The 43,206-nt window shown below is 54.6% G+C and carries 24 protein-coding genes; 16 read left to right on the top strand and 8 right to left on the bottom strand.

Annotation, left to right across the window (positions count from 1 at the left end):
• The 12 genes from AADEFJLK_RS13600 to AADEFJLK_RS13545 form a co-directional block, all read left to right on the top strand.
• Nucleotides 1-307: transposase domain-containing protein (locus AADEFJLK_RS13600; protein ID WP_146054616.1), on the top strand; the 307-nt coding region annotated here is incomplete at its 5' end.
• Nucleotides 308-448: 141 nt separating this feature from the next.
• Nucleotides 449-2,098, top strand: a complete 1,650-nt coding sequence (locus tag AADEFJLK_RS13595) for a cyclic peptide export ABC transporter (protein ID WP_103974650.1) — start codon at nt 449-451, stop codon at nt 2,096-2,098.
• Nucleotides 2,098-4,482, top strand: a complete 2,385-nt coding sequence (locus tag AADEFJLK_RS13590) for a penicillin acylase family protein (protein ID WP_103974649.1) — start codon at nt 2,098-2,100, stop codon at nt 4,480-4,482. Before AADEFJLK_RS13595 ends, AADEFJLK_RS13590 begins: the two co-directional genes overlap by 1 nt.
• A gap of 328 nt (nt 4,483-4,810) precedes the next feature.
• On the top strand, nt 4,811-5,863 hold the full coding sequence (locus AADEFJLK_RS13585; RefSeq protein ID WP_146054596.1) for an efflux RND transporter periplasmic adaptor subunit: 1,053 nt from the start codon (nt 4,811-4,813) through the stop codon (nt 5,861-5,863).
• Nucleotides 5,864-5,866: 3 nt separating this feature from the next.
• Complete coding sequence (locus AADEFJLK_RS13580; RefSeq protein ID WP_103974647.1) at nt 5,867-8,932, top strand: efflux RND transporter permease subunit; 3,066 nt, start codon at nt 5,867-5,869, stop codon at nt 8,930-8,932.
• The gene (locus AADEFJLK_RS13575; protein WP_170065118.1) at nt 8,929-10,275 is read left to right on the top strand and encodes a TolC family outer membrane protein; all 1,347 of its coding nucleotides are present in this window, start codon (nt 8,929-8,931) and stop codon (nt 10,273-10,275) included. Before AADEFJLK_RS13580 ends, AADEFJLK_RS13575 begins: the two co-directional genes overlap by 4 nt.
• 515 nt (nt 10,276-10,790) lie before the next feature.
• Nucleotides 10,791-12,053 carry an SBBP repeat-containing protein gene (locus AADEFJLK_RS13570; RefSeq protein ID WP_103974645.1) on the top strand — a complete coding sequence of 421 codons (1,263 nt, stop codon included), beginning with the start codon at nt 10,791-10,793 and terminating at the stop codon, nt 12,051-12,053.
• A 528-nt stretch (nt 12,054-12,581) separates the two neighbouring features.
• The gene (locus AADEFJLK_RS13565) at nt 12,582-12,809 is read left to right on the top strand and encodes a hypothetical protein (RefSeq protein ID WP_088620282.1); all 228 of its coding nucleotides are present in this window, start codon (nt 12,582-12,584) and stop codon (nt 12,807-12,809) included.
• Complete coding sequence (locus tag AADEFJLK_RS13560) at nt 12,806-13,597, top strand: energy transducer TonB (RefSeq protein ID WP_103974644.1); 792 nt, start codon at nt 12,806-12,808, stop codon at nt 13,595-13,597. Before AADEFJLK_RS13565 ends, AADEFJLK_RS13560 begins: the two co-directional genes overlap by 4 nt.
• Nucleotides 13,598-13,680: 83 nt before the next feature.
• The gene (locus AADEFJLK_RS13555; protein ID WP_346222703.1) at nt 13,681-14,367 is read left to right on the top strand and encodes a MotA/TolQ/ExbB proton channel family protein; all 687 of its coding nucleotides are present in this window, start codon (nt 13,681-13,683) and stop codon (nt 14,365-14,367) included.
• Nucleotides 14,345-14,755, top strand: coding sequence for an ExbD/TolR family protein (locus AADEFJLK_RS13550; protein WP_088620284.1), 411 nt, complete (start codon nt 14,345-14,347; stop codon nt 14,753-14,755). The genes AADEFJLK_RS13555 and AADEFJLK_RS13550 overlap by 23 nt, the downstream gene beginning before the upstream one ends.
• 640 nt (nt 14,756-15,395) lie before the next feature.
• On the top strand, nt 15,396-15,740 hold the full coding sequence (locus AADEFJLK_RS13545; protein ID WP_170065117.1) for a FecR/PupR family sigma factor regulator: 345 nt from the start codon (nt 15,396-15,398) through the stop codon (nt 15,738-15,740).
• Between the two features lie 56 nt (nt 15,741-15,796).
• Here the strand turns inward: AADEFJLK_RS13545 and AADEFJLK_RS13540 are convergent, their stop codons facing one another.
• From AADEFJLK_RS13540 to AADEFJLK_RS13500, 8 genes are all read right to left on the bottom strand, one after another.
• Complete coding sequence (locus tag AADEFJLK_RS13540) at nt 15,797-16,018, bottom strand: MbtH family protein (protein WP_088620285.1); 222 nt, start codon at nt 16,016-16,018, stop codon at nt 15,797-15,799.
• Between the two features lie 132 nt (nt 16,019-16,150).
• A complete protein-coding gene (locus AADEFJLK_RS13535) occupies nt 16,151-16,657 on the bottom strand; it encodes an RNA polymerase sigma factor (RefSeq protein ID WP_088620286.1) in 507 nt (168 codons plus the stop codon).
• Between the two features lie 1,223 nt (nt 16,658-17,880).
• Nucleotides 17,881-19,293, bottom strand: coding sequence for a class I SAM-dependent methyltransferase (locus AADEFJLK_RS13525; RefSeq protein WP_103974641.1), 1,413 nt, complete (start codon nt 19,291-19,293; stop codon nt 17,881-17,883).
• 18 nt (nt 19,294-19,311) lie between these two features.
• On the bottom strand, nt 19,312-20,613 hold the full coding sequence (locus AADEFJLK_RS13520) for a PepSY-associated TM helix domain-containing protein (RefSeq protein WP_103974640.1): 1,302 nt from the start codon (nt 20,611-20,613) through the stop codon (nt 19,312-19,314).
• A gap of 619 nt (nt 20,614-21,232) precedes the next feature.
• On the bottom strand, nt 21,233-22,090 hold the full coding sequence (locus AADEFJLK_RS13515; protein ID WP_103974639.1) for an Lcl domain-containing protein: 858 nt from the start codon (nt 22,088-22,090) through the stop codon (nt 21,233-21,235).
• Between the two features lie 401 nt (nt 22,091-22,491).
• Nucleotides 22,492-23,004, bottom strand: coding sequence for an Lcl C-terminal domain-containing protein (locus AADEFJLK_RS13510; protein WP_103974638.1), 513 nt, complete (start codon nt 23,002-23,004; stop codon nt 22,492-22,494).
• Between the two features lie 63 nt (nt 23,005-23,067).
• Nucleotides 23,068-24,201, bottom strand: a complete 1,134-nt coding sequence (locus AADEFJLK_RS13505) for an Lcl C-terminal domain-containing protein (RefSeq protein ID WP_103974637.1) — start codon at nt 24,199-24,201, stop codon at nt 23,068-23,070.
• Between the two features lie 90 nt (nt 24,202-24,291).
• The gene (locus tag AADEFJLK_RS13500) at nt 24,292-26,718 is read right to left on the bottom strand and encodes a TonB-dependent siderophore receptor (RefSeq protein ID WP_103974636.1); all 2,427 of its coding nucleotides are present in this window, start codon (nt 26,716-26,718) and stop codon (nt 24,292-24,294) included.
• A gap of 267 nt (nt 26,719-26,985) precedes the next feature.
• Here AADEFJLK_RS13500 and AADEFJLK_RS13495 point away from each other — a divergent pair, with 267 nt between their 5' ends.
• The 4 genes from AADEFJLK_RS13495 to AADEFJLK_RS13475 all read left to right on the top strand — a co-directional run.
• Nucleotides 26,986-27,564 (top strand): ankyrin repeat domain-containing protein, encoded by a 579-nt coding sequence (locus AADEFJLK_RS13495; protein WP_103974635.1) that lies wholly within the window; start codon nt 26,986-26,988, stop codon nt 27,562-27,564.
• Nucleotides 27,561-32,819, top strand: a complete 5,259-nt coding sequence (locus tag AADEFJLK_RS13490) for a non-ribosomal peptide synthetase (RefSeq protein WP_103974634.1) — start codon at nt 27,561-27,563, stop codon at nt 32,817-32,819. Before AADEFJLK_RS13495 ends, AADEFJLK_RS13490 begins: the two co-directional genes overlap by 4 nt.
• Before the next feature lie 35 nt (nt 32,820-32,854).
• The gene (locus tag AADEFJLK_RS13485; RefSeq protein ID WP_103974633.1) at nt 32,855-34,459 is read left to right on the top strand and encodes an MBL fold metallo-hydrolase; all 1,605 of its coding nucleotides are present in this window, start codon (nt 32,855-32,857) and stop codon (nt 34,457-34,459) included.
• Between the two features lie 568 nt (nt 34,460-35,027).
• A partial coding sequence (locus AADEFJLK_RS13475) for a non-ribosomal peptide synthetase (RefSeq protein ID WP_146054595.1) occupies nt 35,028-43,206 on the top strand: 8,179 nt, incomplete at its 3' end.

The following is a 43,206-nucleotide window of genomic DNA, read 5'->3' as shown; positions in this document are numbered from 1 at the left end:
CCGTTATGCGGAAACCGGACATCTGCCGATTGACAACAACCCCGTGGAAAACTGCATCCGGCCCATTGCGTTGGGCAAGAAAAATTGGCTGTTTGCCGGCTCCGAACGTGCCGGGCAACGTGCCGCCGCGATCCAAACCTTACTGGGCACGGCCAAGCTTAATGGCCTAAACCCGGCGGCATGGCTGAAAGAAACATTAGAAAAACTGCCCATGTGGCCGAATAGCCGCATTGATGAATTGTTGCCTTTGACCCCCGAACAAATAACGGCGATTAAACAAACTTTACCTGAAAAGGCAACGTGGTAGGGACACGCGCTTACAATAGTTGCGACAAAATTGTCAGGTGAGGTAACAGGCCATTAAAACGTCATTAACAAACCCGTTCTAACAAAACTAACCCATGCTTAGCGTTGGTCAAAGCATTAAACAACCCACTCAGGAAACACTATGTTCGGTTATTTATGGCGCACCTCTTGGCAGACGATAGTATGGGTATTAATCATCGGCATCACCAGCGGTTTGGGCAGCGCGGCCTTAATAGCGACCATCAACCAAGCTTTGTCGGTGCCCAGTGAGGCGTTGTTAGGGCAGTTTGTCGGCTTATGCGCCTTGGTCTTACTGAGCGAAACGCTGTCTTTTAGCCTGACCAGCCGCTTGAGCGAAGCGACCATCTACAAGCTGCGCATCCGTATCAGCCAATTAATCCTCGGCTCGCCCTACCCAAATTTGCAAAAACTCGGCAAGGCCAAATTATTGGCGAACCTGACCACCGATATTGCCACGCTTTCCCAAGCGTTTATGTTATTGCCGGAGATTTGCATACATGGGGCGGTCGTGGTGGGTTGTCTGGCGTATTTGGCGTGGCTGTCTTGGCAAATGGCGTTGGTGTTGACGGGTATTATCATCGTTACGGTCGGCACTTACCGGTTGTTGACCCAAGCCCCCGGACGGGCTTTTGTCAAAGCGCGGGAAGAATATGATAAATTGGGGCAAAGTTTCCGCCATCTGACCGAAGGCATCAAAGAACTGAAATTACACGCCGAGCGGAGCCGCGATTTTATGACCAGAAGCTTGGCGGCCAGCGCGGAAAACCACCGTCGGCTGACGCTGTTTGCCAACGTCACCTTTATGCTGGCTAATAAATACACTTTTCTCGTGTATTATCTGGCGATAGGCCTGATCCTGTTTGGCGGGCTTTGGCATCAGGCCGCGCCGGAGGTGGTCAGCGGCTATGTGTTGGTGTTGCTGTTTATGACTGGCCATCTGGCGGGCTTGACCCATAGCTTACCCGCTTTCGTGACGGCACGGATTGCCCTGGACAAAATCACCCAATTGGGGGAAGCGCTGCAAACTGAACCGCTGGGCACACCTAATGCGCCGTTGCCGAAACAATGGGCCACCTTCCAGTCCTTGACCTTGGACGAAGTCACCCACAGCTTCCACCGGGAAAAGGAAAACCGCCGTTTTACCTTAGGCCCCATCAATCTGGAGTTTAGGCCCGGTGAACTGGTGTTTTTGGTCGGCGGCAACGGCAGCGGCAAGACCACCTTGGCGATGTTGTTAATGGGGCTTTACCATCCTGAACTGGGTGAAATCCGCTATAATGGTGTCCGCATCAGCGCGGCGAACCGGGCGGCCTATTTGCAACAGTTTGCCGTGGTGTTTGCTGATTTTTATCTGTTCGACGAGTTGTTCGGCTTCGATGCCGACAAAATCACTTATAAGCTGATGGATTATCTGGAGCGCCTGCATTTGCAGCATAAATTGACGCTGAATAACGGACGGTTTTCCACCACCGCCTTGTCGCAGGGTCAATGCAAACGTTTGGCCTTACTGGTGGCGTATCTGGAAGACCGCCCGTTTTATATTTTTGACGAATGGGCGGCCGACCAAGACCCCGAATTTAAGGAACTTTTTTATACCGAACTGCTGCCGGAGCTCAAGGCCAAAGGCAAAACCGTATTGGCAATCACCCACGATGACCGCTATTTCCATCTGGCCGACCGCTGCATCACACTGGAAGAAGGCCAGATTAAGGCCATCGACTATCCGCCCGTCACCACACCCCGTCCAATGGTTGAATTTGGGGAGTATTAATGCGCCTGTGCCGCTGGCTTATCGTTTATCCCCTGGCCGTTGCCGTGGTACTGGCCGTTATCGGCTTGGGCGGCGGCTGGTGGCTGTTGCGGCAATCCCTGCCGGAATTGGCCGGTACCCTAAGCGTCGCCGCCTTATCCGCCCCCGTCACCATCACCTCAGACCGCTACGCCATCCCGGTCATCCAGGCCGAAAACCGCCTGGACGCGATACGCGCCCTAGGCTTTATCACCGCGCGTGACCGCCTGTTCCAGATGGATTTGCTGCGCCGTAAAAGTGCCGGGCGGCTGTCCGAGTTATTTGGCGCCATGACGGTCGGTGCTGACACCGCCGCGAGAATTTATGGTTATCCCCACATTGCCCAAGCCGCGTTAGCCAAGCTGCCGCCTGAGCATCAGCGTTATCTCGCCGCCTATACCGAAGGCGTGAACAGTTTTATCGGCCAGGCTAAAGCCCTGCCTTTTGAATTCACCCTCTTGAATTATCGCCCAGAACCTTGGCAAGCCTCGGACAGTTTGCTGGTGGCGTTGGGGATGTCCGAAATGCTGACTGCGTGGGCCGAAACGGAAGAGCGCATGTTAAGCGTGATGACCCAAACCTTGCCCGCCGAGGTCGTGGCGTTTCTGACCCCCGACACCGACCGCTTTACCGACAGCCTGTACCCTAAACCGTCTTGGCGGCCTGCCCAAGCTGTGCCCACCGCCGCCCTTGAGAAATTGCTGCTGCCCGCCGCACCGCCAGCACAGGCTGATGCGACCTTGGTGCGGGAATTTGTCCGTGGCTCCAATGCTTGGGCGGTCAGCGGCACAAAGACGGCAGACGGGCGGGCGATTTTGGCAAATGACATGCACTTGGACTTGTCCGTACCCAACATTTGGTATCGGGCGGAACTTAAGTACGGCAACACCCATAGCGTCGGCGTAGTGTTGCCGGGCACGCCCGTGTTTGTGGCCGGCAGCAACGGCCATATCGCCTGGGGCAACACCAATCTGACCGGGGATTTTTTAGATTTGGTCAGTTTGGAGCTCAACCCCGCCAATCCTGGGCAATATAAAGTCGGCGACCATTGGCAAGACTTTAGCCATAAGCAAGAGCGCATCATTATTAAAGATGCCCCCGCCAAAGACCTTGATGTGCAAATGACGGTGTGGGGGCCGGTCACCGTTAAACCCTTATTGGGCAAGCCCGTCGCCATCCATTGGACGGCGTTGGAGGCGGACAACCTCGGCTTGGGGTTGCTGGATTTGGAGCCGACTGCCACGCTGCCGGACGCGCTGGCGGTGGTCAACGCTATCGGCGGCCCACAACTGAATGTGCTGTTAGCGGATGACCAAGGCCATATCGCCTGGACGCTCATGGGCAAAATACCCCGCCGCATCGGCATGGACGGCTCGGTGAGCCGTTCTTGGGCAGACGGTAAGGTCGGCTGGGACGGTTATGTCAACCCCCAAGACTTACCCCGCGTAACCGACCCCGCCCAAGGTTTTTTGGTGTCGGCCAATGACCGCCGCCTAGGCAAAGACTATCCCTATATCATCGGCCACCAATTTGCCCCAGGAAATCGGGCTTACCGCATCAGCGAACGGCTAGGACAAATGCAGGAGACCAATGAATGGTCTCTGTTTAATCTGCAAGGGGACACGGAAATGGAATTCTATGGCTTTTACCAGCAATTGGCTTTGGGGCTGTTAAGCCCGGCGACTGTCCGCCAGCACCCGGAACTGGAAGAGGTGCGCGATTACCTGATGGCGTGGGACGGGCGGGCGGACACCGACAGCCTAGGCTTTGCCTTATTGCAGCAATTCCGTAAGCAATTGGTCAAAACCGTGCTGACACCGTTTTTGAATGCCTGCAAAAGCGCCGATAACAACTTCTCCTACTCTTGGCTTTACGTCGACACCCCCTTGCAAGCCCTGCTCAAACAAAAAAGCCCGGCCTTATTGCCCGACCCGACGCACTATAAAAACTGGGATGACTTTATCATCGCGCAATTGCAAGACAGTGCGCAACGGCTTAAGACCCAAGCCCCAACCCACCAACTGGCGGAGCTAACCTGGGGGAAAATCAACAAAACCCGCTTGCTGCACCCTATTTTCGGTGCCGTGCCGATTATCGGCGACTGGCTGAACATGCCGGAACAACCCTTAGCCGGGTGCGGCGGTTGTGTCCGCGCCAACGGCCCCGGTTTTGGGGCCAGTGAACGGCTGGTGGTTTCCCCCGCCCATCTTGACGACGGCATCTTACAAATGCCCGGCGGCCAATCCGCCCACCCCTTATCGGCGAACTACCACGACCAACAAGCGTTTTGGGTGCAAGGTTTGCCGCTGCCTTTGCTGGCCGGAACGGTGCAGCACACGCTGATGCTAAGTAACCGCCCCCAATGACCATCTGCCCAAACCGATAAGGGACGTGCATAAAATAACTTCAGCATCCTCATTTTTGGAGCGCGGGCAAGATGCCCGCTCTCCAAGACCCGTACCCTTTAGCGTTTGTCTGAATTATTCCCTAGCCATTCCTAACGCAAATACGGCGTGAGGTTTTTGGGGTGTTAAGCGTCTTAGCAAGAGCCACGGATAAATCCCTTAGTAAAGCTTTTCAAGCTTGTTACATCTAGTGGCGCGGACGCTCCGGCTTTAACTGTGCGTTCTTAACGTTTACATCCGCACACTAAAGCCTTATAGCTGGCATTGATAACCAACAGGAATCCGCACATTGTCTATTACTCACGCAGGGCTTGCCCTTGTTTGGCTCAGCCTGGTGTTGTGTCCGCAGGTGCAGGCCGAAGGTCTTATCGCCGTTACTGTCAGGCCGTTGGCGCAACTGGAGGTTTATCCCGAATCCGCCGCCCCGGCCATGACCGTCAGCCTCAATGACGCACCCATCACCGCGCAAATCGACGCACAGCTTACCGAGATGGCGGTGCGGGTCGGCGATGCCGTTAAGGCCGGGCAGGTGTTGGCACAATTAGCCTGCCAAGATTTTGAGTTGGAGCGGACACGCTTGCAAGGGGAGCGGCAAGCCAGCCAAGCGCGGCTGGAATTGGCGGGCTGGCAGTTGCAACAAACCGAAACCTTGGCGGCGCAGCAAACCGTACCGCAAGAACAAGTGCAGGAAAAACGCGCCCAACTGTCGGTATTGCGCGGCGAATTGGCGGCAAATGCCGCGCGTATCGACACCACCACCCGGCAAATCGGCCATTGCAGCGTCAAGGCTCCCTTTTCTGGCGTGGTGACGGCCCGCCTGATAGGCATAGGCCAGTTTGTCACCCGCAGTACGCCGTTATTGCGCTTATTGGATACTGGCCATTGTGAAGTGTCGGCGCAAGTCTCCAGCCGCGAAGTGGCGGCGTTAACCCAAGCCAAAACCCTAACGTTTGAGTACAACAGCCAGCACTATCCATTGCGCTTACGGACGATTGTGCCGACTATACGCCCAGAAACGGGCAGCCAAGAAGTGCGCTTGGATTTTAGTGGCCGCAAAGCCGAGCCGGGGGCGGCAGGGCGTTTAGTGTGGCGCAACCCCGCGCCGCATCTTGCCGCCGAGGCGCTGCTCAAGCGCGGTGAGCAATGGGGGGTATTTACCGCCAGTGCCGGGATGGCGCATTTTCAGCCCTTACCCGATGCCCAGCCCGGCCACCCCGCCCTGATTGCCTTGCCGCCTGGCACGCCTATTGTCGTGTCAGGCCAATATGGCCTGAATGACGGGATGCCGATCACAGTGCAAACCGACACTCCCCCTAAGGCCGACAGCAAGGGGCAACCCTAACCCATGTGGCTGACCCGGCTTTATGATAATTCTGTCCTCGCCAACTTGGCCTATAGTCTGGTACTCATTTTGGGGGTGTTGGCCTATATGCAATTGCCTAAGGAAAAAGCCCCCGATGCCAATCTGAATATCATTGAAATCAGCATACCGCTGCCGGGTGCGTCCACCGAAGATGTCGAACGGTTGGCCATTGACCCTATTGAGCGGATGTTACGATCTAAAATCAAAGATATAGAACACGTTTTCAGCAATGCCCAAAGCGGGGCAGGGCAGGTGACGGTGGTGTTTCAGGATATTAAGCGCCCCCTGTATGAACGCCGCCTGTTGGATGTGCGCCGCGAATTGCAAGCCTTGGCGCAAACGGAATTGCCCAAGGACACCGTACCGGATGTCATTGAAGTCAATAGCACTAACCCGGATTGGTTCAAAGTGTTGGTGTACGGGCCGGGTGAAGACGATAACTTCCGCCGCCAAGCGCGGCAAGTGCAACGGGATTTACAGCGTTTGCCCGGCGTATTGCGGGTGGATACCAAAGGCTTGGAAGACCCGGAACTGCATGTCGTCTTTCACCCTGAGCGTTTGGCGGGCTTGGGCATTGATCCGACGGCGCTGGCCGATACGGTGCGGGCTTATTTTCGCGACCTTGCCGCCGGGATGGTGGAGGTGGATGGCCGGGAATGGCTGGTGCGGGTGACGGGTACGGACAACGCCGCCGCCCAACTGGCGGCTTTGCCGATTATCGCCGCGCAAGGCACAGTGAAACTCGGCGACCTGGCCGACATCAGCCGCACCAGCAAAAAAGTCAAATTGGGCGCCCGCTTCCGCGACCAAACCGCCGTTGTGGTGATGCCGATGAAGCAGCCGGGAGCCAATACCCTGGACGTAATCGACAGCATTAACGCGTATATCGGCCAGCGTAATCGGCTAAGTGCCGCCACGGGGGTAAAGTTATTCTTGCTGATTGACACCTCGGATGCGATACGCGACGCGCTGGCGGTTATGGAAGGGCATACTTGGTCGGGGATGGCGTTGGTGTGGGCGGTGACGTGGCTGATGCTCGGCACCCGCTTGGCCTTGCTCACCACGCTGGCGGTGCCGTTTGCCCTATCGGGGGTGTTTATCGCCCTGCAACTGAGCGGACAATCGCTTAACCTGAGCGTATTGCTGGGGGTGGTGATTGTCTTAGGCATGTTAGTCGATGATGCGGTGGTGGTGATTGAAGCCATCGGCCAGTATTTGCGCCGTGGCTTAGCGCCGCTAGCAGCGACGGTGGCGGCGTTACGCGAAGTGTGGTTGCCCGTCGCCACCTCGTCATTAACCACTATCGCCAGTTTTATGCCGCTGATGTTGGTGGGCGGCATATTTGGCACGGTCATGGGAGTCGTGCCGCAAGTCGTCTGCGGCGCGTTGCTGATTAGCTTAGTGCAAGCCTTATGGATATTGCCGACCCATGCGGCGGCTACCGTCAAACTGGGGGCGGAAGCGTGGTGGCGGGAACGGCTGCGCCGTCGCCTGCAAAAACACTATACCTTGCTGTTGCTGCGGGTGTTGCGCAGACCGGGACGCGCGTTACTGGCGGTGGCGGCGATTTTTCTCTTGGCGGGCGCGGCATTGGGTTTGGGCTGGGTGCGCTTTGATTTTTTCCCGGAAGAGCCTAATTACGGTTTTGTTGTGACCTTGGAAATGCCCAACGGCACACCGTCCGCGCGTACCTTGGACAAATTGACGGAAATCGAGCGGCGCGTGGGCGGCCTGTTTAACGCGGGCGAACTGCGGGCCAGCGCCATCGAAAGCGGGGCGGTGGTCATTGACGGCAAATACTTGTATGGCCATCAATACGGCGACATCTGGTTTAATCTCAATACCGATGCCAAACGTGATGCCGCCGCGCTCATCCCCTTAGTCAAACCCGTCTTGCAAAGCATTACCGGCACGGTGGGCGTTTGGGTGGAAGGCGACGCGCCCAGCCATACCGGCAAACCCATTAAGCTGATGCTGTCCGGCGTGGGCGGCCAGGAACTGGAAGCGGCCATTGCCGAATTAAAAAGGCTGCTCGGCAGTTTGCCTAGCGTCCATGACAGTAAACTGGCCAATGTCGCGGGCTTGCCGGAACTACAACTGCATTTGGATAGTGCCGCCATCCAAAGGGCGGGGCTAAACCCCGACGCAGTGCTGCGCACGGTGCAATTGTTAGCGGATGGCGAGAGCGTCGCACGTTTTACTGACCAAAGCGAACCCGTGGGGGTGCGGGTCAGGGCGCACAACGGCAACGCCACCGACATCGCCGTCTTCTTGCGGCACACCGTCACCCGCGCCGACGGCAGCGTCGTGCCGCTAAGCCAAGTGCTGGTTGCCGAACAGCGCATCGGGCCGGCCAGTATTGTCCATAGGGATTTCCAGCGTATTGTGACCTTACAGGCCGACATCGACAAAAGCCAAACCGACACCTTAACCATCAATCAGCAGATTAAGGCGCGTTGGGCGGCGGTTAGCGGGCGTTATCCGGGGGTACAAGTGAATTTCGGCGGCGAAATAGAAGCGGTGAACAAAGGCTTAAGCCAATTAGGGCAACAGTTTGTGCTGGGCATCGGCCTGATTTTCCTGATTGTCGGCGCCCAGTTTAAAAGCTATGGCCTGCCTTGTTTAGTATTGCTGAAAGTACCGATGGCCTTTGCGGGCGTGGTGTTGGGCTTGCTGCTGTCACGCGAACCGATTAGCCTGTACACCTTATACGGCGCGGTCGCCTTGGCGGGGATTGCCGTCAATTCGGCGATTTTGCTGTTCTCCGCCGCGCATGACCGTTTATTGGGCGGTATGGGGGTAGTCCATGCCGCCGTCTACGCTGCGCGGCGGCGCATGTTGCCTATCCTGATCACCTCGTTGACAACGCTGGTCGGCTTATTGCCGTTAGCACTGGCGGCTGACCGCTCCGCTACCTTATGGCGGCCTGTGGCGACCGCCATTGTTTGGGGGGTGGGGTTCTCAACGCTGTTGACGCTATTCATCGTGCCGTTGCTGTATCGTCTGGCGATGGGCGGGGCAAGGCCGAAGCCACAGGCGGCGCGATGATAGACCGCAATAACCGCTTATTCTATCTTGTGCCATTGCTGCTCAGCCTTGGTGTTGCCCCGCCTAGTCTGGCCGATGACTTAGTGGCGGTTTACCGACAAGCCGCCCAAGAAGACCCGCAATTGGAAGGGGCGCGGGAAGCCTTGGCGGCGGTGCAGGAAAACCGTGACCAAACCCGCGCGGCGTTGTTCTTGCCTAGTGCCGATTTTAGCGCCAACGTTAACCAAGATCGCCAAAGCGTACAATTTGGCGGTGCCGCCACGGGTTCAAGCGGTAGCAGCACGTTCGTGTCCGGCGGCTACACCCTGACCCTGACCCAACCGATTTTGCATTATGAGCGCGTTGTGGGCAAGCAACAGGCCGATAAGCGCGTCGCTCAAGCCGAAGCCGAATTCGCCGCCGCCGAAATCGCGGTGTTGTTGCGGGTCGCCGAACGTTATTTCGAAGTGTTAGCCGCCGCCGATAATCTGCGCTTCGCCCAAGCGCAACGGGACGCTTTGGCGCGTGGCTTAGCCGAGACCCAACAACGCCAACGGGTCGGTTTTTTGGCGACGGCGGATGTGCAAGAGGCTCAAGCGGGCTATGACCGCGCCCTGTCCGATGTCGTTGATGCCGAACACCAGTTGCGCGATGCCCAAGAAAGCTTACAGGAAACCACCGGCCAACAGTACGCGCAACTGGCGGTGTTGCGCGACGACATCCCTCTGGTTGCGCCAGAGCCTGCCAGTGAAGCGCGTTGGGTAGACCAAGCCTTGGTGCAAAATTTAAGCCTGCGGGTCAGCGAGCAACTGGTTGAAATCGCCAAGGCGGCGATTGAACTACAAAAATCCGGGCATTTGCCCACCCTAGATGCCGTCGGCAGCCAAAGTTTTTCCACTAGCGGTGGCCGTTTCGGCTCGTCGGATGTCGAGGACACCATCGTCGGCCTCAGCCTGACCGTGCCGTTGTATCAAGGCGGTCAGGTCAATTCTAAAATCAGGGAAGCCGAACATCGGCACAGCCAAGCCAAGGCCAATCTCAAACAAGCGCAACGCGCCGTACATCGGGAGGCCAGCAACGCCTTTCTCGGCGTGGTCGGCGGCATCAGCCGCGTCAAGGCCTTACGGCAAACGGTAAGCTCCAGCCAAACCGCCCTCGCCGCCACCCAAGCCGGGTTCCGGGCGGGGCGGCGCACCGCCTTGGATGTTATCATCGCCGAACGCGAACAACTCCGCGCCCAAAACGATTACGCCCGCGCCCGTTATGATTATTTGCTGGCCACACTGCGGCTGAAACAGGCGGTAGGCACCTTATCGCCGGAGGATTTGGTAAAAATCAATGGTCTGTTGGTAAACCACAGCTAAATCAGCGTGCAATGGCCTTTAGCCATTTTTCGAAAGGGAATAGGTGAACGGTTACTCCAAATCGGCGGCAAAATATTTTAGAAGTGCAAAAGGTACGCACAGCGTACCCTACGGTGAATGTAAAAGCCGAAGATTTGGCCGTTCACAGTATATATAAACATCATGCGCTTAAAGATTCTTTGCGAAAAAGACAAAACCGTCATAATTTAAAAAAACCCCATAAAACTATATTTATAATACATTGATTTTAAACAGTAAAAACTTTTTCATCACTTCATATTAGTATGGTTTTCAAAAAATCCTTTCTGTCAATGCGTAACTTCTATATTCTATGAAAGGGGCAAACCCGGTCACTTTTTAACATGATTAGCCTACCTGTTTTCCGCCAAACGTTCAGTTAAAAATTTTGGGCTGTTTTATGAAAAACGGGATGGTCGGGTACTACATTGATAAGCCCTGACATGTTGTTTCTACTCATATTTATTTAAATATAAAGACGTAACCAGGTACAGATTATGAACAATTATAAACTCTACAAGCTTTACGGATTCTTATGCGCCGCGTTCCTTGCCTTTACCCCCGCTAATGCCGCCCGCGCAGCAGATACTCCCCCAGTAACCATCGGCTACACCCAACATTACGGGTCTCCCCTTGATGAGCAATTGACGGGTATTGCCCATGACCCGTTGGGCAATGCCTTTATGGTAGGAAATAGGCTAGACCCCAGTGCCAGCACCTACGGTATCGACGGGTTTGTCCGCAAATACGACGCGTTTGGAGCACTCCTCTGGCGCCGAGGCAAAGCTTCCGCATCGGCCAACGGTATAGCGACGGACAAAAACGGCAATTCGTATATCGTAGGCGCCTATACTGCTGGCGCATGGCCCAACCAGCGCGACTACATTTATCTCCAGAGTTTCAATGCCACGGGAAGCCCATTGTGGACAAAAAATTTCACGATTCCAGTCGCAAGTGACCGCACGCTTTTAACGGCCAACGCCATCGCCACCACCCAAGATAATAATTCTATTATCATCCTTTTCGAAAAAGCCTACTACCCGTATCAAAATCGGCAAGTTTTTATCAGAAAATATAATCTGTCAGGGGAGTTGTTATGGGAAAGTCAGGCGAGTTCCACCTCGTCGCCCTATGCAGCCCGCCCAAGCTTGGCCACCGATGCCGACGGCAACAGCTATGTTGCAGCCAACAGTGTCGCTTTCCAACAATGGAATACCAGCCTTACCCGGCTGGATGCCCAAGGTACCGCCACATGGACCGTTCCCTTCTTTCCGACCAGCTCGACCAAGCTCACTTATGTACATGCCTTAGCAGCCGATAGCGCGGGCAATGTGTACCTCACGGGGATCACCAGGGGCAACCTCGCGGGCGACAACAAAGGCTCCGATGATGTGTTTTTGCGTAAATACGGCCCAGACGGCACCGCACTGTGGACGAGCCAGTTCGGTACCGACAGCAGCGATTATGGCAATGCCCTAACCCTTGATTCCGCCGGAAATATCTATGTCGCGGGATCAAGTATGGGCTCACTAAACGGCACAAACCGGGGGGGCTATGATGCCTTCGTCCGCAAATACAATGCGTCCGGCAAACTGGTGAGGGGTCAGCAATTCGGCAGTAGCGACTTCGATATCGCCAATGCTGTCCGTGTTGGTGACGACGACGCGGTTTATGTCGGCGGAAATACTAACGGCAATTTTGGCGGAACAGCCAAGGGTAAATTAGATGTTTATCTTCGCAAATACGGGCTATTTCGATGAAGCCTGCGCAGGAGTAAGATACCGTCACTAATCAAACGACGGGCAAAATGCGGACACACACGGTCAGGCTATGGCCTAAACCGTGTGTGCCAACGTTCATCCTGCCATTTTACAAACAATATATAAATAAAATTGTTATGGCTTTATATGGGTTTTACTAAAGAGGCACGGCAAAAAGACCCTGAAACCCATATAAAGCCTATTTTTAATACATAAATTTGTATAGATACCTGCCTCAGGGCAGGGAGTGGCCGTATTACATTGCACTATGTTGTTTTAATTAAATATTATGAACTATTCATTTTAATTTTTAAAACTTGAACATCGGGCACAACAGATTTTATTTCCCGCCTATTAGTAAGCCGTATTAACATTTAGCCTATTTTTATTTTTAATTAGGGTGGGGGATTTATCGCCCCGTTCGTCTTAAGTTAAACAACGATAGGCAAATCGTCATTAGCACTCACAAGATTTGTTCGGTTACATCGTCAATCGTTAATCTAAGGGTCTGAGGGAGAAAATAACGTTATGAACATGGCCTGCCAACAACAGCAGAAAAAGCCCCGCGCCATCAACGGCCCAGGGGCAGAACCCAAATTTCCTGCCGCCCGCTATTTCCAAGTGCATTTTGAGCATTTGCAAGCTCAGCTTGAGGACACGCGGCAAAGCCTCGCGGGCTTGCACGAGCAACTGGCCGAATTAAACGGCAAGCTGCAATTTCATACCGAGCCGTCCCGATCTGACTTAAAGAAATGACAGTTTATTTTGTCGGGCCCAGCCCTAAATACTCAGGCCGCTTGCCAATACCATCAATAACCTTGGCAGACGGCTGGCAACGTCCTCTGGCGATTGCCGCCGTTGCCGTGTTAGCGGCACTGTTGCACGGCGCTTGCCTGTTTTGGTATCTGGAACGCCCCGCGCCCCAGGCCATCAGCAAAGCCGTGCCGTTACCGACTATTGATATTGCTTTGGCCGGGCCCAGTCCGCCAGCGGTTACCAAAACCGCCGCGCCACCGCCACCGCCGCCTGCTAAAGCCGAACCCAAGCCGCTTGACAAAAAACCTGCGCCAAAACCTAAGCCCAAGCCTGTCCAGAAGCCGAAAATAGCCAGCGAAGTCAAAAAGCCCGCAGCGGAACCGCAAGCCAAGCCCGAAGCTTTACCGGATGTGCCTGCCCCTGCCGCACCGCCAGTGCCCGCCAGTCAGGCCGCTCCGGTAAGCAGCCATCAGGACAAGCCGGCATCAGCGAGCCAGAATAACACCGTGACTTCCGCCTCCGCCAACGCAAATTATTTAAATAACCCCGCCCCGGTTTATCCGCGCATGGCACGGCAACGGCAGTGGGAAGGGAGAGTCTTGCTGCGGGTGTTTGTAACCGCTGAGGGCAATTGCGGCGAGTTGTCGGTACAGCACAGTAGTGGCCATGATGTGCTTGACGAGGCGGCGTTGGAGGCGGTCAAACAATGGCGGTTTGTGCCGGGCAAACGCGGCGACACCGCCGTCGCCAGTTGGGTGAACGTACCGATTGAGTTTAAGTTGGATTAAGTCTACCGGAGCCGCAGCGCGTGTTCTAGGCAGGGAGGCACTGTGCCTCATAATGAAAAATAACTATTGCGCAAAAGGGGGAAATGATTTTGGATATGTCAGAAGCAGGTATTGTCAATGGCACACTGTGTTTATTAGGGTGTTTTTCGTTATTGACGTGGAGCGTCATTTTGCTTAAGGCGCTGGAAGTAGGTTGGAATGCGTGGCGTAACCACCGTTTTATCCGCCAGTTTAAAGCCAGCAAAGTGCCGCAGGCGATTGATCAGCAAGGCCTTAATGCCCAAGCGATGCGCATTTACCACGTCGGCTTGGCTATTCTTAAACGCTTGCCCGAACAGCAGCACTTATCGGTCGGGCAATACCAAGCGTGGCATGAATTATTGGAACGGGCGATGCGCCAACAGTTGCAAAAAGAAAAGGCCAGGATGGAATCGGGCTTAGGCTGGCTGGCAAGTTTCGGTAGCACCTCGCCGTTCGTCGGGCTGTTCGGCACGGTGTGGGGCATTATGCACGCCCTCAAAGACATCGGTGCGCAAGGTTCGGCCAGCTTAGACGTGGTCGCAGGGCCTATCGGTGAAGCCTTAGTCGCTACCGGCCTCGGCATCGCGGTCGCCATTCCGGCAGTATTGGCCTATAACTTTTTTCTGCGCCAAAACCGCGCCACCTTGGCGACATTGGAACATTTTGCCAGTGATTTCCTGCATGACACTATGCAGAACCATTTACTCCAAGCGACGGAATACGACGATGTCCATGCAACTGTCCAATAATGACGACGACGGCGAACTGAGCGAGATCAACGTCACGCCGCTGGTGGACGTGATGCTGGTGTTGCTGGTGGTGTTTATCGTCACCGCACCGCTGCTGACCCAAGTGGTGCGGGTCAAATTACCCAAAACCGAACAGACCGAACCCACCCCCGACCAACATGTCGCCGTGTTAAGCATCAATGCCGAAGGTATGCCGATGCTGGATGACAAAGCCGTGCCGCTGGTGGGCTTAGAGGCGGAACTGAAAGCCTTACAGGCTAAAGACCCTGAAATCAGCCTGCAACTCCAAGCCGATAAAGCGGCGGTTTTTGAGGCCGTCGCCAAAGTCATGGCCAGTGCCCAGCGTTCCGGCATCAGCAAATTATCGTTTGTGACCGTGCAGCAATAACCCGGCCATATAGTCGTCTGTAGGTCAGGCACACTGTTCGCCCGACAGAAGTCCCCGTTCCCTGAGCGAAGCCGAAGGGCGCGGGGGCTTCGACTAGGATAAGGCAGAGATAAAAAGGTTAAATCATGAATGGACGCTTACTACTCGATGATCAAGTTTTTCATAAAATCACCTCTAAATAGTGGGAAAAATTAGCGAAGAGCTAAGGCTTGTCAAGGTGGACAACTCCCTCCCCTGATGGGGAGGGCTGGGGTGAGGAGAATAAAATCAATGACTTACTCTTATGGCTCAGAGATTTTGATCAACGTATTTTTATTCTGTTTAATGAAAAAAGTGTTGTTTAGATTCTCCCCACCCCAGCCCTCCCCATCAGGGGAGGGAGCAGCGTTACCTTTTAACTTGTTGTTTTTAATTAATTTAAATGCTTACCCAATATTTAGTGGCTAAGTTGCTTATTCTAATATTAAAAACTTGATGATCGAGTACTAAAAGCGAGTGTTTTGAAACGGTCAATAATGAAAAATGTCCGGCAAAACAGCGTGCAGAGCCTACCGATCTTGCCGTCCCTGCCAATCTTACGCACTGCCCCTGCCATTCATCAACGTTGTAGTTTGATTGCAAATTATTTACAATGCAAAGCATGAAGCAAGCAAATGAACATCAACCCAGCACCCCTGAACTTGCAGAACACATTGACAGCCAAGCCGCCGCTTGGTTTGCCAGACTGCGTGCTGATTCTGTCACCCCCGAAGAAAAAGCGGCCTTTGCCCATTGGCTGCAAGAGGCTCCTGCCCATCAACAAGCATTTGATGAAATTTGTGCGTTGTGGGCCGACCCACTGCTCCGGCAGGCGCTCAAAGCAGCGGCACAGCCACCGTCCAGCCCTAATGACAAGGCGGGGCAGCGTTTTTGGTATCCTTTATTTATGTTGGCCTGTTTGGCCTTGCTGTCGGTTGTCTACAATGGGCTAGGGATGAGTAGCTGACAGCCCGCCTTGAAACGGGCTTGCTGTCCTTTGCGCCCCCCAGCCCCGATGAGTCCCTAAGACTGCGCGGCCTCTTCCATCTGTTTGCGCAAACTTAACGGGCGCATATCCGTCCACACTGTTTTTATGTAATCCAAGCAGGCTTGTTTGTTGCCGCTTTTATTAACGGCAGACCAACCGCCGGGGATTTCCTTATAATCCGGCCAAATAGAGTATTGCTCTTCGTGGTTCACCACAACCTGATAAACCGTATTATCTTCTTCGTCACCTAACGCCATTTTTTCTCTCCGATGTTGTTACTGTGTTCTTTTTGGGGATTATGAAAATTTCAGCCGCTTTACGGGTATTTAACCCCGGAAAAGCCTAGCCATAGCTAAGACGGCCCAACAGCCAAAAACCTCAGCCACTGCTTAGGCCGGCAACAAGTTTTTCATCCGCTTACGGCAATGCTGCAAACCTTTCATAATGTGCTTTTCAACCCCACTTTCAGAAATGCCCAAATCTTTGGCGATTTCGCTATAGCTCATGCCGTGGATATTATGCAGCGCAAACACTTGGCGGCAACGGGGCGGTAATTCATCAATCACCCCCCGCAAAATCGCCAATTTTTGTTGGTCTACCGCCTCCTGTTCCAAAGAGGGCAATTCCGCTTCAGGTACAACCGTCACATCTTGGCTTTGGGCATAATTGTCGGTGACTTTTTGGTGTTTAAGATAATCAAAAGCCAAGTTTTTCGCGATGCGGAACAAATAGCTGCGGGGGTTTTCAATCAACTGTTTTTTAACGCCTACAGAGAATTTGATAAAACTTTCTTGGACAATTTCTTCCGCCAGATCATGGCAATGGAGGATTTGGAAGACATGGTAAACCAATTCGTTTTTATGTTTTAGGTACAGGTTCTCTATAGTAATGTTCATGTTCTCTTCCGTTGTTCGCGTTAAATAACAAATGCTTGTTATGACAAATAGGCCATTGCCCGACGGCTGTATAGACTGGGGCCGAGCAGATTAACCCTCATAATTAACGGAAATGCAGGTTTTGTACCAGATTGAAAAATTAAAAATTAATGTTTTTATATCATGAGGTTAACGGCGATTAAAACACTTAGTGGGCATTTTTGCCAATAAAATCCAAGCGATATAATAAGCGATTTGCCATAGCTGGTGTGTTAAATAACATTGTTTAATTACTGTATTGACCGTGTGGTTACGCAGAAGGGTATATCGGATAAAAGCGGCCACAGTGTCCACATTGTTAATGGCCATTAGGCGGATGAGGTCGGGTAGGGGATTATGTTAAATTTTAGGGAAAAAGCCGCGTAGGTCGGGCAGGCGGTTTTGCCCGACATTTACCTATGCCGCCAGAAGTGACGTAGACAATCCCTAAGGATTAAAGGGGGATAGCATAAGCAAAGGGTATGGGCAAACCACGCGGCTTGTGTCGGGTAAAACCGCCTGCCCGACACAAGCGGCTGAAGGTTAAAGCTTTCTAATCATTTCATACATAGTCCGGTAGGGTACGCTGTGCGTACCTTTTTTATGGTATTTTTGTTATATTGTTAGTGAAGGTACGCACAGCGTACCCTACTCGGCTGTTTAATTACCGTGTTAGCGGGATGGTTACGCAGAAGGGTATAATCGGATAAAAGCGGCCATTGTGTCCATGTTATTAATGGACATTAGGCGGATGTGGTCGGAGATAAATGGATTTATGTCAAATTGCTTACCGTTGCTGATTTATTTCAAAACGTATGTTGCAATTTTGGTCGATACATTGATAAGTGTGCGTGTGCGGTGAAACCGTTCCATCTGCTCTTATGTGTCCACGGGAAGTCATTTCTTCACGGGGAATATTACGTAAAGTGCCTTTACAGGCAGGGCAATATTTTACGTCATTTTGCGGCCCTGATTCATTAGCCATTGCAGCATCTCCATATTTAAGATTTTATATTACAAGAAAAACCAAAAGGTTTAATTAATTTTTAGTTATATTTTACATATAATTGGTTAAATAAGATCTTTAGACTATTTTTATTCATAAGGTGTTTATTTTTATCTAAAAAGCCTTCTTTTATTAAACAACAAATATTGCTTCATGTAAACATCATTTTAACGCTAATTAAAAACTTAATGCCCCCCCCCTAAAACTCCAACAAATAATGCAACACATGCAAAATATAAATCAATTTCAAAAATCCCGCTTCATCCAAGCCGATAGTCTGCTGCTGGCCTTGAAACAATTGCCGTAAATTACGTTGCCCGTCGATTGCCGCGAATAAGCTTTCCAGTAATAAGGCGAATTCGGTCGGGATGGCAAAAGTATGCCCCATGACTTTGATAAACAAGGCTTCTTTAACGCCGCCTTGGCCGTCAAAGGTTTTGGTGCGAGTGAAGATTAGCGGGCGGTTGGGTATTAGGCGCGGTATGGTTTGCCATACTGGGGCATTGGGGATAAAAAACTGTTGCACAGCCGCACTATCTGGCCTATCCGCCTGCCCGGCGGTTTTTCTTAACACAAAGTAATGCACTAGCTGGTTAAGCAGGTCGGTTTCGGCGGAGACTTTTTCCAGATTAAGGTAAGTGAAACGATGGTTTTCCAGATTGATTACCGCGTAGCCCAGTTGGGTGAACACGGGCGGTAATTCGGCCAGGTTGCGCATCCCCAATTCCGGCAGGTCGGCGGCGATGCGGAAGGGTTTGGAAAAATTCAGCCATAGCCCGTCAGGTTTGAGGACGCGGCGGATTTCTTGCGCCAAGCCCAGCGGGTTACTGACAATATCCAACATGTATTGGGTAATCACCACCGATAAGCTGGCATTTTTAAAGGGCAGGTTATTGACATTGGCGGTCAATAATTCGATATTGCCGGGCGGTTGCGCGGGTGGGGTTAGGGTGACGGCTTGCCAATGGGCATCGGGCAAATGGCAGTGTAAGGGTTCGCCCGCCATAAAGGTTTGTGCCGCCAGTAGTGTCGGTAAGGATAAGTCCACGCCATAAGCGCGGTCAAAATGCGGGGCGACGCTGTGCAGCAAGCCACAAGCTCCCGCGCCTAATACCGCCACGGCGGCCTTATCGGGGTGGTGTTCGTTGAGGGTGGCGGCAATCCGTCCGGCGACTTTGGCAAAATCTGCGGTATCCGCCCAATCTTGGTAAAAATACGGCAGCATATCCAGCAAGGTGGTGCCGGTTTTTATCATGCTCCACGCCAGCAAGTCGGGCGTTTGCGGGTTGGCTTGCAAAAACGCGCGGATCGCTTGGTAGGGTGTTGCTAAAACTTCGCGGTTGGTGCTTATTGCCGTTAATAGGGTGCTGATGCGTGCCGAAAATTCGCTGTCAGTTGTGGCTTGCTGTGTTGATAGTTTGTCGGCCATGGCGGTTAAGGCCTGTTCGGCTTCGGCCTGTTCTTGGAGATAGCCTTGCAGGGAGGCGGCGGCATCGGGAATAAACACGCGGATACCGTTAATGGCGGGGTAATGCTGGCCGCAGTGTTGGCAGCTTAGGGCATGGTCTGTGGTGCTGGTCAGGTCGCTGGCGCAGAGGATACAGTGGTACATAGGTGTTCCGTGTGGGATTTAAAGTTGTTTCAGATTGTCCAGTAAGGCCCGGAACGAAAACAAAACCATCGCAGTACGCGGTTTTTGCTTGGCTTGGGCGGCTTGGCGTTTTTTTAGCCACAGATACACGCCCGTCATGGCCAGCATCGCCACCCCCCAACCGAACAGGCAGACGAACAGCTTATAAGGCAAGCCCCACAGTTGCGCGGTATGTAAATTGACTAGCCATACTGTTACGGTGTCGCCGGACTTTTCCCCGGTGGGCAAAAACAGCCGCACTAGCTTGCCGTTGTCGCCATCGATATATAAATGGCTGGCTCCAGTAATAGCACTGACATCACGGTCGCTCAACACGGTGTATTGGTAAAGGCCGTTCGCCGGATGATAGCTAAAAGCTTGCTCATGCCGTACCGTAAAGCCTTTTAGCCGCGCTTGCTCAGCCATCAAACGCTGGGCGCTCTGATAGGCGGCGGTAAAATCCAGGGCGGGGTCGGGGCGGGGTTGGGCTAAGTTGGGGGCAGGGAAGTTGTCGAAATCGGTCATCTCAAAAAGTGCTTGCATGACGGGTCGGTAAACGGCGGCATTCAGATTAAACGCCACGCCAGACCACGCAAATATTAATAATAGCGGCCATAACCATAAGCCGCCCGCCCGGTGCAAATCGAAATGCAGGCGTTGTTTGGAGCTGGGCCATTTGATTTTCCACGCGATTTGCCAACGTTGCCAAAAATTGGCCAGGGTTGGGCCTGTTGCGATAGGCGTGGCGGCGAAAGGCTGTTTGCGCCGCATCGGTAAGGTCAGGTAAAAGCCGATAAAACAATCTGCCGTCCATAGCGTCGCGGTAATGCCGAACAGCCATAAGCCGATGTCGCCGAGTACCAGCGAATAGTGCAGCTCATAAATAAAGGCGAGGATATTGTGACGCGTCAGCGGCCAGTAGCCAGTTGGTGCGGGCGTTTCCGGCATAGCTATCGGCTCGCCGTTATAGGGGTTAAGATGGAGCGGCTTTAGAGGATAGGGTTGCTGGGTGGCCGGGTCGGTACGCGCGGTCAGGTTCGGCATAAAGGCTATGCCGGGTTTGGGCTGTAAATCGACGGCGTTAATGCGGGTATGCGGTGCTAGGCGCAGCGCCCGTTCGCGCAACACCAAGGGGCTAAGCATGGGCTGCGCCTGCACCGCCACGCTATAGGGCGGTTTTAGCCACGCGTCGAGTTCTGGGCGGAACGCCAAAATGCTGCCGCTCAGTCCGACAACCGTCAGAAAGCCAGCCATTGTCAGCCCGGCATAGCGGTGAACCAACACCCAAAAATGACGTGACATAATTGAATATCCTTAGCTTAAGATTTCTCTAGGCGATTGCTAGCGGAAGGGGTAGGGATGTTGATATATAAGTAGGTGTGCATATATCTTTTAACATTTGTGAATTAAACCCCACCCCTCCTGAGCGAAGCCGAAGGGGCTCCCCTTCGCAGGGGAGGGAGCATCTTCCCCGTCATACAGACGAAAATCAGGGGAAAAAGCTCCTCCCCCTGGCAAGGGGGAGGCTGGGAGGGGGTTACAGAGATACCAATGTTAAATGTTAAAAGATATATACTCTGAACGGTCAAGTTTTCGGTTAATCCGCTCGTGGTGAGCCTGTCCCACAGGGACTTCCGTTGGTCGTCGAACCATGGGCGGATTAACCGTCCACCCTTCGACAAGCTCCCCCACAAGGGGGGTCTGGGGACAGGCGAACGGTTAATCCTAAAACCGAAAACTTGACCGTTCAGAGTATATGCACACTCACTTTAAGCGGTGGAGCGCGGGTATCCTGCCCGCCCGTTGCAGGCAAGATGCCCGCGCTCCAAAAACCGAAAACTTCACCGTTCAGAGTGTGGCGTATTAAAGTCTCTCCCACTAAGCGGTATGCACATTCCTCACCCAGGGGGGGTAAGCCAGCTTAAAACACTCTGACGGGACGTACCGATAAGGCACCGGTCTTATAGCCGTCATTGGCTTGAAAACCGCTGTAGGCAGGGTAGCTGGAATATCTAAAAATTTGTATCCAAGCCAGCGTTTTGCTTGATGAAACGCCTGTCCAATAAAAGGTGCCGGTGGCTTTGACCAAATCTTGATGCTGATAAATGGTATTCAACTCGGCGACGGTAGGTAACCGCCAGTCGCTGTATTTTTGGCCTTCGGCATCATAATTGGCACTGTCTTTTACGGCTTGTTTTGCCGCTTGGAAGTTGTAAGTCCCCGGCAAATCTTGGTTGGCGGCAATCAGGCCGTGCTTGCCGTCTTTACTGAGACTGATCAAGATGCCGCCTTGGTAGGCTTGGCCAATGTTGGGGGCATCAAACAGCACTGAGCCTGTGGACAAAACTTCCGAAGAATTTAAGTTGCTGGCGTTAACCGTGACATTACCGTTAACGTAAGGGTTTTGAGTGAAGTCCCATTGGGTTGCCGGATCATTCGCTAAGGTCAGTTGTACCCATTCGCCCGGTGATTGCGTGGTGTCTAGGGGGATTTCAAAACAAGGGGTAGTCGCGTCGGTGCTTGAGCAAGCTCCGGCAGTGGCTGGCAAACCGTTAGGGTAAACACGGTATAAGGCATTGGTGGCGGTGCTGTCGGCAGGGACACGGACATAGACGCGATACGGCTGGCTGGCCGGTGCCGGCCAAGTGACGGAAGAATTGCTGCCGCCTTGCAAAACGCTATTGGACGCTTTAACTTCAAGGGCTTGGGCGGTGCCTAAGCTGATGGCGGTCATCGCCAACGGTAAGGCAAGATAACGGTTTAGGGTGTTTAGTTTCATCGTTTATTCCTGATTTTATAATGTTATATAAGGTATTGCGCCAAATTTAGGGCTATCCGCTTAAAGGAAAGCCTAGGGTGTTGACGTTCTGTGTCCGGCAGGTTTGCCGAAGTGCTGTGCCGCTGGTACAGGCCAGCGGTGCGGATTGTGCGTTATTTGCTGCCTATAGAGTCCGGCGTTAAGTAAATGATTGGTATATGGTTATAGCGTGCAATGGCTGAAGACCATTGCACGCTATTCGGCGCGGCCTTTCCGTGGGGTGCAAAGGCCTTTAGTCCCCGCTCCCTTCGGCTTCGCTTAGGGACTGGGATGCCGCATGAAGCCGAAGCCACACGTTCCCTGAGCGAAGCCGAAGGGAACGGGAGCCTAAAAATGGTAAATGCTGACTGAGCCGTTCCCTATCAGGGAGTATTTCTCACCAACAACACGCCATAACCGAAGTTTTTAGAGTAGCTAGAATGGTTTTGGTAACCGCTGCCGCCTGCCCACGCCAAAGAGGTATTGTTAACGTCGGGTGTGCTTGACCAAATAAAAGTAGTCGGCATATTGGGGAAAACGCTCAGGTTAACTTGTGGGTCGACGCAGCCGCGTTCGGCGATGCTCTCTATTTCTTTGGCATTCGGCAACCGCCAGTCGGTTTTGCCGATAAACGTACTGGCGGCGGCTTGTTTTAAGGCGTTTTGCCAGTTTGCGGCACTTCTGGCACCTGTGCAGGTGCTGCCGTTCCAGGTATAACCCTCCAAACAGCGTTTCCACAGCAGGCTCGTTTTTTTGTCCAAGGCCGTGCCGTCCGTGTTCAGCACAAAACGGCTGGTCGGGGTGGTCAGGTAATTGCTGGTGTTACAGGTCTGAGCCTGTACCCCGCCCGTTTGGCAAGCCAGTAACAGCAAGGTTGTCAATATGGTTTTGTTCATCAACTAAACTCCTAAAAGAGTGATATTCGCTTCGGTGTCTTAGTGGCCTGGGTCTAAAAAACCTCAATTGCCACGCACTAACCTGATTTTTTTACCGTCCAGATCGGCTAAGTCATCAGCGACAAAGCCGCTAGTGGGATAAATCCCCCATAAACCTTTTCGGGCTTTGCCTGAATCGACCGGCCCGATGGTAGAAGAGACATACCAATAGGGGGGGGTATTAGGGAAATACACCGGATTAATGGCTGGGGCGCGGGTGTAATCGCTCAACGAAATCAGCTCTTCCACTCTCGGCAAACGCCAGTCGGATTTGCCGCATAATTTGCTGGCATTGACGGCTTGGACATAGCTGAGAGTGTCGCAGGCAATGCCGCCCGTGCAGTTGCCGTTATCCTGAATGCCGACAAAGCCGCCATTGTTTGCTGTATTGGGGTTATACCAACTGTAAGTGCTATTCGCATCGCGTAAGCCGCCATCGGTGGTTTTTACTTCCCATAGCAGTCCGGTCAAATTATCTTGGGTACAAGCCCACGCTTTAGCGCCGCTACCTAAGGCGACGGTCGGCGCTAAGGCCGTGCCGTCATTGGCGATTTTGGTATAGTCAAAGCCCGCACTGCCCGCGCCGACTTTCAGTAACTGTCCGCTACTGGCGGCTTTATCACGCCCGTAGTCAGCGTCTTGACGGGGATAATCGGTCAGCGGGCAAGCCAGACCATTACCCGTGTTAGTGCTGCATTTTTGCCACCCGGTATCATTGAGTTTGCCGTAACAGGGCAGGGTGGTGGTGATCGGTGAACCGGTCAGCTCGAATACCGTGCCTTTGTAACGGGCAGAGATTTTGTGCGTTAAGGCATTACGGACGCTAGGCGGCAGCACATAAGTAAAGCCATATTTGCCGTCGCCTTTGCCGGCGGCTAACAGGTCGCTACGCAAGGTTTGCGCGGTTACCGTCGCCAGCAGTGTGGTCTTTGTTGCGGTCACATCATAAATGTCGACTTTGACGCGGGTACTGGGGCTTGCGCTGTTCCACGCCCAGCCTTTAACCGCATCGCAAGTGACCGTTTCCAGCTTGCTTTCCATGATGGCGTGTACTGGCTGGGCGACCAATAACAGCGGCAGCAGTAAGGTCAGCAAAGAGGGCGAGATTTTGGTGGCTGGCATAAAGCCCCCATCTGTTTGGGTTGGTGTTTGGGTCATAGCGGACTCCAGTTAATTAAATAACCCGCATTCGGCAGGTGTTTTTGTGATGGCAATGGGTTGTGTGATTTTTACCTGAGACTTATCCGCTTAATATTGGATACGGATCTGCCCCATAAACGTCCGGGGCGTACCGTACACGCCATAACCTTCGCCATAGTTCCCGTACGAATTTTCAACCGATAACCCCGTGTAATACCGTTCATCTAATAGGTTTTCGACGTTAAATTGCACCGACACTTTCGCTGCACCGACATCGCGGCTATAAGCGGTCATAAGGCCTATAGTGTGAAAGCCTGCTACTTTAAAGGGGTTACTGACGGTCAGAGGGGCCTTTTGATCAATAAAAGCATATTGCTTGCCTTGGAAAGTCACGCCGCCCCCGACCTTAAAGCCCCTCAGCCATTTTTGCTGAAAGCTATAGGTACTCCAGAACGATGCGGTATTAATAGGGATTCCGAACAGTTGCTGGCCGGGATTGCCAAATAAACCCGATTCATCGCCTTTGGTGATTTTTACATGGGTATTGGCAAACGTAGTGATGACCTGCCAACCCGGCAGTATCTCGCCCTGGATATCGAGCTCTATGCCTTTGCTTTGGGCTTGGCTGATCAATAGATAACAAGACACGCCTCCACAGAGACTTGAGCCAATGTTTATATTGTTGGCATCGGAAAGCTTAACGGCGATATTATTTTTGGTCAGGTCATAGTAGGCCAAGGTTGCCCGTAAGCGTCCGTCAAAAAATTCGGTTTTGCCGCCGAATTCATATTGGCTGGCTCCGGTTGCCGGAATAGGTTTGTTAGACCCGTACAGCAGACCCGGCGAACTGACGGTATTAGGGCCAAAACTTTCCACATAATTGGCATACAAGCTTAACCAAGACCGCACTTGCCATAACACCCCCACCCTAGGGGTGACGGCATCTTCCGAAGACGGTACTTCTATGGCGGGTGCACCGTAATTTTTAAGGATCGGATCTTGGCTCAGATATTGGTAACGCCAACCGCCCATCAGATGAACCTGATAGGGCAATTTAATCTGATCTTGGACATATAAGCCGTATTGGTCGGTCAGTTGATAATTCCTCTGTATTTCAGATGGCCGTAATTGTGGTGCCACAAACGGATGGTGTACCGGATGAAAATAATCATTACCCGGTCTAGTCCATTTCCCGGTCGAGCCGCTTTTTATGGAGGCATCAATGCGATAATAATCCCCCCCTAACAACAGCGTGTGCTTGAGTCCGAAGGTATCGAAATGTCCGGTCAAATCCAGGTTAGTCGAATAAGTGTTGTTACGGTTGTCGTAAATGGCATGGGTGCTTTGGACCGTTTTTTGATTAATAGGCGGATAAGGGAAAAAAAGGTCGCCATCACCGCTAGCGCTGTTCACGGAAAATTGGTGTTTGATAGACCAATCGTCATTAAACTGGTGTGCCCAAGTGATGTTGCCGAAATAGGTTTCCTGTCTGACGGGCGACAGCTCGCCCCAGTTATAATGGAAAGGGGTTTTAAGGATTTTGCCTTTATAAATCGGGATAAAACCTGCATCGTAGCCGTTGTTATTACGGTCATATTCCATATCGACGCTGACCCAAGTTTTCGGGCTGATGATCCATTTTAGCGAGGGGGCGACAAACACATCGTCGGTATAGACAAGGTCGCGGAAAGAATGGCTGTTCTGGTAAGAATAGTTGATCCGGTACAGCAAATCGTCGTGCTTACCGACCGGCCCCGTGGCATCAATGCTGGTGCGGAACAAATCGTAAGAGCCGAACTGTTGGGTTAACGAGTAATACGGTATGGCTTGGGGTTTTTTCGTGACAATGTTAATCATCCCGCCCGGTTCTACCTGGCCGTACAAAATCGCTGCCGGGCCTTTGAGCACTTCGACGCTTTCCACATTAGAAAACTGCCGTGCCGCCGAATTGTCCTGCAAACGGAAACCGTTCCGAAAAAACGTCTGCGAGGCAAAACCCCGGATGACCGGAGTCGGATAGTTGATGCCAAAATTAATGCCGTTGTTAACCGAGTTCACGCCATGCGCTTTCATGGTCACGCCGCTGACGTTCCTTAGGGCTTGGTCAAGGCTAATCACCTGTTGGTCCGTCAGCACCTGCTTGGACACGCTTTGTACGTTCAGCGGCGTTTCCATAATCGGCGTGTCGGTTTTAGTGCCTGCCGTGGCGGTGGGCAACACATAATCAGTGTTGAACGGGTCTTCAGGATCGTATTCCGCCGCACCTGTGACGGTCATGGTCTTTAAGGTCGTGGTTTCGCCAAGGCTGCTAGGTTGCGGGCTGGCCGCTGCGGCTTTTTTATCCGTTTTAGCTTTCGGTTTGGCGGTGTTTTTATCGTCCGCTGGCCTGGTTTCCATGCCCGCCTTGGTTTCAATCGGCTCCACCGCACTGGCCGATAACGGCAACAACACCAAATTCGCCAAGGTAACGGCAAGCAGTTTGGATGTCCCGATAAGGCGTAGCGGTTTTTGAGGCTGAAAAAAAGTTATGTTCATTGAGACCAGTGCAGAATTGACGATGGCTTATAGCCAGACACTGGTAGGACGCGCTAGTCAACGTAAACCCTCACCTTTTGCCGGAAATAAATTTGTTGGCAAAGGCTAAAGGTTTTTGGAGCGCGGGCAAGATGCCCGCGCTCCAACCCTAAGCGAAAGGCTCCCAGAAAAACCCTGCTTAGATAAGGTTTTTAGTTGTTTGGGTGAGGCCTCCCTGAGCATCGCTCGTCATAAACCATATTGCTTTATATGCTTTAGGACGATTTTATGCCCGAATTAAAACTGATTGACGCGGTAAAACAAAGGGATACCCTGGCTATTGAAGCCCTGTTGGCGAACGGGGTTGCGGTTGACGGACAAGATGCTTATGGCTGGACGGCTTTAAATTGGGCGGCGGGTCAGGGCGATACGGCCATCATCGCCATGTTGTTGGCCGCTGGGGCGGATGTCGGCAAGGTCGGCAGGGATGCCCGCACCGCCTACCAAATTGCCTTAGCCGCCGCCCAAACCGACAGTGCGCGGTTATTGCGCCAAGCCGAACAAGCGGTGGGGCTTGCCGTAAGCCAGACCGCCGAACTGTATTGCCGGGCTTATCTTGTCGCCGAGCTGCGGCCATTTTCCGGTCTGCCTACAGGACTAACGGCTTTAGCCGACGGCGAGGTGGTGTTTTTACAGGCCGACGGTTGCGTGACGCGGACAATGCTTGCGGATAAAGACGTGTTACTTGCTGAGGCATCCCCCGCTTGGCTGGACTTTTGCGCCCAGCGCCTGAAATTTAGCGTGCCGGACGAACTGGAATGGGCAATAGCCGCGAGCAACGCGGCTGCATTTCAGGCGACCTTATGAACGCCCGGCCAGAGACGGTAAGGGTAGACGTGAGTGCCGCCCGCACCTTGGCGGAAATCTTACAGATCAGGGCGGAACGGCAAAGCCCGCAAGCCGCGTATACGTTTTTGGCCGATGCCGACCAAACCGCCGTAACGCTCAGCTATGGCGAATTAGACAGCCAAGCCCGCCGCATTGCCGCCAAATTACTGGCCTTAGGCGTACCGGGCGACCGCGCCGTCTTGCTGTATCCGCAAGGCTTGGATTACATCGCCGCCTTTTTCGGTTGCCTGTACGCGGGGGTTATCGCCGTGCCGGCGTATCCGCCGAAAAACCAGCGGCACTTGCCGCGCCTGCACGGCATTATTGCCGATTGTCAGGCGGCACTTATCCTTACCCAGCAAGCACTTATCCCGTCTTTACAGGCACTGTTTGGCGATGCCGTCACCGTACCGATAGTGGCGACGGAGGCCTTAGGCGAGGCCGGGCTAACGGGAGGCTTACCCGCTACCGACCCGCAGGGGGTGGCTTTTTTACAATACACCTCAGGCTCTACGGGCAACCCTAAAGGGGTGGTGGTGACCCACGCCAATCTAATGGCGAACCAAGCCCTAATCCAACAGGGTTTTGGTCATGACGCGGCCAGCACGGTGGTCGGCTGGTTGCCGCTGTATCATGATATGGGCTTGATCGGCAATGTCATGCAGCCTTTATTTATCGGTGCACCAGCGGTGCTAATGTCGCCGATGGCGTTTTTGGAAAAACCCGCGCGTTGGTTGCAGGCGGTGTCCGATTACCGCGCCCATACCAGCGGCGGCCCCAATTTCGCTTACGCGCTGTGTACCGAAAAAATAACTGCCGAAGAAAAAAGCCGCCTGGATTTAAGCGCTTGGCAAGTGGCGTTTAATGGCGCCGAACCGGTGCAAGCGGCGACGCTGGAGCGGTTTGCCGCCGCCTTTGCCGAGTGCGGCTTCCGACGGCAAGCTTTTTACCCTTGTTACGGTTTGGCGGAAGCGACGTTACTGGTCACAGGCGGCAGCAAAACTGCCTTGCCGACGCTAAAAGCCTTCGATAAAGCCAAGCTGGCGGCGCATATCGCCAGCCCCGTGCCAGCAGGTGATGCAAACAGCCGCCTTTTGGTTGGCTGTGGTTTTGTGGGGACAGGCCATCAGCTTAGGATTGCCGATAGGGATACCCAAGCCGTATGCGGGGAAGGGTGTATCGGCGAAATCCAAGTCAGCGGTGCTAGCGTTACCCAAGGTTATTGGCACAATGCCGAGGCCAGCGCCGAAAGCGTTAGCGTCGACGCGGCGCAACGGGTTTGGTTACGCACCGGGGATTTGGGTTTTCTTGACCATGGCGAGCTGTTTGTCTCAGGCCGCAGTAAAGAGCTGATTATCATTCGGGGGCGCAATTATTATCCCCAAGATATTGAAATGGCGGTGGCGGCGGCTGTGCCGTGCGTCAACCCCAACGCCTTGGCGGCGTTTGCCGTCGCGGCAGGCGACGGCGAAAAGCTGGTGGTGCTGGCCGAATTGAAACGGGCGTATTTAAAACAAAGCGATTTCAGCGCCGAATTTGCCGCTATCCGCAGCCATTTGGTGACCGAATGCGCCATTCAAGCCGATACCCTGATGTTTGTTAAGCCCGGCGGCGTGTTAAAAACTACCAGCGGCAAAACGCGCCGCAACGATTGCAAACAAGCCTTTATCAGCCAGCAACTGACGGTGGTGGCGACGGACGGGCTGAGCGGCCAAACCACTGCCCCATCGGCAGCAGAGTTGGCTGGGCTACGCCAAGCCATACACACTGAACCCTTAACGGTAGCCCGCAAGCTGCTGGGGCAGTATTTACGCGGCCAACTGCAAACCTTGGCGGGCTTGGCGGCGGCACAAGTCAATTTATCAATTCCAGTATTATCCTTAGGCATAGACTCCTTAAAAGCCCTGGCCCTGAAACAGGTGCTGGACGAACTGCTGGACATCGATTTTCCTATCACCTTCATATTGGCCGACAAATCGGCGTGGGAACTGGCCGAACACGCCCTGGAACTGAGCCGCCAACCACCGCTAGCCACGGTAAGCCCAACAGCAACCGCCAACCGGGTATCCGCAGGCCAGTTGGCTATCTGGACAGCCTGCCAACTGGCCGCCAGCAGTGCCGTCTATAACTTACCCATCGCCATACAAATTAGCGGCGGTATTGCTATAGACAGCCTACGCCACGCTTTACAACGTTTAGTGGCCCGGCATCCGCAATTGCACACGGGCTACCAAACCGAAAACGGTTTGCCCGTGCCGATAGTGTTAGACCCACCTTATCAGGTGCTGAGCCAACACCTGTGCCGCAATGCCCAGCACCGCAACCAGCAACTGAGTGCCGAAATTTACCGCCCTTTTAATTTGCACCAGGATGTCAAGCTACGCGCGGTCTTATTCAGCACGGCAAATGCCAATGATGGCCATATCCTGTTGTTTTGCGCCCACCATATCGCCGTTGATTTCCGCTCCTTACAGATTTTGCTCGGCGAATTGCCCGCCCTTTATGCGGCCCATAGCATGGGGCAAACGCTGTCTTTGCCTATTTTGACCGCGACTTACCGCGACTTTAGCGACTGGCAACACGCGTATTTACCCAGTGCAGCCGCCCAACAAGCCCTCAGTTACTGGCAACAGCAATTGGCGGGCGAGTTGCCGACCCTGCGCTTGCCGGGTGCGGCCAACCGCCAAAACCCGGCAGCATATAACGGTGGCATAGAAACCTTGGCGATAGGTTTCGATACCACTTGGCGGCTCCAACAGTTAGCCGCACAACAGGGTGTGACCTTATATATGGTGCTGTTGGCGGTATTTAAGGCCTTGCTGTACCGTTACAGCGGCCAAAACGATATTATCGTCGGCTCGCCGCTGTTCGGGCGGCCTAAGCGCGAGTTTGCCCAAGTCGTGGGTTATTTCGCCAATCCGGTTGCCCTGCGCAGCTATCCGAACGGCGCTAAGACCTTTGCCGAATTCCTGCACGAAGTGAAAGCCACTGTCCTAGGAGCCTTACAGCACCAAGATTATCCGCACAGCCTGTTAGCGGAAACTTTGCAACGGCGGCGTGAGCCAGGGGCGGCGCCGTTGTATCAAGTCTGCTTTGTTTTGCAGGCGGATGCTGCCGACAGCAGCGACGCGGCGGCACTCGCCTTAGGTATGCCCGATTGCAGCCTAGCTTGGCCGGGTTTAACGGCCAAAACCGTCGGCTTACCCGACACGGCTGCCCAATTTGACTTGAATCTGATGATGGCGATGACCGACAAGGGCTTGGCCGCGTCCTTCCAATACCCTAAAGATGTTTTTAGCCCAGCGGCGATAGTGGGCATGGCCGGGCATTTCCAACACCTGTTGCAGGGCGTGTTGGCAAACCCCTTGCAACCGCTACGCGCCTTACCCTTACTGAGCGTAGCCGAGTCCCTGCAAATATTGGCGTGGAACCGCATCAATTTTGCTTGTCCGGCAGATGCTTGCCTGCCGGCCTTGTTTGAACAACAGGTTATGGTACACCCGGACGCGCCCGCCGTGGCCTTTGAGGACCAAGCCTTAAGCTACGCCGAACTTAATGCCAAGGCCAACCAGTTAGCCCATTACTTGCGCGGGCAAGGGGTGGTGGCCGAGACGGTAGTGGGAATTTGCCTGCCCCGCTCATTAGAGCTACTGGTCGGCCTGTTGGGCGTTTTAAAAGCGGGCGGCGCGTATCTGCCCCTAGACCCGGATTACCCCGCAGAACGCTTGGCTTATATGGTGGCCGATGCCCGCCCCCTGTTGGTGTTGGCCGAACAAGCGGTAACAGCGGTGTTGCCGCCGGACTGCCGGGTGTTCTGCTTAGATAGCCAAGCCGCCGAAGTGGTCAGCCACAGCACCGCCAATCCGGCTAAGGTCGGCAACGCCGACAATCTGGCCTACATCATTTATACCTCCGGCTCGACCGGCACCCCCAAAGGCGTGGCCGTCACCCATCACAATGTCCGGCGGCTGTTTGCCGCCACCGAAGCGGTGTTTGATTTTTCCGCCGCTGATGTCTGGTGCCTCTTCCATTCTTTTGCCTTTGATTTTTCGGTTTGGGAATTATGGGGGGCGTTGCTGTATGGCGGCAAACTGGTGATTGTGCCGTATTGGCTCAGCCGCTCGCCCGCCGCCTTGCATCAGTTGTTATCGGCACAGGGCGTAACCGTGTTAAATCAGACCCCATCAAGCTTTTACCAACTGGCTGCCTATCATGCAGAACATGGCGGCGCTAACGCCTTAGCTTTACGTTGGGTCATTTTTGGCGGCGAAGCCCTAGAGCCTTGGCGCTTGCAACCCTGGTTGGCAAGCCAAGCCGGACACGGCCCGCAACTGGTAAATATGTACGGCATTACCGAAACCACCGTGCATGTCAGCCAGTATCTGCTCCCGCCTACAGCGGCAACCGAAACCGCCAGCCGCATCGGTTGGCCCTTGGCCGACTTACAAACTTTTATCTTCGATGCCCAGCTTAATCCCGTGCCTGTCGGGGTTACGGGCGAGTTGTATATCGGCGGGGCCGGGTTGGCGCGGGGCTATCTGAACCGCCCCGAACTGACCGCCGAGCGTTTCATCCCCCACCCCTACAGCAGCCAACCCGGCCAACGCCTGTACCGTACCGGCGATTTGGCGCGTTACTGCCCAGACGGCAACCTAGAATACCAAGGCCGCAGCGACAACCAAGTCAAAATCCGGGGCTTTAGGATCGAACTGGGCGAAATCGAAGCCCGCTTATTGCAGCACCCGGACATAAAAGCCGCTGTGGTGCTGGCCAGAACCGATGCCGAGCACAGCTATTTGCAGGCCTATTTGGTCGCCCCAGCCGCCCAGCCCGAACACCAAACCCTCAAGGCCTTCCTTAAGCAAACCTTACCCGATTACATGGTGCCGTCGGCTTTTGTGTCGCTGGAGGCTTTGCCGTTGACCGCCAACGGCAAACTAGACCGGAAGGCCTTGCTGGCTTTAGATAGCCCAGGCTGGCAACGCCGTGCCTATACCGCCCCCAGAGACGAAGCCGAGCAGGCGGTCGCCGAGATATGGCAACAAATTTTGGGCATTGAGCAACTGGGCATTTATGACGATTTTTTCGAATTGGGCGGGCATTCCTTATCCGCCGTACAAATCGTCAGCAAAATCCGCGATACCTTCGCGGTTGACGTACCCGTACAGACGCTGTTTGAAGCCCCGACCATCGCCGAATTTGTCGATAAAGTCGCCGAATACCAAATTGACTGATTCCCTTTCCCAACCCCAGTCCCTAACACGCTTTCATGAACACAGAAACCTTATACCGTTTGGCCGATGCCACTGTTGCAGAAGCCTTGGTCGACAGTTGGGTTGCGTGGCCGCACACGTTTTCACCCGTGGCCTACAGCCTGCACCTGCTGAATTATCAGAAAAAGACCTTAGCATCGTATTTGCAAAATCCGGCCTTACATCATAAATCCAGCGCTAACCCAAAATTGCTGGGCGGCGCGTTCGTCAATCTGCCGATTGACCGCGTCCCCGCTATTCAAGTGTTACTGGAGAACTTGGAGAGTGGGCATAGCGATGATTTGCGCTTGGCGCAAGAGCTGATTGATTTTCAGAATTTGCTGGATAAAGAAGCGCTCGGACAAAGCCTCAACAACTATTACCCGACCTTGCCAGAAAGCCTGCGCGGTTATACCGAATTGCTGTACGACTACCATAGCCGCCCGATAGTCCGTTGTATCGAAAGCTTATTTTACCGTAGCCGCCATTACAAAAAACACCTGCAAACCTTGTACTTGTTCCGCCAAACCCATGACCGGATGCGGGCGTATTATATGAGCACCCCGCGTTTGCCGGATGCGGATAGCATCGGCTGGACACTGCCGTTTGCCCAAGCCGAATTGGACGCGCTGTTTCAACTGGACAGCCAACCGCAACCGTTGGCGTTTATCCGCGAACTGTTAGGCCTGAGTGCCGCCGATGATGCCAAATTATTGCCCTTATTGACCGACCAGCCGCCCCGACCCACAGCAAATTGGCAAGGGCCGGGTACGCGCATCCGCTATTTCGGCCATGCCAGTGTCTTGGTCGAATTTAACGGCATCGCCATTTTGCTGGACCCTTTCCTTAGCGTGCAGCCCAGCGAGGGCGGGATCAGCCGTTACACCTTCCAAGATTTGCCGCCCAAAATTGATTATGTGCTGATTACCCACGGCCACCACGACCATTTTGTTTTTGAGACCCTGCTCAGAATCCGCCATAAAGTCGGTTGCTTGGTAGTGCCGAAAGCCTCCGGTATTTTCTATGGCGACATTTCCTTAAAGCTCATGGCGAAAGAATTGGGCTTTACCCAGATTCTGGAAGTTGAGCCTTTAGATACCATTGCCTTGCCCCAAGGCGAAATTGTCGCCATCCCGTTCTTGGGCGAGCATAACGATTTGCCGTTTGCCAAATCCGCTTATCTGGTGCAGGCGGGCGACAAGCAAATCCTGTTTGCCGCCGACTCCAATTGTTTGGACAAACGCATGTACGAAAACATCCGCGCCCAGCGGGGGGCGATTGATGTGGTGTTTCTGGGCATGGAATGGGTGGGTGCGCCCTTATCTTGGGTGTACGGGCCGATATTGCCGAAACTGCCCGACTACAAACACTGCCAATCCCGCCGCTCCAACGGCAGCAACGCCGACGTGGCAATGGCTTTATTACAGGCCGTCGATAGCCGCCAAGTCTATATCTACGCCATAGGCCGGGAGCCATGGTTGCAATACTTCATGGCGCTGGAACCCGAAGCGGATGATGTTTACATCCAAGAAATCAACAAACTGCTGACCGCTTGCCAAAGTAGGGGCTTTACCAAAGCCCAACGTTTGTATGGGAAAGCCGAGCTGTTCCTAGAGGGCTGACCCTTCGGCTACGCTCAGGGAACGGACTTCGCTCAGTCAACGGGATTTACCTACTCTCTTAGCGAAGCCCGTTCCCTGAGCGTAGCCGAAGGGAATGGGCTGAGCAAAGTCGAGGCCTAACGTAACAGGCAAAAGCAAAATAATAACTGACGTTACGCAGTAACGTCGCTTTACCCCCGTTTGCCGCGCCGAGCATCGCAGGTTTTGTCGGGATAAGCCCGAATACCCATAGGGCATAAAGGGGCGCGGCAGGGATGCCGCGCGTCGGTAGGAGGGCAGGAGCCCTCTCTACCGACCCCCGACAAAACCGAGAAGCGCAGGAAGAAGCGGCAACCGGGCCGCCTTTTCTTTGGATACTTTCTTTTCGACTGCAAGGATGCAGGAGGTAGAGCAATGCAGGAGCAATTGCCGAGGCGGAGCAAAAGAAAGTATCTCGCCTTCGGGTGCGAGAACCCGATTAAAAAAAATGGTCGCGATAGCGACTCATCGCTACATTTTTCAATATCGCAAAATGACTGCGTAACATCAGATAATAAAACAATCCGGTTAAGACAACGAGACGACGACTATGCAAGATGCCACCGTAATCCCCGATGCCAGCCAACAAAAACGTGCGCGGCTGATCGCAAAACTCCACAGCCCAACGATTACCGACACTCCCATTAAAGCGCGGCCAACGCCTGGCAACACCCCGCTGTCCTACGGTCAGGAAGCGTTGTGGCTGATGTCGCAACTTGACCCGGACAACCCGGTTTATAATGTCGCCGGGGCTTTAGCATTTAACGGTGCGCTAAACGTCGCGGCGTTACGGCAAAGTTTGGCGGAGGTGCAACGCCGCCATGAAATCCTGCATAGCCGCTTTGGCAAACGCTCAGGGATATTGACCCAGCAGCCCGACGCTAGCGGCGGGTTAGCTTGGTCGACCGTGGATCTGAGCCACCTTCCCCCCGCCCAAGCACCAGCGGTTTGCCAACAGTGTGCCGAGGTGTTTACCCGCATCCCTTTTGCCTTAGATAAGGCCGCGCCGTTACGCGCCCTACTCGTCACGCTGCATCCCCATCAGCAAGTGCTGGTGGTGGTGTTGCACCATATCGTCGCAGACCGCTGGTCGGTCGCCATTCTCATGCGCGAAGTCGCCAGCTTATACCAACGCTTTGCCGACGGTTTACCGTCTTTATTGCCGGAATTGGCACTGCATTACGGTGATTTTGCCTTCTGGCAACGCCAGCAAGGCGACACCGCCCAAGCGCATAGCGCCTACTGGCAACAAAAACTGCAAGGCTTAGCCCCGCTGTTGGCGTTGCCGACCGATTACCCAAGACCGCCCGTGTTCAGTTATCGGGGCGATTTATACCATTTCACCTTGCCTAACACAGTAACAGCCGACATTAACCGTCTGGCTAAACAGCATAACGCCACCTTATTTATGGTCATGGCGGCGGCGTTGCAAGTTTTATTGTCCCGCTATACCCATAGCCATGACATCGCCATCGGCTATACCTCCGCCGGGCGCAATCAGGCACAAACCGCCGAGTTAATCGGTTTTTTCGTCAATACCTTAGTGCTACGCGGGCAACTGGATGATGAAGAGACGTTTGCCGGGCTATTGGCGGCTGTCCGCAGTCAAGCCTTAGCTGACCAAGCCTATCAGGATATAGCCTTCGGACAATTGCTGGAAGCCGTCAATCCGGTACGCAACACCAGCCACGCCCCTTTATTCCAAGTGCTGCTGACGGTGCAGAACGCCCCGAAGGTAGATTTTCGTTTGCCCGGCCTTAGCGTCACGCCGATACCGCTAGCCAGCAAAACCGCACAGTTTGACTTGACCTTCCTGTTTGAAGAACAGGACGGCCAATTGCAAGGCACTATCGAATACAGCACAGATTTGTTCGCGGCGGCGACATTGGCGCGTTTGGCAGGCCATTTAGAAACCCTGCTGACGGCACTGGTGGCGCATCCGCAGCAAGCCTTAAAACACGCGCCGCTGTTAACCGACGCGGAATGGCAACAACTCGTTTTGGCATGGAACCCAGAGCAACCGTTAGAAGCCACGTTATTGCCGCTACCTCAACAATTTACCGCCCAAGCGCAGGCCACCCCGAATAATACGGCCTTGGTTTTTGCCGAAGAAACCATAACGTATCGTGAACTGAATGGCCGCGCTGAACGCTTGGCGCAGACCCTGCAACGCTTGGGGGTCAAGCCGGAAAGTCGGGTCGGTGTGTGCGCTGAGCGTTCGGTGGATTTGGTGGTGGCGGTACTGGCGGTGTTAAAAGCCGGGGCGGCTTATTTACCGCTAGACCCGGCCTATCCGCAAGAACGCCTGAATTTTATGGTCAAGGATGCGGCGGTCAGTTTACTGCTTTGCCAAACCGCCTTTATCGGCAACTTTCAAGGCCTTGATTGCCCGTTAGTCACTATCGGCCCGGCGGCTAACGGCCACACGGGTGCGGTGCTGACGTTAACTGCCAATTTAGACAACACCGCGTATATCATTTATACCTCCGGCTCGTCCGGCCAACCGAAGGGCGTGGCAGTCAGCCACCGTAACCTGCTACATTCGACGCTGGCACGGGGCGGTTATTATGGAGACGCGCCCAGCTGTTTCCTGTTGCTGTCTTCATTTGCGTTTGACAGTTCGGTGGCGGGGATTTTTTGGACATTAAGCCACGGTGGCTGTTTATGTGTGCCGGAAACGGCGGACACCGCCAACCCGGTGGCCTTAGCCAAACTGATTAGCCGCCATCAGGTCAGCCATTTGTTGGCCTTGCCGTCTTTGTATGCCGTCCTGGCCGACACGGCGGCAGCAGGGCAATTACAGAGCTTGCGCACCGTCATTGTCGCTGGCGAAGCCTGCCCTAGCACTGTCGCCAACCGCCACCACGACCGTTTGCCGCAGGTCAGGTTTGTCAACGAATACGGCCCCACCGAAGCGACCGTGTGGAGCAGTGCCTATCAGAGCCAAACCCTAGAACCTGCTGGCATCTTGCCGATAGGCCGCGCCATTGACCGGGTGCAACTGTATCTCCTCGACCGCCATTATCGGCCTGTCCCTATCGGCGTGACGGGCGAAATCTGTATCGGCGGGGCAGGGCTGGCGCAAGGCTATGGCAACCGCCCCGACCTGACGGCAGAAAAATTCATCCCCAACCCCTTCGACCTTCCCGGCAGCCGCTTATATAAAACCGGGGATTGGGCAAAATACCGAAGCGACGGCAACATCGACTTCTTAGGGCGCGGCGACGGCCAAGTGAAAATTCGGGGCTTTAGGATTGAATTGGGCGAAATTGAAAGCCAACTGGCCGTACTGCCTGGCATCCGTGCCGCCGCCGTGGTGGTGCGCGAAGACCAGCCCGGCGACCAGCGTCTGGTCGCCTACCTGCTGGCCGATAGCGGCTGGACGGTCAGCGGCTTGCGCCAAAGCTTGGCGGCGGTATTGCCCGACTACATGATACCCAGCGCCTTTGTCGGCCTGAACCAATTTCCCCTAACCCCAAACGGCAAACTCGACCGTCTGGCCTTGCCCACCCCGGATAGGGAAGCCCTGACGGCAGGGGCTTACGCCGCGCCACAAGGGGAAGCGGAAACCGTGTTGGCACAACTGTGGCAAGACTTGCTGGGCGTAGGGCAGGTAGGCCGCCATGATCACTTTTTTGAGTTGGGCGGGCACTCGCTGTTGGCAATCAGCCTGATTGAGCACCTCCAGCAACAAGGTTTTTGCGCCGATGTGATGAATGTGTTCAGCCTGCCCGTGCTGGCCGATATGGCGGCGACCTTGCAGGCGGCCACCAGCCCGTCTTTGGTAGCGGACACGGCACAGATCCCGTCGGATGCGCAGATGCTTACCCCGGCAATGTTGGCGCTGGTGACGCTGACGCAAGCGGAACTGGATGCGCTTTGTACGCAAGTGCCGGGTGGGGCGGCTAATATCCAAGATGTTTATCCGTTAGCGCCGCTGCAAGAAGGCATTTTATTCCATCATTTGTTGGCGACGGGCAGTGATGCTTATCTGAAACGGGCGATGTTGCGTTTTGCCACGCGGGAACGTTTGGACAGTTTTCTTAACGCCCTGCAAACCGTCATTAACCGTCATGACATCCTGCGTACCGCCGTGCATTGGCAAGACTTGCCGCAACCCGTGCAAGTGGTGCAACGCCAAGCCGTACTGCCCGTTATCACCTTGGCCGGGGCGGCGGATACCGAGGCGTTAGCGGCCTTGTCGGCACAAACCGACCCAGGCCGTTTGGTGATGGATTTGCACCATGCCCCGCTGTTTGCCGCGTACACGCTGTTTGATGCGGCGGCGGATAACTGGTTGCTGGCCTTGGTCAACCATCATTTGATTGACGATAACTATACCCTGCAACTGATTTTAACGGAAATCAACCAGATTTTCTTAGGCCAAGGCGGGCAACTGTTGCCGCCTGTGCCTTATCGGCAGTTTATCGCCCATCTCCTGAGCGTGCCTGACAGCGGGCATGAAGCGTATTTCCGTAGCCAATTGGGTGATATAGATGAGCCTTGCGCCCCGTTTGGGGTGCTGGATATTCAGGGTAATGGCCAACACTTACACGAAGCCAAACTGCCGCTGTCGGCGGACTTGGCGCAGCGCCTATACGGTACTGCCCGCCAACAGGGCGTAACCGCCGCCGTGCTGTTCCATGCCGCGTGGGCGCAAGTGCTGGGGCAGTGTACCGGGCGTGACGAGGTGGTGTTCGGCACCGTCTTGTCCGGGCGTTTGCAGGCACAAACCGGTGCCAGCCAAGCACTGGGTGTGTTTATTAACACCTTGCCGATACGGCTAAGCCTCACAGGCCATAGCACCCAGCAACTGCTGGCTGATTGTTACCAGCGCTTAGGCGGCTTATTGGCGCACGAACACGCGGCTTTAGCCTTGGCGCAACGCTGTAGCGCGGTCGCGGCGGGCTTGCCGTTATTTACCAGCTTGCTGAATTATCGGCACAGCAACCTGGTCGCCGCCGACACGGGCAACTTATTTGCTTGGCCGGGCATCGCACTGTTAAGCACCGAAGAACATACCAATTACCCCATTACCTTGTGTATTGACGACCTTGGCGACGGTTTCCGGCTCACGGTACAGTGTGCCGACGGTATTGCGGCGGAGCGGGTTGTGGCTTATTTGGAAACAGCATTGGAGAGCCTGACTACCGCGCTCGGATTCCTACCCGACTATCCGGCTAATCTGCTAAATATCTTACCTGATGCCGAACGCGAGCAAGTGCTAGCCGACTTTAACACGCCGTTAGCCGCTTACCCACAAGCTTTGTGCCTGCACCAACAGTTCGAACGGCAAGCGTTAGCCACCCCCGACGCTATCGCCTTGGTCTATGAAGGGCAAACCTTAAGCTATGGCGGGCTTAACCGCTTGGCCGGGCAACTGGCCCAGCGTTTGCGGGCTTTAGGTATCTGCCCCGACGACCGCGTCGGCTTGTGCGCCGAACGCAGCTTGGACATGGTGGTCGGTTTGCTGGCTATCCTGAAGGCGGGCGGTGCGTATCTGCCGCTAGACCCCGCTTACCCCGACGAGCGTCTGGCCTATTTGCTCGACGACAGCCAGCCCGTCGCCCTGCTGACCCAAACCGCCTTGCAGCCGCGTTTAGCGGCAATGCTGCCCGGACCGCTGCCGCTAATCGTCATGGACGCGCCCTACCGTGCCGATGCGGAAGAACTTCTCGCTGCCGAAGTCAGCCCTGAACACTTGGCCTACGTCATTTATACCTCCGGCTCCACCGGACAGCCTAAAGGCGTGATGGTCAGCCATGCCAACGCCACCCGCCTGTTTGCCGCCACCCACGACTATTTTCACTGTACCGCCGCCGATGTGTGGACGCTGTTCCACTCGGTCGCGTTTGATTTTTCGGTGTGGGAATTGTGGGGGGCGTTGTTGTCAGGTGGCCGCTTGGTGATTGTGCCGCAAGACACCGCGCGTAACCCGGACAGCTTCTATCGGCTGCTGTGCCGGGAGCAGGTCAGCATCCTTAACCAGACCCCCAGCGCGTTCCGGCAACTGATTGCCGCGCAAGCGCGAAACCCGCTGCCGCATCAATTGCGCACCATCATTTTTGGCGGCGAAGCCTTAGACTTCCGTAGCCTTGCCCCGTGGTTAGCCAGTAATCCCCTGGCCCGCACCGCCCTGGTCAATATGTACGGCATCACGGAAACCACCGTCCATGCCACTTACCGATTACTGAGCGAAGCCGACATTTTGGCCGGCACCGCCAGTAATATCGGCAAGCCCTTGCCCGACTTGGCTTTTTATCTGTTAAACCCGCACGGGCAACCCGTACCGTTGGGGGTGGTGGGCGAAATCCATATTGGCGGCGCGGGTGTGGCGCGGGGTTATCTGAACCGCCCCGAACTGAGCGCCGAACGCTTTATCCAAAACCCGTTCTGCCAGAGCGCGGGCCGCTTGTACAAAACCGGCGACTTGGGGCGTTGGCTGGCCGACGGGACAATAGAATATTGGGGGCGCAACGATTGCCAAGTCAAAATCCGCGGCTTCCGTATCGAATTGGGCGAAATCGAAGCCTGCTTGTGCCAGTGTCCCGGTATCCGCGAAGCGGTTGTCATTGCCAGAGAAGATGTGCCGGGCGATAAGCGTCTGGTCGCCTATCTTATCGCCCAACCCGGCCACACCCCCGACCCGGCGGCGTTACGCCAGCAACTGGCCAGACACTTGGCCGACTACATGCTGCCCAGTGCTTTTGTCATGCTGGAACAGTTCCCGCTCACCGCCAACGGCAAGCTGGCCCGTAAGGCCTTGCCCGCCCCAGATGGCGGCAGTGTCGCCGCCCGCGCTTACCAAGCCCCGCAAAGCCCTAGCGAAACCGTCATTGCCCAGCTTTGGCAAGAGTTGCTGCATTTGCAACAAGTGGGCCGCTATGACCACTTTTTTGAATTGGGCGGGCATTCCCTGCTGGTGGTCGCGCTAATTGAACGTCTGCGCCAACACGGCTTGTCGGCCAGTGTCCGCGCTGTCTTCACCGCCCCTATCCTCGCGGATTTGGCGGCACAACTGGATACCCAGCAACTGCCGCAAACCGATATTGCTGTGCCGCCTAATCTGATTAGCGCCGATTGCACCGCGCTCACCCCCGATTTACTGCCCTTAGTCAGCCTCAGCCAAACCCAGTTGGATGGGTTGGTCGGCCAAGTGCCGGGCGGAGCGGCAAACATCCAAGACATCTACCCGCTAGGGCCGTTACAGGAAGGTATCCTGTTCCACCACCTGCTGGGGGCGGGCACACCCGGCGCCGCCTATTTGCAGCGCTCCATCATCGCCTTCACGACACGCGGCGCGGTGGACAATTTCCTCAGCGCCTTGCAAACCGTGATTAACCGCCATGACATTTTGCGCACGGCGGTGCATTGGGCAGATTTGCCGCAACCCGTGCAAGTGGTGCAAAGACAGGCACCGCTGCCTATCATCAATTTAACGGCGGCGGCGACCGAAGACGCGCTGCAAAGCTTGCTGGCGCAAACCGAACCTAGCTGCCAAGGTATAGATTTGCACCGCGCCCCGCTGTTTGCCGCCTATACGCTGTTTGACCCGTCCGCCCCGCGTTGGTTATTGGCCTTGCTGAACCATCATCTGGTTGACGACAATTACACCTTGCAACTGGTTTTGGCCGAAATACAGCAGATTTTACAAGGCCACAGCGCGGCGTTGCCGCCGCCGCTACCCTATCGGCAGTACATTGCCCACGTCGCCAGCGTACCCGCCAGCGTCCATCAGGCTTATTTTAGCCGCCAATTGGCGGCTATAGACGCACCGACCGCGCCGTTCGGCATATTGGATACTCAAGGCGATGGTTGCCATATCCGTGAAGCGGTGCAAACGCTCAGCAGCCCGTTGGCTTTGCGCATCCGCCGCAGCGCACGGCAGCACGGCGTTACTGCCGCCGCAGTGTGCCATGCCGCGTGGGCGCAAGTGTTGGCGCAATGCACAGGCCGGGACACGGTGGTGTTTGGCACGGTCTTGTCAGGCCGTTTGCAAGGCCAAGCCGGAACAGCCCAGGCATTGGGCGTATTTATCAACACTTTACCGCTGTGTATCCGTTTGGACGGCCACAGTGCCGCCAGCTTGGTCAGCGACAGCCAACAACGCCTCAGCGAGTTGCTCAACCATGAACACGCCGCCTTGTCGCTAGCGCAACGCTGTAGCGGCGTGGCCGCAGGTTTGCCTTTATTCACCACCTTACTCAATTACCGCCATGCCACACTGCTTAGCCAGCACAACCTCCAGCCTTGGGCGGGGGGAAGCCTAGAGGTAGTGCGTAGCGAAGAACGCACCAACTACCCCATCACGGTCTGCATAGACGACTTGGGCGACGGCTTCCTGCTCACCGCCCAATGCGCCGACGGCATCGATCCGGGGCGCATCGCCGGGTATTTGGAGACGGCTATAGACCGCCTGACCGCCGCGCTGGCCGACAACCCGGCTTGCCCGGTCAGCCAACTCAGCATCTTGCCGGACACGGAACGGCGGCAACTGCTGGACACCTTTAACGCCACCCAAGCCGATTACCCCGCGCATCTGTGCGTCCACCAGTTGTTTGAGCGGCAGGCGGCACAAACCCCCGAAGCCATTGCCTTGGTTTTTGAAGGCCACAGCTTAAGCTACGCAGAACTCAACCGCCTCGCCAACCGCCTCGCCCACCGCCTGTTGGCTTTGGGGGTGCGGCCTGACAGCCGCGTGGGCATTTGTGCCGAACGCAGCCTGGAGA

The sequence above is a fragment of the Methylovulum psychrotolerans genome (genome assembly GCF_002923755.1).
GTDB lineage: Bacteria > Pseudomonadota > Gammaproteobacteria > Methylococcales > Methylomonadaceae > Methylovulum > Methylovulum psychrotolerans.
This window is presented reverse-complemented; position numbering and strand designations above follow the sequence as displayed.

What these genes read in the sequence shown, in the direction of transcription:
- AADEFJLK_RS13520 (WP_103974640.1), bottom strand. Translation starts at nt 20,613, where the DNA reads ATGTCACGTCATTTTTGGGTGTTGGTTCACCGCTATGCCGGGCTGACA.
- AADEFJLK_RS13560 (WP_103974644.1), top strand. Translation starts at nt 12,806, where the DNA reads ATGACAGTTTATTTTGTCGGGCCCAGCCCTAAATACTCAGGCCGCTTG.
- AADEFJLK_RS13515 (WP_103974639.1), bottom strand. Translation starts at nt 22,090, where the DNA reads ATGAAACTAAACACCCTAAACCGTTATCTTGCCTTACCGTTGGCGATG.
- AADEFJLK_RS13570 (WP_103974645.1), top strand. Translation starts at nt 10,791, where the DNA reads ATGAACAATTATAAACTCTACAAGCTTTACGGATTCTTATGCGCCGCG.
- AADEFJLK_RS13505 (WP_103974637.1), bottom strand. Translation starts at nt 24,201, where the DNA reads ATGACCCAAACACCAACCCAAACAGATGGGGGCTTTATGCCAGCCACC.
- AADEFJLK_RS13550 (WP_088620284.1), top strand. Translation starts at nt 14,345, where the DNA reads ATGTCCATGCAACTGTCCAATAATGACGACGACGGCGAACTGAGCGAG.
- AADEFJLK_RS13525 (WP_103974641.1), bottom strand. Translation starts at nt 19,293, where the DNA reads ATGTACCACTGTATCCTCTGCGCCAGCGACCTGACCAGCACCACAGAC.
- AADEFJLK_RS13545 (WP_170065117.1), top strand. Translation starts at nt 15,396, where the DNA reads ATGAAGCAAGCAAATGAACATCAACCCAGCACCCCTGAACTTGCAGAA.
- AADEFJLK_RS13540 (WP_088620285.1), bottom strand. Translation starts at nt 16,018, where the DNA reads ATGGCGTTAGGTGACGAAGAAGATAATACGGTTTATCAGGTTGTGGTG.
- AADEFJLK_RS13555 (WP_346222703.1), top strand. Translation starts at nt 13,681, where the DNA reads ATGATTTTGGATATGTCAGAAGCAGGTATTGTCAATGGCACACTGTGT.
- AADEFJLK_RS13595 (WP_103974650.1), top strand. Translation starts at nt 449, where the DNA reads ATGTTCGGTTATTTATGGCGCACCTCTTGGCAGACGATAGTATGGGTA.
- AADEFJLK_RS13575 (WP_170065118.1), top strand. Translation starts at nt 8,929, where the DNA reads ATGATAGACCGCAATAACCGCTTATTCTATCTTGTGCCATTGCTGCTC.
- AADEFJLK_RS13535 (WP_088620286.1), bottom strand. Translation starts at nt 16,657, where the DNA reads ATGAACATTACTATAGAGAACCTGTACCTAAAACATAAAAACGAATTG.
- AADEFJLK_RS13590 (WP_103974649.1), top strand. Translation starts at nt 2,098, where the DNA reads ATGCGCCTGTGCCGCTGGCTTATCGTTTATCCCCTGGCCGTTGCCGTG.
- AADEFJLK_RS13500 (WP_103974636.1), bottom strand. Translation starts at nt 26,718, where the DNA reads ATGAACATAACTTTTTTTCAGCCTCAAAAACCGCTACGCCTTATCGGG.
- AADEFJLK_RS13495 (WP_103974635.1), top strand. Translation starts at nt 26,986, where the DNA reads ATGCCCGAATTAAAACTGATTGACGCGGTAAAACAAAGGGATACCCTG.
- AADEFJLK_RS13490 (WP_103974634.1), top strand. Translation starts at nt 27,561, where the DNA reads ATGAACGCCCGGCCAGAGACGGTAAGGGTAGACGTGAGTGCCGCCCGC.
- AADEFJLK_RS13510 (WP_103974638.1), bottom strand. Translation starts at nt 23,004, where the DNA reads ATGAACAAAACCATATTGACAACCTTGCTGTTACTGGCTTGCCAAACG.
- AADEFJLK_RS13580 (WP_103974647.1), top strand. Translation starts at nt 5,867, where the DNA reads ATGTGGCTGACCCGGCTTTATGATAATTCTGTCCTCGCCAACTTGGCC.
- AADEFJLK_RS13485 (WP_103974633.1), top strand. Translation starts at nt 32,855, where the DNA reads ATGAACACAGAAACCTTATACCGTTTGGCCGATGCCACTGTTGCAGAA.
- AADEFJLK_RS13565 (WP_088620282.1), top strand. Translation starts at nt 12,582, where the DNA reads ATGAACATGGCCTGCCAACAACAGCAGAAAAAGCCCCGCGCCATCAAC.